This is a genomic window from Geminocystis herdmanii PCC 6308, assembly GCF_000332235.1.
In the GTDB taxonomy this organism is placed as follows: Bacteria; Cyanobacteriota; Cyanobacteriia; order Cyanobacteriales; family Cyanobacteriaceae; genus Geminocystis; species Geminocystis herdmanii.
In genome coordinates this window covers 707,330-765,000 of sequence record NZ_CM001775.1, presented here as the reverse complement: position 1 = coordinate 765,000, position 57,671 = coordinate 707,330, and the positions used below count along the sequence as shown (strand labels likewise).

Here is a 57,671-nt window from a genome sequence, read left to right as displayed (position 1 = left end):
TACTAATATTAGTAATTAAATAAATATTTATCGCTTTCAAACCTTGTAATTTTGTTTGAAAAATCTTTAAAATCCAAGTCCATACCCAAGCAGAAAAAGTATGAGCGATAATGTTTAAAACTAGACTAATAGTAAACATTAACAAGGTAAAAAAAGTAAATTTAATACCTTTTATTTCTTGCCAATTTTGTTTAAATGTAGTGATAATAAAAAAGAAAGTTAATCCTAAGATTAAATACCGCAAAAATTTTTTAGTAAACTTACCTGAGTCAGCCATAAAATTGTTGATGAAGGTAGGAGATAGGAGATAGAAGACAGGAGATGATATTAATAATTGATTTAAACATTATTCCAATATATTTTTAACAATGATTTACTAATTTTATATTTATTTTTTCTTAAACCGTATAAGTGAGCGTGATAGATTTTCTTCATAAATTAAACTTCTTTTTTTCAATCTAATAGTTGAATATCATAAAATTTAAACATTTCATCATAACTAATAATTGGTATTTTTTCAATAATTGATTGAGCAATAATTATCCTATCAAAAGGATTACGATGATGAAAAGGTAATTTTGTTATTTGCTCAAAATTGGATAAATTAAATGTTAAAATATTAAAATCATTAACTCTAATTTGTTCTTCAATAAATTCTCGAAATGAAGAATTAAAAGTTAATTTTCCTACACTATTTTTAATGGCTATCTCCCAAATACTAGCTTGACTGATATAAATAATATTTCCCCTATCATTAATAATCAGTTTTGTGCTTTCATTTAGCTTTTGATTATTAGTAACATACCAAAGAAAAATATGAGTATCAATTAATATTTTCATCAGTTTAACTGTTTTATATATATTCTTTAAAATCCGTTAAGGGTGCATCAAAATCATCAGCTATCCATATTTTTCCCTCTGCACTACCGGGTTGACGAGGAGGTTTTTTTTCAATTTTTAAAGGACTTAATTTAATCACTGGCTCATTATTTTCTGTGATAATAATTTCTTCTCCTTTCATAACTATTTCTAATAACTCATTAAGCTGATTTTTTGCTTGTTTTAATTCTAAATTAGTCATTTTTTTCTTATATTTAACAACTGTGTATAAGTCTTTAAATTGTCTATAATTGCAAGTAAAATATATTAAAATAAATTAAATATTTATGCTAGTCATAAATTTTAGGGCAAGGTTTCGGAAAATTACTAGCAGTAGGGCAGTGACTTTGTAAACAAGGTTGAGTACTAGCTTCTTCGGTTTCCAGAGGAGGGGGATATTGCCCAAATACCATTTCACAACTAAAATCTTCAAAATTAGGAGTCATAGTGAGAGGGATACCAAAGGATTCGGTAAAAAATTTCTGGGTAGGTAATTTACACATATTGATACACATTCCCACGCAACCACTATCTTCTAAATAGCGACATTTTTCAATAGTTACTCCGCTTTTTTGTTTACGAATTTCGTTATTTTCTGTGACTATTTCTACTTCTTTGATTATGGATTTTCCCACTAACCATTCAAACAAAACTGTGGCAAACCAAGCATTAGATTCACACACCCATTTATTGGGAGGTACAAAAGTACGAACTAAGTATAAAACTGGAGAAGGTATCAAAGATTTTAGCACGATCGAGACTAATTCTTGTTGTTGTTGGGCATTGCGCCCCTTCATGATTTCTTGAGACAAATCGACAAAACCTTGATAACCTTTAGAGGTGATTTTTTTGCCTACGGCTTGCGCCATTTTCTGAGAGAATATAGCGATAAAAACTCGATCGAATAAGTTATCTTTATATACAGTTTTTTCTATGGTTTTCATAAAATTAAATGGAGAATTAACACCCTAATTCCTAATTCTTAATTCTTAATTCTTAATTCTTAATTCTTAATTCTTAATTCTTAATTCTTAATTCTTAATTCTTAATTCTTAATTCTTAATTCTTAATTCTTAATTCTTAATTCTTAATTCTTAATTCTTAATTCTTAATTCCTAATTCTTAATTCTTAATTCCTAATTCTTAATTCTTTTAGTCACGACTATTGATAGCAATTAAGAGTCGAAGAATAAAGACAAAAAGATTGATATAAGTAAGATACATGGAAAGGGCAGCCGATAAATATTGCTCATCACGGTAAGCGCGGGGTAAGATATAAAAATCCACTACCGATGCACCAACAAAGAGAAATACCCCTAAACCAGAAATACCAATTTCTAACCAACTGGGGGTAAAAACACCGAAAAAGCTCAATACTAATTGTAAGAGAATAACGATAAAAAGACCTATAATCCCCAATTGTACTGTTTTTGCTAAGGCAAGTCCATCTTCTTCTCCAAGATTTGAGCCGACATTTCTAGCCAAGACAAAGGTGATACCGCAACCTAAAGCGGCTATGGCTACACCATTAATACCAACTCCATTTGTGCCTAAAGCGACATACACGATGCCACTGAGGGTATAACCTGTGAGGAGACTATAAACTGTTAACAGGGGTAACGCAATACCGTTATCGGCTCTTTCCGCAATACCTCTAACTACAAAAAAGAGGACTAATTGCAGAATTATCGCACCGATAAAAGTAGGCATAAATAAGGTAGGGTTAGATTGAATCATCCCCAAACCGCCATAAGTGCCGACGGCGGTTAATACTAATCCACCACCTAAATAGGGTAGCGCTTTGTTGATGACGTTAGGACCTACTAAAGCCTGATTTTTGGCTTTTTTAATGGAATCTCTAAAGTTACTTGTTGTTGCCATAGGATTTTTTTTACATTTAATTTTGCTCTTGTTTCTAATGTACCAAAAATCTTCAATTTTTAATTGCTGATGTTGTATGATCGATCGAAACGAGATAGGAGATATTTCTGATTCTCCAGCGTCAAGTCTAATTATCGTTGACAATAAAAAATAGGCTTTCACGATTTTATTATTAGTGCAAAATTCAAGTATCAGCGCTATATTATTATTCAAGTTATCTAGTTATTGACATTGTACAAAAATGGCTATGGGGAAAATATCAACGGTTGTATCGACATCCACAGTTAAGTCACCAAATTTAGAGTTACCAACTTCCGTAGCGGAAACTAAAACTATTCCCCAGAAAAAAAAAGTGCTTAATAACACTCAACATCGCAAAGCCATCACTATTTTTAAGCAATTAATAATTATTACTACTGTGGTTTTTAGTTTTGGTGGCTTAGGTTTTGGTTTTGGTTTGCGCTATAGCAATCTTATGGAAATTCATCAATCAAAGAATCTACCTCTTAATCATCTTAGTGATTAGGCATTAGGGTTTGCTGAAAAATTCTATGATGAAACCCTCTAAAACTTTGTTTTCGTTCAATGATCGATTATGATCAAGTTTTATGTTAAGATATATTTCGCCAATAACTTCATTTATTCCTTGACGGTTGTTGATTAAGATTCAACTTTCATCAATATCAACTTATTTCCGTGGCAAGTCTATAATAGCAGGGCAGGGCAATTGCTCTTTTAATTGAGCTTCATTGCCGTTATCTTCAAAGAAATTCCAGTTAGTTGGTGCTTTTTTTGCGGATGACATCCATAATAATTTTTTTGCCCTTGTCATGGCTACATATAATAAACGATATTCTTCCCCTTTTTTCTGATAACTATTTTCTATAGATGCCTCTTGAATAGATATTTGTCTATCATTTATTTTTTTATAATAGTGAATCATGAATCTTAAGCTCGATCGAGTTACTTCAGGTAAACTAAAATCACCGATAAATTTAGTATTGGCATTAACATAAGATTCATTGCCGGGGATAATATTTTTATGTAAAAAAGGTAAAAACACATAATCCCACTCTAAACCTTTCGCTTTGTGCATGGTAATAATAGTCAGTTGCCCTTCTTTTTGATAACTTTTTTCGTCTTCAATTTCTACCCTTTTAAACTTTTCTCCATTGACTATTTCTTGTAAAATATTTAACATCAATTTTAAAGACATATTGCCCTGAATATCCTGTTTAATTCTCTCACTTAATTTTTGTACTGTAGCTAATTCTACTTGATCATATTTTAAGAATAAAGAAATAAAAGGAATTAATTGATAAGGGGATAACTCTAAACGACTTTTTAATAATCTTATACACTCATTTTTTAGTTTAATAAGATTAAATTCTTTTTTATTAACATCAAGAATAGTCGGGTATAAAAATTTTTCAGGATAAATACTTAAAGAGTTGATATTTTCCACAGGAATCTTTAATCTTTCCGTGAGAATTGCTAAGGTTTTTCTTAAATATTGAGAAGAATGAGGGCAATCTAAAAATTGTAAAATAGAAAAAATTTCTTGCAAAATCTTCTTAGAAATATCAGCATCATTAATTAATTTTACCTTCAGGTTATAATTTTTTTCTAAATCTTTTAAATGCTCATACAAAAATTGTCCTTGTTTATTTTGTCTCACTAAAATAGCAAAATTTGGAGTTATTTCTTCATCTTTTTTACTCCATAAATAGATAACTTTTTCTCTAATTAAATCTACAGTATGATAAATATCTTCAGGAATTTCAATTTCTACTCCTTTGCCTTCTTGGAAGGGATTAATATTCCTTTGATTTACTGTGTTTTCTACTGGTTGAATATTTTGAAACTCAAAGGGAATTAAAGACTCTATCTCTGCAATATTTTTCTTACTTAATTCTTCTCGAATATTCTGATTTACCCATGCTAAAGTTTGATTTGCCGTATCCATAATAATTTGACAACTTCTCCCCGCTTGATTCATGGTATAAAATCCTTTATCTTCTTGACATTGATGACAAAAATCACGAAAATATTTAGGGTCAGCAGATGTAAAGGTAGAGTTTATGGCTTGATTAGAGTCTCCTACCCTGACAAAATTTACTTGATTATTCTTGGTATCCGTTGCTAATATTTCTAGTAATTCTTCCTGTAATGGGCTAGAATCTTGGGCTTCATCTTCAAAGACGGCAAATACTTCTCCTTGTAAAACTTCTCTCGATCGATCGAACTTTAATACCCTCAAAGCTGATAAGATAAGATCATCATAATCGATGCGTTGTGTTTTGCTCATTAACCCTTGATATTCTTCATATAAACCTTTAGCAATCTTCATCAAGGGATAAGAATTATCAGGATTATCAGGCAATGAAAAAGAATCATTTAAGGTTAAATCTGAGCTTTTGATTAAGGAAACGGCATTATAAGCCACTTTTGGCAGTATATCATTTAATAATAATGACTCCCGTTGTAAAAGTTCTGCCTCGTCTATTTCTTTCTCTTTTGTCTTTCCTTGCCATAACAATTCATACAATTCGGGATTATGTTTCACCCACTGATTAACTGTTTCTAACATGAGGGGATGACTGGATGTTATCTCTGAAAGAGTGCGATTTTCCATATCTAGTTGCGACAGTTGAGGATAACGGTTAGCAATATTTACCGCTAAACTGTGGATAGTTTGCACGGTAAAACCAACAGCTACTCGTTGTAAATCGTTTCTCAAAATTTCGTTAATTTTTTTTTCAATACTGGCGGCGGCCGATCGAGTATAGGTTACAATAACTAACTGTCGGTTACTATTAAGGTTATTTCTGGCGATAGTAATAGCGGCGGCAGTGGCTAAACTGTGAGATTTTCCTGCCCCCGGCACGGCTGAAACAGCCATTTTACCAGATTTCCACTGGGCTAACTCTTTTTGTCCTTGTCTTAAATTAACAACTAAAGACTCTATTTTTTCTTCTAAGGTTCGATCGATCATTATACCCCGTTGAGGAATAATTTAATATTGATGAAGGTAGGCAATGGAGAATGGAGAATGGAGAATGGAGAATTATTAACTATTAATTATTAATTATTAACTATTCACAGTAAAGAGTATCACGGGTATTTCTACCAGTAACAGGATTTGTGCCAGTGGCATTTTCGCACAAAATTGCTTCCACATCAGGGCGCAAAATCACATCGGTAAAATCAGCGCCATCGATATTGGCTTTTTCAAATTTTGTGTTAGTAGCAAAAGCACCTTCAAGAATAGCATTATGAAGATTGGCTTTAGTTAATCTAGCGGAGTCTAAAACCGCATTGCGTAAGTCTGCACCTTCGAGATTTGCTGAATCCAGATTAGCACCAAAAAAACTTGCTTTTTGGAGATTTGCATTGCTTAAATTACTACTGCGTAGGTTTGTTTTATTAAAGGTTGAACCGCTTAAATTTTGTCCTGAAAAATCTGATTCAAATAAGTCTCTTTTTGTGTAATCAAGGGCTTGAGCTGAATTTATTAAAGTAATAAAGCTAACAATTAACACCAAAGTTAAAGTAAAAATTTTTGATAATTTCATATTTTTATAAAAATTAATTAGTCTAATTTATAAGATAATATTTAATGACTAAGATACAAGGTTTTTATTTATTATATAGCAATTTTAAATGGCTCTTCTACTTCTCGTCGTGATAAAGTATGTTTAAAAAAAGGTGTCAGGTATCAGGTAGTAGGTGTTAGGTTAAATTAAAACTGTAAATTTATAACATCTGCATTTTTAAAATTCTAAACCTATTATATATCAACACTTTTAACGATTATTTACTAGATTTGCCTAGATTTAGTTTACCCCTTTTAAATTAAACCAGTCTAAACAAAGATTCCAAGCCCACCATCGATCGAGCTGTGTCACTTTTTCATCGACATCTTGATATTCTTGCTGATAAGATAAATTGCTAATATATCCCACATGACCACCATTTTTTGTTAAAATTAAATCTACCATGGGGTTTTTATTGCCAATTTTGACCAAATCATCCACAAGAGTAGGGTCAAACATGGGATCATCTATGGCATATAAGATTAAAGTAGGCTTATTAATATCACCCATTATGTTTAAAGGACTACTGGCGTGATAATATTCGGCAACGGTGTTAAACCCTAATGCTGGAATGACCAAATATTGATCAAATTCCTTGATACTATTAATCTTAGTCAAAATTTCTCTGTCAATATGTTGAGGATGCGCCTTTGCAATTTCTGTTACTAACTTTTTCAAGTTTTGGGTGATGGCTTTTTCTAAATAACGCCCCCAAGGATGATTTTCCAAATAGGTTAAAGAGCGCATAGCATCTAAACTAGGACATATCACCGCACCACCTCCGATATCTCCAGCTCGCAACTTATAAATTTCTTCTATGTTCGATCGAGATGCCTCATACAATGCCCACAATGCCAATTTTCCCCCTAAAGAGTAACCCGTAAACCAAAATTGGGCAGGGCAACCCATAGTTTTAGCTTGAGAAGCAATGTACATAAAATCTTTCCCCTCCAATAAACCATCGGAAGTTAACGCAGGAGAGAGTAAAGCGGTTTTACCATGCGCCCTCCAATCAAATAAAACTACAGCGTAACCTTGAGCATAAGCCTTGCGCCCTAATAATCGCAAATACCATTGATTGTCTAAATCTCCTGTAATGCCATAAGTTCCCACGATCGTACCACGAGGATTATCGGGAATCGCTACTAAGCCAAAAATCGGCACATCGTTTGCACCTTTAAATATATGTTCTTGATAATTCGGTTCAACTAAATTGGTAGTTTTTTGCCAATGACGACTCATCCAAAAAGCAACATAGAGAGTTTGAATTAAACCATTTCGTAAGAAAAAAGGGGGTTGATAGGATGACATTTTATGGTATATTTACGACATAAACAATTATAATTAAAGTATTTGACTTTTATCTGAAACTTATTACATGACAAAAGAAAATAGCGATAAATTAGGGGTTAAAGTTGGTTTTTGGGCATCTTTTAAGGAAAATTTCAGTATTGTAGCTATAGGCTTAATTTTAGCAGTTCTGATACGAATTTTTATCGCTGAACCTCGTTTTATTCCATCGGAATCGATGTTTCCTACCCTCTCCATTGGCGATCGATTGGTGGTAGAAAAGGTATCATATTATTTTACTCCCCCTCAAGATCATGATATAGTGGTGTTTACTCCTCCTCCTCAATTGCAAGTTTTAGGGTACGATCGAGATCAAGCATTTATTAAAAGAATTATTGCCCATGAAGGGGAAGTAGTGGCAGTAAAAGAAGGTATTGTTTATGTTAATGATCAACCTCAACAAGAAAATTATATCCTTGAACCGCCCAACTATAACTTAAATTCGATCGTTGTACCCCAAGGCTATGTTTTTGTTATGGGGGATAATCGCAATAATAGTAATGACTCCCATATTTGGGGATTTTTACCCCAAGAAAACATTATTGGTAAAGCAATATTTACATTTTGGCCTCCCCAACATTTAGGTAAAATTAGTTAACCTAGAAATAAATCAGTATGTTGGCAAAACATTTTGTTAGATAAAAATTGACAAATTTGACAACTTGTGCGCTAACAACCTCTTCTGAGAAGGGCAAGTCGAGAAATCCGAGTTGATTTTTTCTACACCTTAAATCATGATGTTGCACGAGTTAATGGCACAGACTATAGGTATATTCTGAAGATGAGTTGATTATTCCTCATTTATTACCTTTAATTCTTCATTGATAATTTCTAATTCTTCATTATTTAGTGTCTTTATTTCTTCAGTTAATTTCCAAGAATCAAATATATCTTTAATTAAAATTTCCTTGATTAAAATTTGAGTGATAATAATTAAAGGAAAAGCTAAAAATAAACCTAATACGCCTAAAAAGTTAGCAAAAATAATTTGTCCTATAATCACATTTGCAGGAATTAATATAACTCGATTTCTGCGTAATTTAGGAATAATTATTTTATCGATCGAATGATAAATTCCCAGATAAACTATTAAGATAGCCCATGATTTCCAATCGGAATAAAGGAAAGAAATTGCCATAGGAGAAACGACACTGGTAATAGAGCCAATATAGGGAATAAAGGCTAAACAAGCGGCTAAAAATGCTTGAGCAGAAACTAAAGGTACATTGAAAATTAATAAGGTTAAAAAAGTGAGAATAAAAACAGAAATGACTTTAATAAAGGTATCCGCTAACCATTCTTCTAATTCAATTTTAATTCTCAGTAAAATATCATTTATTCTCGATCGATAAAAATAGGGAAATAAGCGAATAAAACCATCTTTATAGGGGATCGGATCAACTAAAATCATTAAAGTTAAAGCCAATAATAATAAGCCACTTAATAAAGCTCCAAAAACACCTGTGATAACGATAAAACCTCTTTTCAATAAATCATTTAATAATGGTTGTAAATCCAGTAAAATTTGTTCTAAATCAGGTAAAGAATTAGCCCATTCAGAAGAAAGATTATACTTAAATTGATCCACTTCTAAAATTAATTTTTGAATCCCTAACGGCACAAGATTATATAATTCTTGAAACTGTTCTAAAAAAGAAGGAATTATGATTAAAATAAAAAAGGTAATTACACAGAACAAAAGTAGGATCGAACTGAGGACAGCATAACCTCTTTTAAGTCCAAAATCTACTAATTTTTTAACGATAATATTGAGAATTAAAGCAGCAACTACGGCAGTAAAAACTAACAAAAGTATTTGTTTTATTTGCCAAAGAATATAAATAAAAATAATTACGAGACTGAAACTAACCCATTTACCAAAATCCATGATTAAATTACCTTAAAAATTAATAGCTTTTGTTTGTCTAATTAACAGAATTAAAAATAATATAATCACAGGTGCAAATATAATAATAGGTGCAAGATAAGTTTCCGATTGAATTAAAAAATTATCTAATCCATGTTTAATTAATACCGAAATCATAGCGGATAATAACAATACTTTACTTAAAAAAATAACTTGATTAATCATATTTATTAGAGCTAGATAAAATTAAGGATGAACTAAAGGTTTTTCCTCTGGTATTTTGATTTGTTAATTCCATCTCAAAGGATATTTCCCATAAATTCTGGCTTTGACTGCTTTATTAATGTGGGTAGTGTTAATAATTTCTAATTCCTTATTCCTTATTCCTAATTCAAGATTACTTGGCTTGGGGAACTAATTCACTGTTAAACTGGTTAAAGGTTTTACGTTTTAATTCCACAGATTCCGATCGAGGTACTAAATCGAAAATTTTGCGTAGCACATCGTCCACATCTTCAAACCGAGATTGCCCAACTTCATCGAAAACCACTTTACCTTGTTGATCTAAAACCACCGTTTGAGGAATACCTTGTTTATAATAGTAACCTACCTCATCAGGTTGAAAAGTCTCTTTTTGGGGAATGGTATCAATATTAATGGGAATAATACTAGCCGCCCGTCCATAAAATTCTTGATAGCGAGAAACGATAAAAGCATATTGTTTAGAATCGCTGTTGTCATCTAGGTAATAAACCAACACTACAGGCAATTCCCTAGCTAAAGATTGTTTTAAGGTTAATTTTGAGGGTACTAATGAACCATTACCAGCATAAACCACAAAAATATTACCATCATATCGATCGTTGTCAATGTCGGCTTGAGAGATACCGCTATAACTAAACCAAAAAGTTAGGGTACATAAAGCAATAATTAAGATACGTTTAAAATAAGACAGAGTTGTTAACATAAGTTGATGTTTGATAAATGGGATACAAAAAAATAAAACCTTGTATTAGAATATTGAAACAGATATTGATGTCAAAAAAACGGTGAACTCTACTAAGAAAAATTTTTCTTTTCCCCCTAAAGGATATTTTGCCAATACCTATTACGGATTATTTAATTTACATCCCTCAGCGTCAGTCATGGATATTAGAAGGACTTATCGAGAGTTAAGTAAACTTTATCACCCTGACACTACAGATTTACCTTTGGAGGAGGCAAAACAAAAGTTTCAAAAATTAAATGAGGCTTACGGTATTTTAGCTAATCCCGATCGTCGATCGATCTATGATTTACAAATCGGCTATTCTCGTTGGAATGTGATTCAAAGCCCCTATGATTTTTCTCTGTCAGAAGAAGAAGAAGACGGCATGAGATCAGGATACTTAGATGCTACCGATCGACCTTTATCCAGTGGTGAACTATTTGCCTTATTATTAATGGGAAGTACGATCGTGGGCTGTATGTTGTTGGCGATAACTATTGCGTGGTTGAGGACTTCTGCTATATAGTTATATTTATTAACCCTAAAATAAAATAAATTTTTTCTCCATTTTCTCGAAGCTAATGCCAAAATTAACTGCCCAAAGTCCTTTATATAACTTTCCCTTACCTGAAATTGAACAATGGTTAAAAACCATGGGATGTGAACAAAACCTCCGTGCACTTAATTGTTGGTATGTGAAAAAAAGAGGATGGGAGGCACAAATAAGCCTAGAGACAGAAGATTTAATCGTCAATTATCTTAATGCTGGTGCGGATGGTAGCGACATAAAAAGGGCATTTCGTTATTCCCTTTCCCTTCAAGACATTGAAGACGCTGTTTTCTCAGGTCCATAATAATCGGTTTTAGGTTATAAGTAATTCTTAATTCTTAATTCTTCCATGAGTTCACCAAAAGAAAAAGTCGAGTCGATGTTGCAAAAATTACCTGATGATTGCACCATTGAAGATATACAATATCATTTATACGTTTTAGGAAAAGTTCGTCAAGGTTTACAAGTGGCAGACAGAGAAGGGGTTTTACCACAAGCGCAAGTAGAAGGATTGTTAAGTAAATGGCTTATCGAGTAGTTTGGTCTCCAAAAGCAGTGGAAGATGTGGAAGCGATCGCCGCTTATATCGCTAGGGATTCGCCGTCTTATGCGGCAGCGGTGGTTTCTAGGGCGATCGAGATTACCAATAATTTACAAACCGATGCGAAACAGGGAAGATTAATTCCTGAGATTGAGGAATCCACAATTATCGAACAATTTGCCTATAGTTATCGTGTCATTTACCGTGTAGAAGGGGAAATAGTGACAGTTATTGCGGTTATTCATGGCAAAAGATTATTATATTTAACAGAGTAAAAAGTTTGTAGTGATGGCTTTAGCCATTAATTAATAAGCCTTAAAAGGCTCACTACAAACTAATGTAGAAAAAATAATTATTAACTATGATAAATACCATAGAAAATAAAGATAAAATACTCAATAAAGATAAGATTTTAAAAATACTAAAAAAACAAGAAAATCTCTTTGATATATATGATATAAAAACTCTGGCTTTATTTGGCTCAACGGCAAGAAATGAAGCAACAGAAAAAAGTGATTTAGACTTTTTAGTCGAATTTAAAACAAGTCCTACATTTGATAATTATATGGACTTAAAATTTTACTTAGAGGAATTATTCAATAAACCAGTCGATTTAGTCATAAAGCAAGATTTAAAACCGATAATTAAAGAAAAAGTGATGAAGGAGGCTCTTTATGTCTCGTAGCCTTGCCCTTTATTTAACTGATATTATTACCAGTATTGATAAGATTAAAAAATATACATTAAACCTAAGCTATGATCAACTATTAGAAGATGAAAAAACTCTTGAGTCTATCATCTATAATTTAATGATTATCGGTGAAGCAACAAAGAAAATTCCTCCAGAAATAAGAATAAAATATAAGCAAATAGAATGGCAAAAAATAGCAGGATTAAGAGATTTTATCGCTCATGTTTATTTTTCAATTAATATCAATATTGTCTGGAATATAGTTCAAACAAAACTAGATGATTTAAGAATTTGTATCCAAGAAATTCTTGAGAATGAAAAACTAGATATTTAACAGGGAAGAATAAAACCATTATTAGAAACATATTCTAATAATTCTGTTGCTTTATCTACGGATAAAGGATGACTGAAAAAATAACCTTGCATAATTTCACACTGTAATTCTTTTAATAATTGTAATTGTTCTTTGGTTTCAATACCTTCTGCTACTACCTGTAAATCAAATCCTCTGCCTAAAGTAATCACGGCGGAAATAATGGCTAAATCTTGAGGTTCATTTTTCAATTCTCTGACAAAACTTTGGTCTATTTTTATCTTCTGAAATGGGAATTTTTTTAAGTATCCCAAAGAAGAATATCCCGAACCAAAATCATCCATAGAAATGGAAATTCCCAACTCTATCAGTCGATCGAGAATATCTTTAGTTAATTCTGGATGATCAATTATACTGCTTTCGGTGATCTCTAATTCTAAATATTGGGGGTCTAATTCTGTTTTAGATATAATATCTTTAAAAGTTGAGACTAAATTTTTTTGTTGAAATTGACGGGGAGATAAATTAACCGCTATTTTAATAGGATTAAAACCCATTTTTTGCCATGTTTTAGCCTGTTTACACGCTGTAAATAAAACCCATTCTCCTAAAGCATTAATTAGCCCTGTTTCCTCGGCAATGGGAATAAATTGTATGGGAGATACCCTTCCTAAAACGGGATGTTGCCAACGAATTAAGGCTTCCATGCCGATGATTTGGGATGTCATTACGTTGATTTGGGGTTGATAATATAATTCAAACTGATTTTGTTTGATTGCTTCATATAAGTAACCTTCCATGCGTAATAATTCTTTTTGCTGATGATTCATGGAAGGGTTGTAATATTTATAGTTATTTCCTCCTTCATTTTTGATTTGATATAACGCTGTGTCAGCATTTTTTAATAACGTCTCTAGGTTATCTCCGTCTTGGGGATAAAGGGCAATACCAATACTTAAATACGCTCTAAGTTGATATTCCATCACGCCAAAGGGTTGTTTTAAACTGTGTAATATTCTTTCAGCTACGATCGCAACATCATGGGGGAGTTTAATTTCGGACAGAAGAATCGTAAATTCATCCCCTCCCCAACGGGCAATTAAGTCGGAATTTCTCAAACAATCTCGGATTCTATGGGCTACTGCTTGTAAAAATTTATCTCCTATATCATGACCTAAAGTATCGTTAATGTTTTTAAATCTGTCTAAGTCAATAAACATAATGGCAAATTTATATTTATATCTTTGCGCGCGGGCGATGGTTTTATGGAGTTGCTCATTAAATAGGTTACGATTTCCTAATTCTGTTAAGACATCATGACAAGCCTGATAACGTAACATTTCCTCAGCCAATTTTCTTTCGGTTATATCTCTTACTGCGCAACAAATAAATTCTTTGGCACTATAATAAATGGTGCTAATATTAACTTCGACGTTGATTAAAGTACCGTCTTTGTGACGATGTATTGATTCTTGAGTTAAGTTTAATCGATCGCGCAATACCCTTCTAATAATACTATCACTAATTTCGGGGTCTGTTGCCACTAACTCTGACAGTTTCACCGACAAAATTTCTTGATTAGTATAGCCGATTAAGGTACAATAGGCGTTATTCGCTTCAATAATCTGTTTCGTGATGGGATCAATTAAAATAATTCCTTCCGATATTTGCCTTACTACTGCTCGATATTTTTCTTCACTTTCTCTTAAAGCATTTTCAATACTATCTCTTTCACTAAAGGAAAAAATATAGCTTTTAATTTGAGTTTTATTTTCAATATAATAAGCATATTGAGTATAGTTATGTTCTTGATAATTAATCTCTCTCAAACAAAAATCTTTTTCACTATCTTCTAAATCTAAAATTAGGTTTTTAATAAAAGGATTTACTTTATAGTTTTGTCTAAAATTAGGAAATTTATCTTTAAAAATACTATTAGTATAAGTTATTTTATTGTTAAGATCGATCGTTAAAATCGGACAATATAAGTCAGTATTTTGATTATGTAAAATAAATAATATTTCTTCAATAAAAAAATTCTTTTTATCTTCTTTCCCTGTTAAAGTTGTTGGTACTCTTGAAAAAAAATCTTTGATAATAGTATCTTGAGAGTCATCTTTAGGGGATAAATTACTGTTAATATTTAGCTCAGAAAGAGATATTTCTTTTATATTATGTTCATTATAAATTAAATAGGTTACTTCAACTTGATCTCCACCAATAGTAATTTTATCTCCTGATTTTAATTCATGGGATAAAGACTTAACTCCGTTAACAAATAAGCCATTAGCACTACGATTTCCTTTTAAATCTCCGTCTATTATCCAGAATAATTCTTGTTGATTTTTGTCTTTATATTTAACAGGTAAAATTGAGCAATGATAACGGGAAATAGTTGGGTGATGAATAACAATACTATTGCTAGAATGACGACCTATGGAATAAACTTCATTTTTTAAGATAATATTTTGTTTAATGTTATCATATTCTATTTTTAATAAATGTTTATGTTCTGCGGTATCATTCATGTTTATAGCTTGAAATTAACAAGGGATAATTGAGAATAGAAATTAAATTAAATTTTATTTTATTTAAAGTTTATATACCTTGAGGATAACATATGGTTTTTCGATCGAACTCATTATTTTATTGACAAGATTTAAGTACTATGATACTTCTGATAATATAACTAAAAAATGATCATAATGATCAGAAATATACAATAGCAATTTTATTATAAATCAACTTCAAAATTGAAGATTTAACCCTGAATTATTATATTTTTTATTTTGTTTAATTTACTAATTATTGGAAACCTTTTAATAAATATTTATTTTGAGTTAAAGAGATATTTTTTGTTTGTAATAAAACTCCAAAATTTCCTAACCCTTCAGGATTGATTAAATTATGTAATTCTTGTCGTCTGTGCAAAATTGTGGTTAAGGACATTTTACCATTAGATAATTCATTAAGTCGATCGCCCAATCCTAATCCCATCAAAAATAAGGCTTGTTTTGTATAAGCTAAAGTATTTAAACCAAACAATTCTCCATATTTTTCTAAGGCAGTAAAATTGACGTGACAAGTAATATCTTGATGTCCAATATTCACATAGGGGTTATTGTGATGACGATGTTGATAATAACATTTTAAAGTTCCTTCACTGCGTTGGGGATGATAATATTTATCGGCAGTATAACCATAATCGATCGATAATAAATAACCTTTTTTTAGTTTATCTGAAATTTGTTTTAACCATTCAATCGCCTCTAAATTTACTTCTGTTTGATAATTTTTAGGATAAAAGTTTGAGTTAAATTCTATACCTATTATATCAAAATATTCTAATATTTTTTCTTGGGATATAGAATCATATTTTATGACTAAAGTATTGTCTTTTTCTGTAAGATAAATTTCCTCTAATTTGTTGTCTGAAAATCTGATTAAATGAACAGGCATTGCATCGATTAATTCATTACTAAAGCAACAACCAGTTATAGAATTATCAGGAATAGAGTTTAAATCTGTCCAAGTTATGGGGATAATATGAGCAAATTTTGCTGTTAATAATTTTTGTTGTTTTTCTTTTAAAATTGCTGATTTTTCGATAATTATATACTCAATATGGGTAGTAAAGTCAGGATAATTATTAATAATAAAATTCAAAATATTATAGGATAAGTTTCCATTTCCTGCTCCCATTTCGACTAATTTAAAATTATCAGGTTTGTCTAATATTTCCCAAAATTGATATAGTTGAACGGCTAATAATTCCCCTAAATCAGAGGATAATGAAGCGGATGTATAAAAGTCTCCTTCTTCACCAATAATATTTTTTTCTGAGTTATAATAACCATAAGTTCGATCGAACAAACACAAATCCATGTATTGAGAGAAGGTTATTTTTTGCTCAGGAGAATTATTAATTATCTGGAAAATTTTGTTTAATAAAGGATTCTCTAAAGTTATTTTTTTATCGTTCATTACTAATTTAATTTATAGATTTTTTGTAAAATTAACAATTATTAAAAACTTTAATATTCTTCTAATTAACTCACTTTATAAGTTATTTTGTCCGCCCCTAAATCCCCAATACTGGGGAATTTCACTAAGTTTGACTCCCCCAAAGTTGGGGGTAGGGGGGCTTAACTGAGCAGTATTGGCGTTAGTGGAGTTACGCTATAAGCCATGGAATTTATTTCTTGGCGTGTCATGATACAACCAACAAAACTCACTTTGCTATAAATTGACAAAGCTAACAGCAAAAGTCTGCTAAGGTGATTTCTAATAATAAATATACCTGCATGATCCCCCCTAACCCCCCTTAACAAAGGGGGAATTATAGAGAAGATTGGTAAATTCTTTTTCGTAAATCGCCTAAAATGACTTAAAATATATAAAAATACAAATATTATTTAATAATATAAAAACTCTAAAACTGTTCTTTTTTCCCTATGCTTATTAAAAGATTATTAGACATTATTTAAACTTCATGGGCGAAACTTTGTACACGGGTAAAATTAAAAGGTCCAGCCACCGAACCCCAAAGTAATTCATCCGTAATTAAGTCTCTACCTCGATCGAAACTAATCATTTTTTCTTCACTAATTTCAAAACTATTATCAAGATAAGATTCTTTGCCTTTTCTAACAACAATACAGGCTTTTCCCGGTTTTACATAACCTTTAAAATGAGTACCAGTCCATTCGGCAATCATATCACAACCGTTCATTTTTTCTAAATGTTCGATCGAAAGTTGTTTTAATTTTTCGGTATTTCTCGAAGCACCATAAAAAGGAGTTTCTTCTTTTAATTTATAATGTTCTAATTCTAAATGATCATCTACCGCATAAATTTTAAATACCCTTAAACGGTAAGGTTGACTAGGTAAAAAATCGTAGGCTTGTTCTAAAAATAGACTTACTCCTCCTAATAAAGACTCAGGCAAAGGGCGCATACAAACTCGAATATGGGCGAAAAAAGGGGGGTTATCAAAGGCTTGTTGTTGATTACTAAAATCTGCCGCCATTAACCTAGCTAAAGCCTTAATATCTGTAGAATTACTCATGTTAAATAGTTATTTATTATAAATTTTTTTCAATGCTAGTTTACCACGATTTTGGATAGCTATTTCTGCATCTTTTTCTATAATTTCCGTCAATTTATCCGTTATTTTATTAAGTAAATTTTCATGGGAAGAATCAATGGCAAAATATAAATTTTCGAGGGAAACAATGGAAGCGTAACGCACTACCCATTCACCATCCTTAACCGTAGTAAAAAGAATATCTAAAATTTGAGTTTGAGTAGGGATAACATTTTCTGAGGGTAATTGATGCCATTGTAAACTACCCAATCCTTTAGCGGCTGCCCGTCTGACACTCAAAGAGAAGTCATTAACAGAGGCTTTTATCAGTAAATCTAAGGCGCGAATATCTCCCACTCCTGCAAAAACTCTTATCGCCCAAGCCCTTGCTCCATAATTATATTCATCAAGACTACTGAGCAAAGGTTCGATAACCACTTCTCCAAGAGAAATTAAGCCTTCTGTAGCGGCAACGGCAGCACCGGGGTTATTATAACCTAAGACTTTGATGAGAGTTGGTATGGCTTCGATCGATCGAGCGTGTGCTAATTGAGTGACCGCTTGAAATAATTTGGGAGCAGAATCGGCGGTTTCAACGGCTTCGATGAGTGGAGTAACGGGATTAATAGTTGTTTCTATCATAGTAGTATTAATAAAGTTTTTTGGTGAAGTTAGGAGAGAGGAGAGAGGAGTTAGGAGAGAGGAGAAATACTAACCAGTTAGGGAAGAATTGTTTGATTTTATGGAGTGTTTTCGAGAAATTCAGCTGGAGTTAAGCCCTTTTGAATGTATTGAGGGTTACTAGGATTATAAGGACTATAAGCTCGATCGAGCTTAATAATTTGTGCATTAGGGGATAAAATAGGCAAATCTGGATCAAATGCAGTACTTCCGCTTAAATTACTGGAAAAACCCTTAAAAATCATAATTTCCACCTCCTCATCATTATCCTTAGCGGTGACAATTAAAACCTCTTGAGGGTGTTGTTGACTATAAGTCTCTAATACTTGAATGTTAATATTCACTGGACTGATAAATTAGGTTTTCTTAATTCTTAATTCTTAATTCTTAATTCTTAATTCTTAATTCTTAATTCTTAATTCTTAATTCTCCATTATTGCTCAAGAGCTATTCTACCTTGTTTAATAAGTCTAAAGGTTAAGAAATAAAAGAGATAAATGAAATACATAACTAAACCTGCCATACCTAAAAACCCTAAAAATCCGGGGGTGGAGTTAGCATGAAAAATACTTTTATATTCCCAAGGAGCTTCAAGCCACACTCGACAAAGTTTTTCTACTTTAGCATCAGGGGAAAAGGTACACCGTAAAAAAGGTATAAAAGCGATCGAGCTGATAGTACCATAAAAAGTCATCGCCCAGCGCCAACTTCTTAGGGTTAGCCGTAAAGGGGATTTTGGTAAATCTCGAATTTCGTCATTAATATCCACCCAAAACCAAAGACTAATTACCACAAAAATATGTCCTAAAAACCAAGCAATATAACCAATTTGCCACACAGGAATTAATAAATAAATACCGATTGCCATTAAACTAGCAACTCGCCAGAAAATCAGTAATAAACGCTGAATAGATTGAATTTGAGCCTTTAAAGCCCATATAGAGATAATTAACGGCACAATTAGGCATAAAAAGACGAATAACTTATAATTAGTCCAAACTAGAGCTTTTAATAACGTTTCTTCCATAAATCAAAATAAAGATAAAAATAAAAATAGGTGGGAAAAACCCACCCTATAACCTAAAAATTGCCCGAAAATTAGTCTTCGTAAAGGCGACATTCTGCCGCATCGGGGTTATCATCACAATATTGCTCTAAAGAAGTTTTAGGATGCTCATTTTCTTTTTGGTGAGATGCTTCCGCTTGTAATTCTTCCACTGCATCCCAAGCCGCCGCACATTCAGGTGAGCCTTTGCCGTTGATGTCACAAACCTCCCTAGCTTCTTTGATTTCTTCTTGAATTTTCTCTTGTATGTTACTCATAGTTGTAGAATCCTTTACTTTTTTGTTATCTGTCTATAGCTTATAACAGAATTTTATTATTCGTTATCGGGATATACCCCATTGCTATCTACAAAATTATATCTTAACCTGAGTTCAAAGAAAAAATATCCTCGATCGAGAATTTAGATATACCCTAGAGAGGCATTGAAAAAAAATAGACTTTGTTTAACTATGAAATAAGGACTAAAAGTTATGCAAAAATTTTTTATCCTCATCACAGTATAAATTAGATGTTCGATCGAGTCGATCGAATATTGAATGAGATAAAGAATCTCTAGGAGAAAATGAGAAATGGTATCTAAAACATTGTCAAAGATAAGTTTCGGCTTAATGATTTTTTTCGCAGTGGCTACCGATAAAGTATTAGCTCATGGTAGTGTAATTAATTATCAGACAAAAGAATCGATCGAAATTGAGGCTAAATTTGATAATGGCACACCCATGAAAAATGCCCAAGTAGTTATCTACTCCCCCAGTAACCCAACGGAGGCTTGGTTAACTTCTAACACTGATGAAAACGGAAAATTAATATTTTCTCCCGATTTTTCTCAACAAGGTAATTGGAGTGTCAAAGTGAGAAGTGCCGGACATGGTACTGTAATCAATATTCCTATAGAATCTCCAGCTACGGAAGCGGATAATTCTAAGACTCCAGAAATCATAACATCTCGATCGACCCCACCACAACCTTTAAATGCTACCTTGACAATGACGCAAAAATTGATGATGGCAACTACAGGAGTATGGGGTTTTGTAGGTACAGCTTTATTCTTTTCTCGCAAAAAAGATTGAGGATGAATGGAGAATGGAGAATGAATTAAAAAAGTTCAATAGACATCTTTAAATAATAATAATTTTCCCACCGTAAAACAAGCATCTTGCCTGTTGCTTTTTGCCTACCTTCATCAAAATACTTTCTCTGCAACCCCTAATTAACTGACTGACTAACAATATTAATTTCTTCCTCCGTTAACCCATAGATTTTATACACTAATACATCAATTTCTCTCTCTAAATTACTGGTATCTGCTAGAGGATTTTTTCTTTTTTCCCCTAATATTTCCGTTACTAATTTGATCAATGGTTGTTGTTTTTTCTCATTAATATCTTTAGGAATAGGAATTTTTGCTGTTACTTGATTATCAAAGTGCATGGTGCGAATAGCCTTAGCAAAGACAAATAAATAAACATACCAGTTAAGCAATTTTGAATGTAATAAAGCCCAGATAAATTCAGGTTTAATCTCTGGTTTTAATTCAATTTGATTAATAGTATCCACTAAAATTAAATCTTGATTTTCAGGAATAGAAGCAGTAATCTGGATATGATCGATCGGATTCATTATATGTGCAATAATATTTTGAACTAAAATAGAATTAGCCTTAATAAATGCCTTATTATCATTAACAAGATGACGATTAATTTTGCCTTTTATGCCTTGAATGCCATATTTTTGCACTTCTGCACCACCAATTACATCACTATCTCCTGTCTCACTAACTAATTTTTGCAACATCGCACCCCGTTGATTTGTGCTAATATCATTTAAAAATTGACAGTTATTTAATATTTTTAATCCCACTTGAATTTCTTGATCATTAATACCATTAATAATAAAACCAAACTTTTTAAAAATTCTTTTATCTAAAGTAGTTAAATATTCGATATTTTCTCCAAAACGTTTTAAAGAGTCATAGCTATTATTAGCCTTATTTTTATTAAGTTGAAAAATACAAACTTCTAACTTTACATCTTGCCAAACTTTACCACAATCCACAATTTTTGTTAAATCTTTAATGGTATCTTCTCTAATGTTTTGATAGTTAGAGGCAAAAGTAAAAGACTTAGGAATAATATAAGATTGAATCCCCCATTGATTCAAAATATCATAACCTTTTTTGATAAATAAAATCGCTGTTTCTGTTGTGCCATAACTATAAATTTCGTTGAGTATAGCTTGTTGATTTTGATTTAATTTAACTCCATAAGGCGGATTCCCGATAATCATATCAAAACCGATAAAATCACCATTTTTATTTAACACTTCGGGAAACTCAAAACGCCACTCAAAACCATGACGATAGATAACATTATTTTGCTTATCTCCTATTTCTTGAGTTAATAAATTAACTTGTTTTTCTAAGTCTTTTTCCTGCTTTTCACGGGCTTTTTTCTCCTTAGCAGATTCTGGTAATAAAGACAGTTGATTTTGTAGATTATATAACTCATTTTCCTTTTTCCTTAACTCCTGTTGTAACGGATCATTTCCCGTCATTACCGTAGTAAAATTATCTTTTATTTGCTTAATTAACCTGATAACTTCCTGCTTTTCTTCCCTGTTTTTAGGATTATGATAAGTTTTGATTGCCTGTTGATAATCTTTAATAGTTAAATGATGTTTTTTCAGTGCTAATTTTAAATCAGATTTCAAATCAAAACGACTAATTAAAGAATTTCCACACTTAATATTTATATCAATATTTGGTAAAGTTTCAAGAGTTTTATTCTCCCCTCGCCCTGTGGGAGAGGGGTTGGGGGTGAGGGTAATCGAGGAATTTTGATCCCCCCCAGCCCCCCTTGATAAGGGGGGAGTAGTGTCATTTAAAGTTTCCTTTTTTAAGGGGGGAGTAGTGTTATTGAAAGTTCCTTTTTCTAAGGGGGGAATATTGTCATTGAAAGTCCCCTTTTTTAAGGGGGATTTAGGGGGATCATTTTGACGATAATAGGCATTTTTTAGCAACTCAATCCATAACCTTAACCGACAAATTTTGACAGAATTAATATTAATATCCACCCCAAATAAGCAATTTTCAATGATAGTTTTCTTCTCATGAAATAAACTTTCTTGGATGCGTTGACTATTAGCAAATTCGGGCTTATAATTATACAATTCTCCATCTTCATCCTTAATAATTAACTCATCATTTTCTAGCTCGATCGAATATTCCTTAATACGTTTTCCTTCCCTATCCTGCCAAATATTTAAGCTACTTTTTAAAGCAATAATTTCATTTAAAGCCGACACTAAAAAATGACCAGAACCCACCGCAGGATCGCAAATAGTGATACTATTAATGATAGAATTAGCTTCATTTCTTGCCTCTGGCTTTTGATATTCTATTAACTCTTTTAACTCCTCAATATTTTCACAACGCCACCCTTTAACCTGATTAAATTTAGTAATAATTGCCTTAGTTATAGTTTCCCGACACATATACATAGTAATAAAACCGGGCGTAAAAAATGAGCCATCTTGATAACCGTTAATCTTCTCAAAAATTAACCCCAAAACCGAAGCATTAATTAAACTTTTTCTTTCCTCTTGAATTTCCTCTTTACCCTCACTACTGAAATTATAAGCCGATAAAAACTCGAATAAATAAGTTAAAGTATTTAACTCTCCTGTTTTTCTTCTTCCTTGATTATCTTTTAACACCGTATGCTTAAATAAAGATAGTTGATAATCATTGTTTAAGTTAGCAATAAAAAGAGTTTTATCTTCTAATTCTGTTGTTTCAAATAAACCACTATTGAGATAAGGTACATAATGATATTTAGCTTGAATATTGCTGTTTCTCTCCTCAAGTTTTTTTGCTAACACTTGAAAGAATAAAGTATCCAAATCATTAAAATTAGTAATCTTTTCCTTGTTAAGAAAACTATAGTTTTTATCGCCATTGTTATAGTTAATTAGTTGAGCTTCCAATAGTTTTAAAAACAAAATACGGTTAACCCAAGTAATCACTAATTCTAAAGCAACCTTAAATAATTGTTCCTGATAATTCTCCCCCAATTCCTCAAGGTTAGATAAATTATTGAGTTTACTATAAGTATCTAAATGATAGATAACATTTTCTAATAATGAGCCTTGATGACGATTTTCGGAGGAAGGGCGTTGAATTAATTTTTTACTTTTTTCCTTGACTTCTGTTAAACCAATTATATGTAATAATTCGCTATAAAAATCTTGATTTAAGCTGTTGCTATCGTTAGCAAAAGGTAATTTTAATAAATGCTGAGGAGATAAAATTTTATAAAGAGGAATTAACAGCTTATCCTCCGATACATTCTCATAGTCATGGAGATTAAAATAAGTACAATTTTCTCTTAATTCCTGCTCTTTTTCTGTGATATATTTACTTGCAATTTCTTGATAAAAAAGCTCTTGTTTTTTACTGGTTAATCTGCCTTCTTGAAAGTTGTTAAATTCTTTAATTAAAGGTTTATGGTGATAAAATAATCTTTCAAATAAATTAGCATCAAAGATAAACCAGTTATAAATATCAGTAACGATTAAATGTTTTAAGTTGATGTTATTATCATTAATTCGGGCTTGTAAATAATAAAAAAGTACCTGCTGTAAAGATTTAACATTAAGTTTATCAAGACTAACCATTTCGCTTTTATTTTCTGGCTTTTTCGTCTCGATAATTACCCCAATTTGACTGTCTTTATTACCGTTATGAATAACTAAATCATTTCGATTTTGAGTGTTAAGATAATGATGGTTTTGATAATAAGTTCGATTAAAAAAATCTCGTAAATTATTTTTATGATATTCTTCTGATTCGTGAATTTTGCTCTTAGTAATAGTGAGCAAATTCTCCAAATTGTACTTAAATTGATCAATATCTTCCCTCGCAATAGGGATTTTTCTAAAGGCGGAGTTTAAGGCTTGTTTAATATTATTAGACATTGTTAAAAATTAAGGCTTTTCTACAGTAGTTATGACAAAATAAACTTATATCAAGTTTGTTTAATTATCTAAAATTATTTTTGGGTTACGCTGACGCTAACCCAACCTACAATACTGAAGGCAAAGTTTAAGGCTTGTTTAATATACATTTTCGATCGATCATATATTATTATATATCAACCTAGTTTTGTATCTATTGGTTGAGGAGATTAGTGATATGACAGCTAAAGATATTTTTCATGATGCCGTTAGTCAAGGGCTAAAAAAAGAAGGTTGGACAATTACAAATGATCCACTTAGTTTAAAATTTGGGGATACTCGTATCTATATTGACTTAGGTGCTGAAAAAATATTAACTGCGGATAAAGGAGAAGAAAAAATTGCCGTAGAAATTAAAACTTTTATCGGTGATTCTGTCTTATTTAACTTTCATGTTGCTATTGGACAATTTATCAATTATCAGATAGCCTTAGAAAATAAAGAGCCTAATCGTATTCTTTATTTAGCTATTCCCCAAGAGATTTATAATACATTTTTTCAATCTCTATTAGCACAATCTGTGATTCAAAAATATCAAATTCCACTCATTATTTATGAGCCTGAAAGTGAGGTAATTTTACAATGGTTGATTTAAAAAAATATAAGCAAATTGTTCAAGATTTATTAAAAGAAATTTATACTCGTGATAGCTTTGGAAATAATAATCAAATTGAGTCTCAACTTATTTTTGACATTGAAAATAATCATTATCTTTTAGTTGATGTGGGTTGGCAGGAAAAACAATATATTTATGGAACTATTATTCACATAGATATTAAAGGTGATAAAATTTGGATACAGCAAAATAATACCGAAATTAATCTAGCTGAATATTTGCAAAAAAAAGGTGTTAATAAAGAGAATATTGTGATTGGTTTACATTCTCCTTTTATGCGTCAATTTTCGGGATATGCAGTCAATTAAATCGGCTTCTTAATTCTCCATTTCCTTTAGATGTTTGATTAAGGTTTCCTGAGTTAATGCCGTTTTGAGATGTTGCCATGGTAAAATTCGATCGAACTCCCATTGATCATGTACATAGTATTCTAAAGGGGGGATTTCTCCTTTCAATTCTTTAAAAGCACGTTTATAACTTCCTAAACTATCACCATAATTACGAGTTAATTCTAAGAGCTTACTTAACCTTCGATCGCCCCTAGAAATTAAAGCCTGAATTACAGACCAACTATAGCTTTCAGGGCGAAAATCAACCCCAATTTTCCGCAGATTTTTCTCTAAATATTGCAATCTTTTTTTACTATCGGCATTCACCCCAAACCATTGAAAAGGAGTATGAGATTTGGGTACAAAAGTACTGCATCCGAGGGTAACTTTGAGCTTCGGCGCAACTTTTTTGACTTGTGCCATCATGTCGATAGTAGCATCAATATCCGATAAATCTTCTTGGGGTAAGCCCACCATACCATAAAATTTGATCGCCTTTAGCCCTCCTGCTTGGGCGTTGACTCCGGCTTGGATTATTTCCTCATTTTCCAGCTTTTTATTGATTAATTGCCTAATTTTAGCAGAACCACTCTCGATCGCAATGGTTATCGATCGAGTATCTCGTTTTTTGAGAAATTCCGCTAGTTTTTCTGTTACAGTATTAGTTCTTACAGATGCTATACTTACTCTTATATCATCAAATTGTGATTGAGATAGGTAGTCAATGAGAGTATCAAATTGGGGATGTTGGGTGACGGATGCGCCTAATAATCCTAAACGATTCGTGACTTTTAAGCCTCTTTCAATGGCAGGAATCAAAGAATCTTCTAAACTGGCGGTACGAAAAGGTAAAGTAAGGTAACTAGCCAAGCAAAAACGACACATTTCAGGGCAACTTCTCACCACTTCCACCATATAAATATTTTCCCATGCGGATTTTTCCGTTACTACCGTTGAAGCAGATAAAATATTACCTCGATAGGTTTGTTTTTCTACACTATGGGGAATATCATTATTTATCGGTTTTATACTCTCTATATTGCCATCTTTTTCTTGATAATTAATATGATATAAACTTGGTATATAAATCCCTTCTGTTTTAGCTAAATGAGTTAATTTTTCTTGTCTATTGTATTGTCTAACTTCTTGATAACTATTAATAAAATTGTCTAATAAATTCTCTCCATCTCCTAACAAAATAATATCAAAAAAATCCGCAAAAGGTTCGGGATTAGCGGTAAAAACTGAACCTCCCCCAAAAATTAAAGGATGATTTTCGTTTCTATCTTTACTATAAATAGGAATGTTTAAAAATTCTAATAAGTTGAGGATATTAACATAGTCTAATTCCCAAGAAAAAGAGAAACCCACTAACTCAGGATTTCTCGGTAAACTCTCATGAATATCCGTAAATAAACGACTCACTTCCACATCATTTCTTAAAGAAAAATTCGCCCAAACTAATTGATAACCTAAACTGGTTATTCCCACTGTATATTCATTAGGAAAAGCAAAAATTAAAGGAATCGGATTTAAGTTTTTTTGTACAGGGGTAAATAATAATTTTTCGTGGGCAAAAACATTCATATTAATAATAAAAATTACACTGATTCAATGAGTTTTTTATTTATAATAACAAAATTGTGTATGTTAAGTTCGTTCTCCCCTTACTTCGGTGCTGTTTCAAAGTAAGTTATACTTGGCGAGGGCATAATTTGAGTTTGGTGAAGGTAGGCAAAAGGCAAGTAGGCAAGAGGCAACTATACATTTTGCAACATCAGATTATAACCTTGATGAGTATAGTAAAATGTTGGGGTGTTAGGATATTAGGGTTTTTTCAAAGTCGGGACAAAATTTAATTTTTGTTAGTCGCTTTAGCAGACTTAAGCTATTAGCTTTGAGATTGCTTCGTGCCTCGCAACGCTGCGCGATTTATTGCAAAGCGATTTATTGGTGAAAACCCTTATCCCAACGTGTAATGAATTATACGTCTAATAGATACTGTTCAATAAATTGAACTCAATTTTAATGTAAATATACAATTAATTTTACTCACTTATTTACCGTTAACAAGATTTAATTTCACACACGGCATAATATTCGGGAGAGAGATATTGAGAGGCATAAGCCTGTAATTTTTCGGCGGTGAATTGTTTTACTATATGGGGATATTTGAGGGCTAATTTTGCTTGTTTTAAAACTTGATAATAACCATATAATCCTGCTAATTGTTCAGGGGTTTCGGTGGAAAATATATAGTCGTGACATAACGATCGTTGACAGTTTTTCAGTTCATTTGCTGTAACAGGTTCTTTCTGTAATCGATGAATTTGATTGCGAATAATATTCTCTATTTGTGGACTATTTTGACTAGATAAATAAGCTGTAATAGTAAATAAGCTAGAATGTTTTTGCAGGGAAAAATCGCAACTAATATCTAATAATAAATGTTCTTCTTCTCTTAATTTTCTGACTAATCTTGAGGTTCTACCACCACTCAAAATTAAGGATAACATATCAAGAGCGATCGCTCCTTCTAAATTTTCGATACCCGGTCCAATCCAACCCATAACGAGGCGAGGTTGTTCTAATCTAGGTAAAAATAGCTCTTGACGGTGAATGTCAATCATCGGTGGTTCGCTATCAAAATATACGTCTGGACATTCCGATCGAATGGTAAAATCTTGAAAACAGTTTTCAACCAAAGAAATGGAACTATCTCGATCGATATTCCCCACTAACACCACCGTCATATTTTCTGGTTGATAATAGGTTTTATGATAACATCGCATCTGATTAGGAGTATGTTGTAGGAGTAAAGGTTCTTCTCCTAATACCGATCGACTGTAAGGATGATTTCCATAGATAGTGTTAGCGAGACTTTGCATAATAATCCAATCATGATCATCATAGCTCGATCGAATTTCCTCTAAAACCACATCTCGCTCAATATAAAATTCTTCATCGGGAATTTCCGCTTGTAAAATAATTTCCGCTAAATAAGGCAAAGTATCGGGTAAATATTGAGAAGCGGTAGTCAGGAAAAAGTGAGTATAATCATAACTTGTAGCGGCATTGGCACATCCTCCCGTACTTTCCACGATGTAATCAAACTCTCCCGGAAAAATATTTTTTGTGCCTTTAAAGATCATATGTTCTAAAAAATGAGAAATTCCAGACCAAGATTTTGGCTCAGTGGTGACACCTGCATTTACCCATATATCAGCAACAACCACAGAACTAGTGGGTATTTCCTGATGAACTAAAGTTAATCCATTCGCAAAAGAAATGATGTCAAGATCATAACGACAAGACGGTGGACTTTTTAATTTAGAGTCTAGTGATAATATCATGTAATAACATTTATTTACCTTTTCTTAATCTTAACTCTAATACTGACATTTACATAAAATAGTCAGGAATTATTAACAATTAACAAATATTCTCATTCTGTTATATAAAACACTAATCTCCACTCCTTATAAAGAAAGATATTTTTGAATAAGGGCAAGTAAAATTTTTGCATCGGGGGGTTTAGCTAAAAAATCTGTCGCACCGACTAATTTTGCTCTAGCTCGATCGATATTGGTATCCTGCCCCGTTAAAATAATAATTGGAGTTTTTTCAAACACTGGAGAATTACGCAAAAACTGACAGACACTATAGCCATTAGCGTTAGGCATATTAATATCTAAAAGTATCAACGATGGTTGATGTTGAATTAACTGAGAAAAACCGTGCATGGGTTCGGGAATAGCTAATATTTCATAACCAGCAGGTGTAAGAATTTTCTTAATATTATGAGCGACAACAGGGCTATCATCAATACAGGCAATGAGAACCGCTTTTGTTTTAGACGTACTCTCTTTTGACGTTGAAGGGGGAGGAGAAGATTCTATAACAGGAGAAGATTCCCTCGTCACTTTTGCCGATGGAGTTGCGTTAGGAGAATTGATGTCTGGTATTTCCCTAAATTTAACCACGCCTTTACGAATGTAAAGAATTAGTAATTGAATCAAATCAATAATGGTTTTTTTGTTTTTTATAGCCAAATCCCAAATACTTAATTTTCCTTCCAAACCAGCTAATAAAGGTAATGATTGTTTGGGTTCATCCAACTTTGATAATGGTGCTAAACTGGGGCTAACCGCTTTTAAACCAAGACTCTCCCAATTAGTCCTTAATTTAACCACACTATCTAATATGAGGCTAACTTCTTGACCTGATAAAGCTAACACCAAGACTAAACCTGATTGAGTTTTTTGCTTATCTTGCCATTGTAGTTGTAAATCAGTGTATCCCAATAACTCAAAAAAAGCCTCATCTGTTACATAACGAATCGCCTCTTTTATCTGAGTCATACCAATTTTTTTTTGTCCTAATTGATGATGCAATAATTCATATTCCCAAGGTTGTTCGTTACTAAAAGAAATTGTGTCAAATTTATCCTCTATTTTGGCTTTAATTAATCCTCTTTTCCACCTTCTAACTCGATGCTTTTTGATGACGGCATAAGCTAATTTTCCTGAAAAAAAATGAATTTCTCCCACAACTTCTTTCGATTTGCAGAATAAGACTCCATTTTTATTTTCTTTGGCGATCGTACTTAGAGTTTCTTTTAACTCTGTCATCACATCAGTTTTTATTACCATAGTTCCCTCTTTTCCGAACGTAAATAAAGACTTATCTTTTATTATTTTATTGTAACTTTAATATCAAAGAAAATAACTTAACATTATCCATTTAACTCAAATCATATTTATCATGAAATGTTGACAAATATTAGATTCTTCAGGGGATTTTTAGCAAATTTCCACAAAAAAAAAGGGGTATTCCCCTTCTTCATCTTTTTTCATAAAAAAACAATAAATTTTTGATGAGTATGTTTTTATTTTAAATGTAAATAAGCCGCTTCTTGTTCTAATTGCTCGATTAATTTTTGATCCCCTTGACTTCTAGCTACTTCTAAACGATGTTCTATATTTTTGCGTAAACTATCTTTGTAGGCTTGACCAGCATTGGCACTCATTTGACTTTTACGAGTAATATTCATCATTTTTTATACCTCTTTTTTTTATTAATTATTTATTTTCTTATTTCCATAATAACAAAAAAAAATAAATCTGTATCATTTGTTACAAAAACTTAATAAGGTGAATTAAGTACTCGTGCAAAATAGATTGTTAATTGTTAATTGTTAATTGTTAATCGTCTAATCGTCCATTTGCCAAGGTTCAGTTAAATTACCTTCGTCAAGGATTTTTTTTGGTCTCAAAATCAGTAATAGTTGACCTAGAATGGGGGAAGATGGAGTACGATCGAACCAGTTAAATTTAATTCGATCGTCTTCAGATACCATAAAATAATGATTAATATTCCATTCTTTAACCGCTAAATCCACTACAACTAAAAACTCCTCAGATTTAGTACTGGTAGCCTTGGGTAAATCTTCGCTACGACAGAAAATCACCGCTGGATGTTGAGCTTTTAAAATTACCTGCCAACTAGGAATAGAAACAACTTGGGTATTTTGAGCAATTTTAGTGACACCAAAAGGATCAATTAACTCGAAAAGGGGTATATGATCTAAATCCTCAAGAGTAAGGGGAAAAGTACCCGCCACAGGCAAAATACAGGGTAATTCTTCATCACTTTCTAAACGATAAATCGGTAATAAAGGAGCATTTTGTGTGGCGGTAGAATCAACGGCTTCCGTTAATAACTGCTCAATTAATTGTCTTGCACTAGGAGAATGAGCAAATTTCAAGCCTTCAGAAATCAAACGAGCTTTATCAGCTAATGTCTTTTTTTGACGAGCGCTTTTCCAATGTTGATAAGCAACAGCATCTCCGGGGTGAATAGTAAAACCCGTTGGCGGTTGGGATAAATGAGAAAAGTGTTTCATCGCTTTGGCTAAAAATGATGCACCATCCACATCTAGTTGTTTTTCCTTGGCTAAAAGTGCTGCGGCTAGTCTTTCTTCGTGATTTAAAACTCTAAACTCGTATAATACATCACTGCGAGGACCTTGATAATAGGTTAATAACTCTTGGGGTGCTTCGCATTTTACTAAACTATCATATACTTGACTGGCAACGACAACTAAGTTTTGTTGACTGGTTTGTAATCCTGTTTTTTCAAAAATTTCTTGTTTTTCAACACCTGACAGTTGCAGTTTATGGCAACCTTTGCCCCAATCAACCCAACATCCTTTTTTATGCAATAGAGAGATGATGATGGTTTCTTTTTCTTCTGGTGTCAAAGTATGGTTATTGGTGATCATAATTTAGGTATTCGGTAATAGGTAATAGGTATGGGAAAAGTTGTTAATCAATAACCCATCGTGTAATGAATTACACGGTTAATCGGATCACGTTCAATAAATTGAACTTAGAATTGTTTTGTATAGTTTCATTCTTTATCCTTCATTCTTCATTTTTCATTCTTCATTAATTATTAATTGGTTGTATTTCATAATTTAAGGAGGGTGTTAATTCCTTGCGCCAGTTGCGGATTTCTTCTCTAGCTTGGTTGTAGGCGGAAGTACCAGAAGGGATCATTTCGGCGATTTTGATGGCTTGTTCGATCGAGTTTAAAGAATAATCTCCCGCCGTTCTTCGGGCAGTCATTAAAAGCTGTTCTGACCATCGATTGACGGCTTGACGACTTTGGCTTTCAATGGAGGCACTAGAGGGGATTCTACGGGCAATATTGATGGCGGAGGAAAGAGATTGAGGATCACTGTTTTGGGCAGTTTGATAGGCTCTTTGTAAGTCTTCTTGGGCGTTCATTTCACGGCGCCAACGGCGAATCTCATTTTGAGATTCTGTATATAATGCCCTTCCTCTGCCGATACGACTAGCAACGTTAATGGCTTGTTGAAAGTCACTACCATTACTCAATGCCATGGCTTGATCTAAAATAGGTCGATCTTCCACTCGTTCAATGTTACGGCGCCATTCCCGAATCGAATCACTGGCTTCGGTATATAATGCTCGATCGGACTTAATTTGACTGGCTTGATTAATGGCATTTTGCCACGATTGTATATTATTACCTAATGCTAACTGTTGAGCTTGAGCGAGAATTGGTTTATCTTCTTGGATTTGTATTTCTCTTTGCCATTGACGAATTTCTTGACGAGCTTCTCGATATAAAGGATTATCATTACCCACTAATTGGGCTTTGGTGATAGCGGCGTTTAAGTCTCCGATATTACCCGATCGAGCTAAATCTCTGGCATTAGCTAAATGAGTCAAATCTTCTTTTTGAGCAATCCATGATTGTAAAAGTTCTCTAGTTTTATTATAAAGTTTGCTATCACTGGGAATCTGCTCCCCTTCTGCAATAGCCAATTCCATCCCTGACACCGTACCAAGATTAGCATTTCTTCCAGCACTAGCGATGATTGTCCAATCTCTAGCCTGAGTTTTGAGTTTACTTTGATCAGGAATTTTAGAAGCTAAATCACCTAATCCATTCCAATCATTATTATCAACAAACGTAACTACCATATCAGTAATTTTATTTTCCGCTTCTTCAATTAATTTATTCGCTTCGTTATAGGAATAACTAGAGGGAGGAATCACAGAAGCGACTTCAATGGTTTTCAGATAATTATCTAATCCTCCAGCTCTCAATGTAATATAAGCACCATCAAGCTGTTTACTTTCTTCCCTTGCCAAATTAATGGTTTTAACAATTTCTTGATATTTTGTCGTTTGCCAATAATCATTATTTATATTTAATAAGTTAACGGCGACTAAAAAAGCCTTATTCCATTGAGAATTTCTTAATTCAGTCTCAATTTCTTCTTGAATTGTTTCCGCTTTGTCCCAAATTTCATTCCATTGAGCGATGGTTTCTTCTACCATGGCGTAATTTTGTACGGTGGAGGGAATTTTACGAGCAATGGCAATGGCTTCTTCTAATTTTCCCTGATTTAATTCTTTTTCCGCTAGTTTTAAAATATCTTCTGACCATTCTTTTGTATAGCGATTTATTTCATTGCGTAGGGGATGTTCTGGGGATAATTCTTCTAAGAGGGCGATAGCTTTTAAGAGACTATCGACTTCATTTTTTTCGGCTTCGAGTTGAGCACAATAAATTCGATTAGTGGCGGAGCTAAAAAATAGAGAAATACTGTTGCAACTGGGGTTACTGGGTAAACGTAATAAGACTGTGGTGGCTAAAAATCCGATTCCGCCGAAGCTAACGGCTAAAATCAAACTCAATAATTGCCATGAAATTTTCCAATTATTGCTTTCTGTGTTTGTGGTCATAGGTTAAATCGTTTATCTTAAAAGATGGTGAAATGACTTGATTCGAGCGCTAGGAATGGCGCTACGGGATCGACTAAAAATATAAAAAAGTTAAAATTATAAATATGTAAACTGACTATTGATAATGATAGATAAAATTTTTCTTAGCATATCTTAACATGACATTTCCGATTTATACCTATTCCTAATTCCTCATTCCTAATTACTTCCGAAAGTTAAGGCTTTTCCCCTCACTTCGGTATTGAGTTTTCCTTTCTCTAAGGCAATATTCCCTAGTACGATCGTATAGACTGGCCACCCCGTCAAGCTCCAACCTTCAAAGGGACTCCAACCGCATTTTGTGGCTAAATTTTCCTTTAAAACAGGTTTATAATTTTTCAAATCGACTAAAATTACATCAGCATCATAACCGACTTTAATCTCTCCCTTGTTAGGAATATTGTAGAGTTTGGCAGGGTTGGTACACATCCATTTAACTACTTGAGCAAGGGTGCAACGTCCTTTTTTATGCTCCGTCAACATCAAGAGTAAAGAAGTTTCTACCCCCGGCATTCCCGAAGGGCTATGGGGATAGGATTTCGCTTTTTCTTCTAAAGTATGGGGAGCGTGATCGGTAGCGATACAGTCAATAACTCCATCTAGTAAGGCTTTCCAGAGAATTTCATTATTTTCTTTCGATCGAAGGGGAGGGTTCATTTGTGCTAAAGTACCGATTCTTTCATAATCATCAGTATTCAGTAACAGATGTTGGGGAGTGACTTCCGTAGAAATCCAAGGGCTTTTATGTTCTCGTAAATATTCCGCTTCGATACCCGTGCTAAGGTGTAAAATGTGTAAACGGCGTTGGTACTTATTAGATAATTTTACCGCCAATTTCGTGGCATTGAGCGCGGCGGTTTCGTCTTGAATCTCAGAATGAATCGCAGGTTCTGTAATATCCTGAAACTGTTTTTTTCTCTCTACAATTCTAGCTTGATCTTCCGCATGGACTGCAATTAAACGACTACCTTTAGCGAAAATCGGTTCAATTTCTTCCTCTGTGCTTACCAACAAAGCGCCATGATTTGATCCCATAAAAATTTTGATACCACAAGCAGGATTGGCATTTCTCAAGTCATCGAGATTTTCTGCCGTTGCCCCCATGAAAAAGCCATAATTGACTAAACATTTTTGACTAGCTAAGTGCAACTTCTCGTCTAATCTTTCCTGAGTGGTGGTTAAAGGTCTCGTATTGGGCATTTCCAGAAAGGATGTGACTCCCCCCTTAGCACAGGCACAAGAAGCAGTAAACAGGTCTTCTTTATATTCTAAACCCGGTTCACGAAAATGGACTTGTGGATCGATTACCCCCGGTAGTAAAGTTAAACCAGTAGCATCGATAATTTGTGCCGAATCATCTTGTAATTGAGTACCAATTTCGGCAATTTTTCCGTCTTTGATGCTTAAATCTCCTAAGAAAAGATTACCATCAGGTAATAAAATTTCAGCATTACGAATTAATAAATTAGAAGTCATAGTTATAATAAATTATTTAATAATTTAAAAAATTTTAAGTTGTTAACTGACAATTATTTTCAATATCTTAACCCATGAAAAGTTCTCAATCTAATGAATCGCAACAAAAATTATTCTTTTTTTTCAAATTGTTAAATTGGTATTACGATCGATTATTTATTAGTCGAATCATGGCATTGGTATCAGTGTTAAATTTTGGGTTAGTCTTGTTTGATTTAAGCTATATTCCATTACGAGATATATGGTTAAATGGAGTGATAACTGTAGGACAATTTAAACTAGGTCCTTATGAATCTAATGGTATTCAATTAGAAATTGTACCGAAAAGATTGAGAGAAAAAATTATTCAATATGATGTGATAAAAGGTATTGAACCTTATAGAGATACACAGTTTTATTTAGAGGAAGTTGATTTGTTAGAAAACAGGATTAATCAATATGGTTTAGATAATGAAAAAACCCAAGAAATCTTAAAAAGATTAAGAGAAATGAGTGTTGATATGATTAGAGAAGATCCTTTTAGATTAGCTAATAAAAGTGGCACTTTAGAAATTATTAAAAATAGAATGAGGGAACACATGGATAACTATATAGACAATCCAGAATCTTCCTCTACATTTGCTTTTACTTCCTTTTGGACTGTGGATAATTTAGAGAATAATTTAGATGGACAACTGAGGTTTTTTAACCAAAAAATTAGACCATTAATTAATACAAATTATTGGAGACCCATCGGAGAAAATGGTAGATTTGTCGATTATTTTGGCTTATTAGATTTTCCTTTTATAGTGATTATTTTTACTGATTTTATGATTCGTTGTCTCGTCATTAGTATGCGTTATCACGGAGTTAAATTTCAGGATGCAATTTTTTGGCGTTGGTATGATTTAATTTTCTTTTCACCTTATTTAAGATGGTTAAGAATTATCCCTATTAGTATTCGTTTAAATGATAGTAAACTCTTAACTTATAAACGCATACAAAAACAAATTAGTCAAGGTTTTGTAGCAGGAATTGCAGGAGATATTACTCAAATTGTGGTGTTGAGAATCGTTAATCAAGTCCAAAAAACTATTGAAAAAGGTTCGATCGAAAAAACATTATTTCAACAAGAAATTAAAGAATATATTAACTTAAGTGGTAAGAATGAATCGGCGGAAATAGTTAAATTATTAATCAATTTAGTCGTCTATGAAATGTTACCAGAAATTCGTCCAGAAGTAGAAGTTTTATTAAGCTATATAATGCTAAAAACTATTACCGAATCCCCCGTTTATGAAAATATAAAAAACTTACCCGGATTTCAAAGTTTTCCTGAGAATATTAGCAATAAATTAGCGACTCAATCTTATCAAATATTTTTGAATAGTATGAATGGTATTTTAAAAGAAGACCCTATCTTTGAGAAACATTTAGAAAAGATTATTAATAAAGCCACTAAAACTTTAAATTTACGACCCAATGCTCGATATGATGTGAATAAAATAGAGGAATTATTAGTAATTTTATTAGAAGAAGTAAAAGTTAATTATATTCAACAATTATCCGATGAAGATATAGAGGCTTTAATGGATGAAACAAGAGCAATTAATAATTAATAATACAGGTTAATTTTATGAATAAATTTATAAATTTTGATAAACCTCATCATCATTACGCTTCCCAATTTTAAAGACTCTAATTTTATCATCTTCAACAGTATATAAAATTCGATATTCTCCTTGATCTACTCGATAACTTTCTTTAAAACCTTTTAACTTTTTAGAATCTTGAGGAAACGGATTATCTGGTAAAGTAAATATCTTAAAAACAATCTGTTTAATAAATTTAGGTTGAAGACTTTTTAAACTTTTTCTAGCAGAATGTTCAATAATCAAAGAATATTCTTTACTCATCTTCATCTCCAGAGGTTAAATCTTCAATTGTCAACCCTAATTCATCTAATAATTCATTAAATGTAATACTAGGTTTCCCTTTACTTTCTTCGATCGCCTGACGTAATTCTGTGCAATCTCTAGCATCTTCCAATTCTTCTAATAACCGCAAATCGGCATAGTTAATAATAGCAACTTTACCTTTGCCTTCTCTCTCAATAACAATTCTTTCCCCTTTTGTTTCAGCTTTTTTAACTAATTCTAAAATATTATTAGAATCAACATTGTGATTTACTGTAATCATTAGTTAATTTCTCCATTTAGTGATTATTTTTATTCTATTATAAAGTCCATGGAATTGATTACACTGAGGAGGATCGATCGAACCTATTTTACTAAGAAAAATTCGATCAGTCCTAATTAATTATTGACGTTACCCAGAATAAACTGATTTAGGATGACGAGTTACATCTAACCGTATTCTCTGTTTTTGGTGTAGAAGTGTCATAAAAGGTTAAATAAACTTATTAAATTTGAAAGATGTTGCTTATAATCATTACCATAAGATAAATTTTGAGAATTTTTGTTTTACAACTGCAATTTTTATTAATCTTTTTTTTCAAAAAACTATAGGTCAAATTGGATAATGTCTCGAATATTAGTAATTGATGATGATGCGGCGATCGCAGAATTAGTGTCCATTAATTTAGAAATGGCAGGATATGATATATGTCAAGCGGAAGACGGAATCAAAGGACAAGCCCTAGCATTACAAATCCAACCAGATTTAATCATGTTAGATTTGATGTTGCCCAAAGTTGATGGTTTTACTGTCTGTCAAAGACTCAGAAGGGACGATCGAACTGTCAATATACCTGTACTAATGTTAACAGCATTAGGACAAACTCAAGATAAAGTTGACGGTTTCAACGCTGGGGCAGATGATTACTTAACAAAACCCTTTGAAGTAGAAGAAATGTTAGCGAGAGTCAAAGCCTTATTGAGAAGAAGTGAACGAAGTTTAGCGACAGCTAAACACACTGAAATTCTTAATTTTGGAGCTTTAACCCTCGTACCAGAAAGGTTTGAGGCGATATGGTTCGACAAAACTATTAAATTAACCCATTTAGAATTTGAATTATTACATTGTTTATTACAACGTCATGGACAAACAGTAGCACCTAGTGATATACTCAAAGAAGTATGGGGATATGATCCTAATGATGATATTGAGACTATTCGGGTTCATATTAGGCATTTACGCACCAAACTAGAACCAGACCCACGCAAACCTCGTTATATTAAAACTATTTATGGTGCTGGATATTGTTTAGAATTAAATCAAACCAATACAAATTAGGCTTTGAGAAAAATCACATCCTCAAGACTAAATAACAGTCAGTTATATTTGTTATAAATTAATAACAATGAATAATAATATATAGAATAATTAATTATCAATAACAGAAATTTTTATGGGAATAAATCATATTGTCGATCAAGCCTTAGAAACAGGTTATCTTACTCCTACCATGGAAGCGGAAGTCGGAAAATTATGTGAAACATCTTCAGAACTTTCTGTCGATGAATATATGGCTTTAGATAAACTAATGGGCGCATTGTTAACAGGGGAAGTGGTGGCAATGCCTAGAAAACAATTTATTAATGTCATGGAGGAATTAGTTGTAAGTGAGGTAATTTCTCGGGTTGCGGAAATAGAAACTACCAGTAATAAATTATTGGATGTAGGGGATATTTCAGCCTATGCCCTTAATCGTTTACCGCCTTTGTATGCAACCACTGAAGAAGGTGCAGAGTTTCAAAGAGGTAGAGCCAAGGATGAGTTAAAAACCTTGATTTTAGAACAAGTAGAACAGGCTATTTTATTATATCTCGATCGACCGGAATTTCATCCAGAAAGACACATGATTAGCAAAGGCTCACAAGCTAATAATGTATTCAAACAAGTCAGTCAGTTATTACAATCTCAAGCCTCGAATTACGAGGGGAATTAAGGTGTAAAGAGTAAAAAGTAAAAAGTAAAAAGTAAGAAGTAAGAAGTAAGAAGTAAGAAGTAAGGAGTAATTGAACCTTTGTGAAAAATTTTGACTTCAATTTATTGAACGGTAACTATTAGCCGTGTAATGAATTACACTGTGAGTAATTGATTAGGGTTAAAACCCCTACAAACTTATCAAAAATCTTTTGTCGAAAAGTCTAATAAAAAATTATGTTGCCTTTTAGTTTGGGAATTAATACAACTATTATTGCGGGGAGTTGTCTTTGGTGTTTAGCTTTATATATTAGTCTTGCTACTTTGAGAGAGTCTGTAATTGACGGGTTATGCCGTTGGTTTAATTTTGCGGAACGTTTTCTTTATACCAACGATGGGGAATTTGAACGTACTCGTAAAGGGAGAGAATCTCAAAATGCCTTTTTTGCTTCTTTGATGAGTATAATTCCTTTTTTGCTCATGGGAATTTTATTTAATTGGTTAACTGATGTTACTTTAGGTAGAAATTGGTTAATTAGTGTGGGAATTTTAGCTTGTATTTCCTGTGGAGTTTATGATTTGGGAAGACGGGATTCTCAACGATAATTAATGTTATGATCAAAAATATTGATGAAAGTTTAGCGGTAAGTCAACGAATATTAATAGAACTTTTTAGAAGAAAAAGAAGCCTTATTTTTTGGGCTATGTTTCCTATTTTTATTCTTTTAATTAATAGTTATATCATTGCCGAAAGAGCTAAAATTACCACGGCTTTAGCCATGAAAATATCTGCTCCTTCTAGTTTAGTGGGGGCGGCTTTGTTTTTTAGTTGTTTAGGGGGGACGATCGCAACTATTGTGGCAGAAAGGGAACAAAAAACTCTCAAAAGATTGTTTATTTCTCCTCTTAATGGGGCTTCTTATTTTCTAGGAATTTTCTTTGCCCATAGTTTTATTGGTTTATTACAAACTTTATTAGTTTATGGATTGTTGTTAATCGTTTTACTCATTAAAGAAATGTCTATTTCTGGGTCAATAATTTTAGGTTTAATTATCATTATTTTGAGTATAATAAGTTATGTGGGAGTAGGGTTTATTTTAGGTACTCAATTAGCAAAAAGAACGGAAGATGTGAATGCGATCGTAGCTACTTTTGGCGTTCCTTTATTAATCATGGGGGGAACTTTTTTTCCTAGTTCTTTATTTCCGAAAAAACTCTTAGAAATTGCACAATTTAATCCGATTTTTCACATGAATGAAGCCTTAATAAATTTGTGGGGAAAAGGTAAATCTTTTGAGGATATTCAAGGTCATTTTTTTTTCTTACTAATCTTTTCGATCGTCATGATCTTTCTGGGATGGTGGTGTTATGAGAGAATGATTACAAAGGAAAAAACTCTTTGAATTTACAGTAAAAAATACGTCATTGAAAATCAAAATAATTCGCAGTTCGGAACATAATTAAGTAGAATATATGAAAATTTTAATTAGTAATGATGATGGTATTTTTGCTTTAGGAATACGCACTTTAGCTAATACGATCGTATCTCAAGGACATCAAGTTATAGTAGTAGCACCTGATAGAGAACGATCGGCTACAGGCCATGGTTTAACCCTTCATCAACCCATTAGAGCACAGAAAATTGAAGGCGTTTTTCATCCTGAAGTCACGGTGTGGTCATGTTCGGGAACGCCCTCAGACTGCGTTAAACTAGGCTTGAACGCCATTTCAAAAGAGCAACCTGATTTTGTCCTCTCTGGGATTAATCACGGCTCAAATTTAGGCACTGATATATTATACTCAGGCACAGTGAGCGCAGCTATGGAAGGCTCGATCGACGGGATTACGAGTATAGCGTTTAGTTTAGCCAGTTTCACCAGCGTAGAATTTCAACCCGCCGCCAATTTTGCCGTCAAACTGATTAACCAACTCACTCAAAACCCTTTACCCGAAGCGACTTTACTCAATGTCAATATTCCTCCAGTAGCAGAAACAGACATTAAAGGAGTAAAAATCACTCGTCAAGGTATTAGACGTTACACCGAAAATTTCCAAAAACGAACCGATCCCAGAGGAAAAAGTTACTATTGGTTAGCAGGAGAATTAGTGGAAGAACTGGAGCAACCCGAACATATTTACTTACCCCCTGATTTGCCCACGGATGTTCAAGCCATCAAAGAAAATTATATAACTATGACTCCATTACAATACAATTTAACTGATGTGGTAACGGTGCAAAAACTCAAAGATTCAGGAATCGAAAATTAAAATGTTAAGCCATATTAGATTAAGAAATGTAACAAACTTTGACCACTTGTCTTTTGACAATGGAAAACAAATTGCAGAAGATCGAAGGTGATAAAAAATATCTCGATCGAAATTCCCAATGAAAAAAATTCTTAGTGTAGTAGTTTTATTAATTACCCTTGTTACTTTTACCTTTGCAAGTCCAGCCTTAGCCGGAGATGCCTCTAAAGGTGCGACTTTATTCAGTGCTAATTGTGCTTCTTGTCACATGGGAGGAAGAAATGTGGTGAATCCTACCAAAACTTTACAAAAAGCCGACTTAGAAAAATATGATATGTATGAGTTGGACAAAATTAAAACTCAAATACTTAATGGTAAAGCCGCAATGCCTTCTTTTGGTAAGAATTTAACAGGAGAACAAATTGAAGACGTAGCTACTTATGTTCTTTCTCAAGCCGAAAAAGGTTGGTAAAAACTAATATGCAGGGTGGGCATTGCCCACCAATCCCTACTTAGGAGTTGCTTAAAAAGTCTTTTGATCATGGTAGAAAAGAGGAAATCAGAGTTTTGAGACTTTGTATAGACAAAATTAAAGAAAATTTTTTGACTTAAAAATTGCTAAAACTATACACGATGAAAGTCTGTGTAGTGTTGAGTATATCTTTGATAAGAATAAAACCTAATAATCTTTTAAGTATCGTGGAATATTAAGTTAGTTAAATGTAAAAATGGGTCGCCTGAGATTCGAACTCAGGACCAATCAGTTAAAAGCCGAGTGCTCTACCGCTGAGCTAGCGACCCATTCGTTGCTTTTAATTTTCGCAACGATAACCAGTATAACGAACTTTAAAAAAAAATGCAAGAGTAAAATCGAAAAAGTTTTTATTTCTTTATTTTTACCCCCTCGATCGAGAACTGGTATAGTTTAGAAGCAATCAACTTAAGTCAACTCACGGGAACTTATTTTTTCTATTTGTACCTGAGTTTGATAGAGTAGATGATCACGACTATCTTTCACTTGACTCAGATGTGGTAATAAATTGCGAGATTGAAGACTCATATGTAATTGTAAATGAGCAACATAATCACGAACATCCTCTTTCATGGGTTGAATTGAGTTATGGGCATTAACAGTCATGGTGTTTTCAGTTTAGTATTGCTGATTCTTACAGAGGAATCTTATCATTTTTTCTTATTCTAGTCAAGGATAGTTTTATATAAATTAACAATTATTGTTCTGATAGTTATTAGATGAAAAAACTTTTCACAAAATGCTAAATTGTAAAGAGTTTATATATTTTTCTAATAATTAGTTGATTAAAAATCTTTTAAAACTTTGATATAAGTATGGGAAAAATTTTAGTTTGGCTTGAAGATTTCTTTCGAGATAGAAATTTTCTAAAATTAATTCATGTCACTGAAAATTTAGTGTCAAAGGTTCTTTCTTTAGCATTAATCGTGGTTATTTTTGTTGCTTTATATGACTTAGTATTAGTTTTAGTTACGGATTTATTTAAAGAAGAGCCTTTAGGATTTTTTAACCGTACTTTAATCGAACTTTTTGGCTTTTTTCTTAATATATTAATTGCCTTAGAACTCTTAGAAAATATAACAGTTTATCTTAGAAAACATATTGTACAATTAGAGTTAGTTGTCACTACTGCTTTAATTGCTGTGGCTCGAAAAATTATAATTTTTGATCCGGGTAAATACCAAAAAATTGATCTGATTGCTTTAGGAGTTGCGATCGTCTGTTTAGCTATTAGTTATGGAATTATTCGCTATTCTAACCAGAAAAAATTTTAAATAGAAATGAAGATTAACTTAAAAAAAAGTTTAATGTTCTAGATTGCTTCCTCAGAAAATAGGAACAATTTATGATAATTTATTAAGGGATTTTGAAAAAAAATAAAGTGATGGAAGACAATAAAGAATTTCAAATTAATTGTCCTTTACCTATTAATAAATATCCTCATATTTTATTAGGCCATGGTAGTGGAGGAAAGTTAATGAGGCAATTAATCAATGAGATGTTTTTAACTACTTTTCCCCCTGAAAATAATATTGATCATGATTGTGCAGTAGTTAATCTTAGTAAAAATAAAATCGCTTTTACTACGGATTCTTATGTGATAAATCCTCTATTTTTCCCCGGAGGAAATATTGGTTCAATGGCAGTTTATGGTACAGTAAATGACTTAGCTATGGGGGGTGCAATTCCTCTTTATTTAAGTTTAAGTTTTATTTTGGAAGAAGGATTAGAAATTACTAAATTATGGCAAATTATACAATCTATAAAAAAAGCCTCAGAAATAAGTAAAGTAAAAATTATTACAGGGGATACTAAAGTTGTAGAAAAAGGCAAAGGTGATGGTATATTTATTAATACTTCTGGGATCGGAATTATTGATCATAATTTAGAAATAAATCCTTTTTCAATTAAGCCTAATGATGTGATTATTATTAGTGGTGATATTGGGCAACATGGCATAGCAATTATGGCAATTAGAGAAGGTTTAGAGTTTGAAACAACTATTAAAAGTGATTGTGCGCCCCTAGCGGAAACTATTTTAGAATTATTAAAAGCAGGAATTAAAATTCATTGTTTACGGGATTTAACTAGAGGTGGTTTAGCAAGTGCTTTAAATGAAATTGCTTTTTCAACTAATTTAGAAATGAATATTAATGAGGATTCAATTCATGTCATAGAACAAGTAAAAGGAGCTTGTGAAATACTTGGTTTTGATCCTCTTTATGTTGCCAATGAAGGACGATTTATTATGTTTATTGAGGAGGAATATGTGAGTAAAAGTTTAACTATTTTACAAGCAAAAAATCATTTTGCTAATGTCATTGGTACAGTAAAAAAAACAGATAATTCTCTAGTGATTATGAATAATAAAATAGGAGGTAAAAGAATTGTCGATATGTTGAGTGGTGAGCAATTACCCCGCATTTGTTAAAAAGTATCATTTGGGTGAGCGAAAAAATAGTTGGGAAATATAGCTTTGAACATTGGGCAAAGGGCAAAGGGCAAAGGGCAAAGGATAGTATGATATAAATTAAAGAGTTATTTTACTTTTCCTTCTTACTTTTTCCTTCATTATGGCAAATTATAAAGACCAATTCATTTGGCAAAAAGCTAAAAATTTAGCCGTTATTATTTATAGATTAACCAATAATTACCCTAAGAAAGAATTATATGGATTAGTTTCTCAAATAAATCACTGTTAAAGAAGGGCAAAGTCAAAAGTTCAAAGGGCAAAGGCAAGAATATAAACAGAATATATCAAAAATAACAAAAAAAATACTTAATAATAAAATCAACCCTTATAGCTAAAATTATTATAACCTTTGACCCTTGCCCATACAACTTTTCCCTTCTTTAGAAACTCAATTAATTATTAGTAAAGAAGTAAAAATAATTGAAAATCTTGAATGGATAGATTTAGCAATAAATAAGGTAAATGAGGTACAAGCGTTACTTGTTTCCACGATTAATAAATTAGATAAATAACCTTTGCCCTTTGCCCATTTAACTTTGCCCTCATAAACTCCTCCCAACCAAAATTTCGTTCACCCGTATCATTTAGCAAATCAAGTTTATCGTGATTGCTAAAGTTATTTTGTCCGCCCCTAAATCCCCAATAATACCTGAGTGAACCATAAAAATAAATGTGCGGTTGGTGAGGGTAGTCGAACCACCGTTTTAAGGATTATTGAAGAAAATTATTAATAGTATTTAAGTAAGTTTTTTTATCTTCTAACATAGGAAAATGACCAGTTTTTGGTATTTCTACATAAACAATATTTTCAGTATTTAAAGCGGCGGCTTCCCTTCCCATAATTGCAGGAATTATTTGATCTTTTTCTCCCGAAATTAATAAAGTGGGTACTTTTATTTTGGCAAATTCTTGAGGCATAATATCCACTGCTTTTTTACTTACCGATGAATAAATTGTATTCAAAGCGGCGTTATAATCTGCTAATAAAAAGTCTTCTAAAAAAGCAATACTCATATCTTTTGGTATGGGTTGATATAAAAATCTAGCCATAAACATTTTATCGGCAAAAGGCACTTTTAAAAACCAGTTATAACGAAATTTAACCACATATCCTCCTACTTGATGAAAAGCCGAAAAAGCTAGGGCATTATAGGTAAAAATTCCATTACAAGTTAAAATTGCTTTATGAACTCTCTCAGGCGCTATGTTAAGAAATACTGTTCCGATCGAAGCCCCCATAGAATGCGCATTAAAATAAATTTTATCGAGGTGAAATGTATCTAATAATATCAATAAATCTTCGGCATAATCTTCTAATTCATAGCCAATATTTCCCTGTTTTTCCTCCGTTGACTGTCCAAAACCTCGCATATCATACAGCAAACAATCATAGTCAGAGACGATCGAACTCGCAGTAGTACGCCAGTATCGACAAGAGCCTCCCCAACCGTGAATAAATACCATCACCGGCTTAGGTTGATTATTTGCTGAAGGTTGACGAATCCACTCGTAATAGTGGTTTACTCCCCGAATATTGATTTTTCCTTGTGATTCGATCGTCATTGAGAATGTAGAATTTAGAATGATTAAAAATCTTATTCTATCAGTATTTTACCTGAATTGAAAATTAAAAACCTTACTTTAAATTTCGATCGTTTACCTCAATCCCCCCGCAAAGAAATAAATTTCATTGCTCATAGCGTAACTCAACTAAAGTGATTTAATTGACGAATAACCATGTTTGCCCCCCATTGTGTGCCTTCTGTACGTCTAATTTCTAAAACTTGTTGATAAAAACGAGTTTAAAGAGATTGCTTCGTGCCTCGCAATGACAAGAGAGGGGAGGTTCGATCGAGGTTGTGGGATTATGGGGAAGTTCGATCGAGCATATTGAGACAAAAAAAAGTAGCTATATTTCAAGCTACTGATTTTTTTAGAGATAAAAATTAGAACTTACTTAACCATTGTTGTAAATCTTCGATCGAATCCATATCAAATAAATCCTCAGCTAAGGTTTCTAGATCATCAATATTTAGAGCTTTTACTTGAGTTTGTAAATCTTCATTAATTACTCCCAATTTTCTTTGAATTAAACGAATAATTAATTCCTTATCTCGATCGATCCTTTCTTTTACTCCTTCTTCTTTTGCCATTTTTTCAAAAGGGCTAACTAAGGGCATAATTTTTTCCTCCTCGTATTTTATTATTTTTTTATTCAAACTTTGTTGCAATAATGGTGGTAAAGTCATCATGGCATCGATAAATTTAAACAGTTTTACTATTTCTAATTTACTGTATTTTTTATCGTATAAACTTCTGATTAAATACCATTTCCATTGCTCTCTTTGGGTTAAATTACTTGTGGTTGCTTTGGTTTTTAAATGTGCCATTACCATCATGGCAAAGGGGTTTAAATCTTTTTCTAATTCTTCCCATTTTTGTTGATAATCTAATAATTTGATCGAGGGAAAATTAAGATTCAGTTGACATCCTCCTAAATCATAACCATAATTGGATGGTCGCCATTTTTCCTTTTCATCTCCTAGTATAGCAAGGCTAATTACTGGTTTTCGATACAAGTCAAAAGCACGATAATGGTAGATGAACATTCGTTGATTAAAGTCGCTATCGTACTGACTTTGTACTTCGATGTGAACTAAAATCCACACTTCAAGTTCATTTTTTAAACAAACTTGAAATAGTTTATCCACCAATCTTTTACTATCATCAGAATCGGCTGTTATTTTTTGTAATTCTTTATCTAAAGAAGTTATTGGTTTTAACCAGTCAATGAGATTATAAACCTCTGGAAAAAAGAAGTCGAGGAATCTATCAAAGTAATCTCCAATAGCTTCCTTCCAAGGTTCATCGTAATTAGCGTTGATTTCCGTCATTAATTAATTGTCACATTTATTGAACTATTATATCTCAACTTTCCCTCACGAATTACCGCTAAGTTCGATCGATTTTAGGGGGAGTTCGATCGCGCTTAAAGATTGCTTCGTATCCTCGCAATGACAGGATAGGGGAGGTTCGGGCGCGCAGCGTGCCTTTGGCATCGATATTGGAGGAAGCTCGATCGCAGTATAAAGACATTTAGTCTTAGTTTTGGGGATTAACAGCTTTTTTTACTATCTCTAGGGGTAAATTAAGGCGATTAGCAATTTCATCGACACTCATACCTAATTGGATTAAAAGTGGCACTGTTTCCAGTTTCCCTTCAGATTTACCTTGTTGAATACCTTGTTGAATACCTTGTTTCTTTTCTTTAGCTAATTCTTCATCAAATATTGCTCTTAAACTCATAATTAACACCTGCCTTTTTTGATTGATAGAGAATGATTTATTCCGATTTGCTTCCATAGCATTTAATAAACCATATACCGATTTTAATATATTTTTTCGGGAAGGATGGTTATTTGCTAATAATTCCAATTCCTCGATGGCACTAAACTGTATTTTATCCCGCCCAAATAGTCTTAACCATAATGTTTCGGGAGTTTTTGATAATTTATGTACGGCAATAATACCTGTGTTAAATCCTTGAGGTAAAAAATACACTCCTTTCTCCCAATTTTCTTGAGGTTGTCCTGAAAATTGACTCAAAATCTGTTTAGAAATAGTCGGGGTTATAATCCATAAAGCGATGTCTTTTTTTTTGTCTTTTAAAAGATTGTTTTTTACACTAATTAGTTTGCCAATACAATCCAGAATCTCTTCGGCTTGAACATGATTACGGTAAACTTCTATTAAACAAGTTGTTTGTGCAATTTTTCCTAATAATCCTAATGTGTCGGGTGTTGTCGGTACTGATTTATCAGGAATAAAAAGAATATCGACTTCTCTTCTTTCGCTACTAACATCCGCTGAAGGAATTACTTGACCATAATTTTGATACAATTCTGGTAACACTTCTTTGACAAATTCGTCATGGGGAAATTGAGACATTTAATATCAACATTTCAGGTTTTTCCAGTGATATTTTACCATTAATTGATCAGAAGAAGCGATCGATTTTGAGGAGATTGCTTCGTATCCTCGCAATGACAGGATAGGGGAGGTTCGATCGCACAGCGCCGCTAAAAAGCGATCGATTGTTGGTAGTGCTTTTAGTCTTCTATACCTCCATCGAGGTGAGGTCAAACTCAGGTTAAAATGAAAGATCGACTAAATTAAATAATTATAGATACTTCAAAAATATTTATGCAAACTCCCTATAATCCTAGTGATATAGAATCAAAATGGCAAAAACAATGGTCAGATTCTCACCTTTATCTTACCGAAGAAAATACCGAAAAACCTAAATTTTATGCTCTTTCGATGTTTCCCTATCCTTCGGGAAAATTACATATGGGTCATGTGCGTAACTATGTTATTACTGATGTTATCGCCCGTTGTAAAAGAATGCAAGGGCATCGAGTTTTACATCCTATGGGTTGGGATGCCTTTGGTTTACCTGCGGAAAATGCCGCTATTGATAGGGGTATCCCTCCTGCTAAGTGGACTTTTGAAAATATCGCCCAAATGCGATCGCAACTCCAAGAATTAGGCTTATCCATTGATTGGAGTCGAGAGGTTGCCACTTGCTCCCCAGAATATTATAAATGGACACAGTGGCTATTTTTACAATTTTTAGAAGCTGGACTTGCTTATCAACGGGAAGCTGGGGTAAACTGGGATCCGATCGATCAAACGGTGTTAGCTAACGAACAAGTGGACTCTGAGGGTTACTCTTGGCGTAGCGGTGCAAAAGTTGAGCGTAAATTATTAAAACAGTGGTTTTTCAAGATTACCGATTACGCCGAACAACTGTTGAACGACTTACAACAATTACAAGGGTGGCCCGATCGAGTTAAAACCATGCAGGAAAACTGGATAGGTAAGTCTGTAGGGGCTTATTTAGAGTTTCCGATTGTGGGAAGGGATGAAAAAATTGCCGTGTTTACAACGCGCCCTGATACCGTCTATGGAGTTACCTATGTAGTACTCGCTCCCGAACACCCCCTAACTCAAATTGTCACTACCCCAGACAGAAAAGAAGCGGTGGAAGCCTTTATCAAAGAAGTATCCGAGGAAAGTGAGATCGATCGAACTGCCGATGACAAGCCCAAAAAAGGTACAATGACAGGAGGTAAAGCCGTTAACCCCTTTACAGGAGAAGAAATCCCCATTTTAATCGCCAATTATGTCTTATACGAATATGGCACAGGGGCAGTTATGGGAGTACCAGCCCACGACGTAAGAGACTTCAAATTTGCCAAAGAAAATGACTTACCCATCAAAGTAGTTATCTTACCCGATGATGCCGATAACGGTGATATATGTCTTTTGGAAGCCTACACCGAAGCAGGTATCATGATTAACTCTGGGGGTTTTAACGGCATGAATTCTGTTAAAGGAAAAGAAGCCGTGATTCGCCTTGCGGAAAATAACGACTATGGCAAAAAACGCATTCAATATCGCCTCCGAGATTGGTTGATTTCCCGTCAACGTTACTGGGGTTGTCCCATTCCTGTTATTCACTGCGAAGATTGTGGTATAGTACCCGTACCTAGTCAAGATTTACCAGTAAAACTACCTGAAAATGTAGAATTTTCGGGGCGTGGTGCGTCTCCTTTAGCTAAAATTGAAGACTGGATTAATGTACCCTGTCCAAAATGTGGCAAACCGGCAAAACGGGAAACCGACACTATGGATACCTTTATCGACTCCTCATGGTATTTTTTCCGTTATACCGATGCAACCAACCAAGATGAGGCATTTAACTTTGCTAGAGTGAATGATTGGATGGCAGTAGATCAGTATGTAGGGGGTATTGAACACGCAATTCTACATTTACTTTATTCACGGTTTTTTACTAAGGTAGTGCGCGATCGAGGTTTAGTCAAGGTTGATGAGCCTTTCAAAAGATTGTTAACTCAAGGTATGGTACAAGGGTTGACTTATAAAAATCCTGAAACGGGCAAATATGTCATTGCCGAAAACGTCTATTCCCTAGAAGAAACCAACGACAAAGGCAAAACTGAAACAGTTTATTATGAAAGAGAAACTAATCAGAAACTCTCAGTATTTTATGAGAAAATGTCCAAGTCTAAATATAACGGAGTTGATCCACAGGTAGTATTATCTAAATATGGAGCAGATACTGCCAGAATGTTCATCTTATTTAAAGCCCCTCCGGAGAAAGATTTAGAATGGCAAGATGCCGATGTAGAAGGACAATTTCGCTTTTTAAATCGAGTTTGGTTATTAGTTAATGAGTTTGTAGAAAACCCTAATTCTGCTAAGAATAAAACCTTTGATAAAGCTAAATTAACCAAAGAAGAAAAAGATTTAAGAAGGGCAATTCATACAGCAATTAAAGAAATTTCTGAAGACTTAAACGGCGATTATCAATTTAATACTGCAGTTTCTGAGTTAATGAAATTAAGCAACGCTTTAAGAGATACTAACATTAAAAATTCGTCTGTTTTTCGAGAAGGAATTGAAACCTTAATCTTACTTTTAGCACCATTTGCACCTCATATTAGCGAAGAATTATGGCAATTATTAGGTAATAATGAATCAGTGCATTTGCAGACATGGTTAACCTTAGAGAATGAGGCATTAATCGTGGATGAAATTACCTTAGTTATTCAGATAATGGGTAAAACCAGAGGTACAATTTCTGTACCAGCTTCTGCCACTAAAGAGGAGTTAGAAATCTTTGCGAAAGAGTCGGATATTGCTAAAAAACATATTGGCGAAAAACCCATTAAAAAAGTAATTGTTGTACCCAATAAATTAGTTAATTTCGTAATTTAATCTGTAGGGTGGGCATTGCCCACCAATTACGATGAAGAAGTTAATTAAGCTAAGGCTTCTATTTTTTCTTCAACCTGTGCGATATTTTTGACAATTTTAACCAGTTGATTTTTCTGATTTAATGTTTCGTTTAAATAACTTTGTACTTGTTGAGTAAAGTCTTTATATGCTTTAGCTGAAGTAATGGGATTTTCTAAGCTATCGGTTTTTATATCATAGTATAAGTAAGAAGCATAACGAATCATTTGAAATAAAGCAATATTAGACACTGCATTAAAAGTAATTTTAACCGTTGACTCAACAGTTTTATTATTCATGACTAATGGATTATGCAATTTTAATGATTGTATTAGTGAATCTAATCCCAATTGTTTGAGAGAATCAACAGTTAAACATAATGCTAAAATTCCAATAATTTCTCCCATATCAATTTTATCTAATTCATCAAAACCATGAAGAATAGCAACTCCATAAATTAATTTAGTTAAAAGACTAGAAATTTTTAATAAGTCTAATTCTATTAATAAACTTTTTATCATTTCCCAAGTTTTAATATCTTTTCCGAGTAATTTAGATTTGAAAGATATAATTGTTAAATGATGTGTTAATCTTCCAGCTAATTGACTATTACTTTCTTGAGGATAAGTTTTTTTCAAATAATTGATTTTTCTTTTGGCACTATTAAAATACAAAGAAGAATCTTTCATAATTAATGCAATGGATTCTCGCAGACTCTCAGCCCAAATATTTTGAATAGTTTGTACAATTTGATCCACTAAATTTTTAATGCTTGAAAGTACGGTATTTAAGTATTCGTTCAAGATTTTTAAATGATTTTTTCCTAATTCTTGAAAGTCTTTTGTTAGCCTATTCAGTAGTTGTTGAGCATCATCAATATTTTGATTAATAATTTTAATATTGGTACTGAATTGATCATTTATATTATTTAATAACTCTTCATAAAAAGTAGTTTGTAAAACCATTTCTTCTTCTTTTTTCTTTGTATTTGTCGATACACTTTCTAAAGCTAAAGCGGGAATCCAAATACCATTTTGTCCTTCTGTCACTTGAAAACAGACTTGCTGTTTATCACTGTAATTTGCGATCGCAAGTATTTTTCCTGTAGTTTTTTTTTGCGTCAACAGTAGCGTTATAAGTTTGCCCTAAAATATCCCGTGTCAGTTTTTCCATAGTGATTAATTATGTAACTATCACTATAGAATAACAGAAAAAAGGTTAAGCTCGATCGAATCAAATTATGAATATTGATATAACTTATCTTTTTAGGAGATTGTTTCGTGCCGAACTAGAGACACAAAAAAAACTCTCATGACTTAACTTTCTAGTATAATTTCCCCATCGGTGACTTTTTGCTGTAATTCTCGCCAAAGTTGGGCTTCTTCAGGAGTCACGATATTATCTTCATAAATAGTTTTTTTGATCATTTCACTCTCAGCACGAGATAATCTACCGTCGGCTAAAGCATTTTCAATGATTTTTTTAAGTTTGTTAATATCTTCCGTCATAATTTACATATTCTTTGAATTTATTGCATGAACATTCTAGCTAAATTTTAGAATAGCTTAAATAATTTTTGAAAAATCTTGATAATTAACAGTTGGATTTTTTTACAACCCAACCTACGATAGTAATTATTAATTCATCATTAAAAATATTGATTATGGAAACGAGACAACTTGGCAACTCAAATATTTATATTACCCCAATTATTTTAGGTACATGGCAAACGGGGAAAAGAATGTGGGTAGGTATTGAAGACAGCGAAAGTATTAAGGCGATTCGTCAAACTTTTGACTCTGGTATTACTACGATCGATACTGCTGAGGTATATGGCGAAGGGCATTCAGAAAAAATAGTCGGGGAAGCCTTAAAGGAGGTGCGAGACAAAGTTGTTTATGCAACAAAAGTATTTGCTAATCATCTTAAATATGATGATGTCATCACCGCTTGTCATAATTCCTTGACAAATTTACAGACAGATTATATAGATTTATACCAGATTCACTGGCCTTCTGGTACTTGGAATAGTGAGATTGTACCCATAGAAGAAACCATGCGCGCCTTGACTGATTTAAAACAACAAGGCAAAATTAGGGCTATAGGAGTGTCAAACTTTTCCCGTGAACAATTAACCGAAGCCTTACAATATGGAGAGATTGATAGTATTCAACCCCCTTATTCTCTGTTTTGGCGAATTGCGGAAAAAGAAATTCAACCCTATTGTGCAGAAAAAAATATTTCTATATTGGCTTATTCTTCCCTTGCCCAAGGTATTTTAACAGGAAAATTTGACACTAATCCCACTTTTGACCAAGGTGATCATCGCAAAAATAATCGTTTATTTCAATCTCCCCATTGGGAAAGAGTGCAAACAGCATTAACTCAACTCAAACCCATCGCCGAACAATATAACTGCACCTTAGCACAATTGTCGATCGCATGGTTAATCCGCCAACCAAAAACTAATGCCATCGTTGGTGCGAGAAATGCTATCCAAGCTGAAGCCAACGCCAAAGCAATAGAAGTTAATCTTACCCCTGAAGATGTGTTCAAAATAAGTGAGATTGGCTATGGAGTAACACAATATTTAGACGATAACCCCGTTATGTGGAATTTTGACTAAGAGATTGCCTCAGGCTTCTCTCACAAACATTAATATCACTAACTTAGATAGTTTTTCCTCCCGTTTTACTAATCAATTTGATGTCGCTGATGGTTAAGGATTTGTCGATCGATTTTGCCATATCGTATAAAGTTAAGGCGGTGACGGATACTGCCGTTAAAGCCTCCATTTCTACTCCTGTTTCGGCTTTTGTTCTGACGATCGCCTCAATATGATAACCTTGTAAAGTTTCATCAGGAGTAATATTGACAATAATTTTATGCAACGGGAGAGGATGACACAGGGGAATTAATTGAGATGTCTGTTTTGCTGCCATAATTCCTGCTACTTTTGCGGTGGCAAATATATCTCCTTTGGGGGAGTTTCCCTGTTGAATTTTTTGGAAAGTTTCTTTTTTCATCATTATCTTACCAGATGCGATCGCCTCTCGCACAGTGATAGCTTTAGCCGAAACATCCACCATGTTTATTTCCCCTTGACTATTAATATGAGATAAATTTTCAGACATAACTATTGCATTTTTATTGTTCATCTGTTATTATAGATAAGTGTTGAAAAAAAACTAGGGTGTGTAGCTTAGTGGATTAGAGCGGCTGACTACGGATCAGCAGGTCGGGGGTTCGAGTCCCTCCACGCCCGTTTATTGAAACCTTTATTATACAGCCTCTCTAGCTCCATAAGCTACACTGGGAATCAAATATTTTTTAATTATGCTAAACTAAACCATTCTAATTTTTTGCATAAGGTTTGCATAAAAAAATGACGCAGCATAAACTTTTTCGCCCTTCTGGTAGTAAAGTTACTATTTATGATAATAATGGCTCTTTACTCTTACGTTTTACATACAAAAGTAAATTGTATAACATTTCATTAGGCTTGGAAAATACTAAAAAAAACTTAAATATAGCCGAAAAGAAAGCGATACAGATTACTCAAGATATTATTTTTAACACTTTCCAAGAAGATAAGTATTCCCCCGTTAGAAAAAAAATAGGTATAGATACTAAGTTTTTCACAAGTATCTCAGAAGTTTTAAATTTCTATGAGCAACTTCAGCCAAATTTAGACTCAAGCACTGAAGAAAGTTTACAAATTTTAAATAATTGGTTAAGTTTAAGTCCTTCAGAGTTTCAGGATTTAAAAAATTTAAACAGATTTTTTATCTATCTTAAATCAGAAGTAAAACATAAAAATTCAGAAAAAGTAGGGTATAGCGATCGATTTATAGCTTCTCATCTTAGGATACTTAGAAGTGCTATCAACTTAGCTTTTAAGTATAAAAAACTAGAAACTAAAACAGATATAACAGACTTAATTAGCACTCTAAATACCCAAAACACTAAAGAGATTAAAGTATATTCAAAAGAAGAAATACAAATAATAATAGATGAAGCCTACGGGAGCAGGTCAAACTTGCAGAACAAAAAAACTACTTGACTAAGAAATATAGGTAGGTTACATTAAATTAATCATAATCCTTTTTTTTTGACAATGACACCAGAACAACAAGCAGAAATAAATTTATATCTTCAAGGTATTGCTCGTATTCTTTATCAAGAATGTGATCCCTCTCAACTAGATAATTTAGCAGTTATCGAAGAAACTGTTAGACAACAAACTCTTGAATATATTACCCCACAAATAGGATTTTTTTTATCCAAAAAATCACCGAAACTCAATCAGGACGACTCAGATACATCAGAAGTATTCTAGGTAAATTACCCATAACAGAAAAACAAGCTATCAGATTAAATTTAAACACAAATCAACGAATTAGTCCTTATTTAGAAAAATGTTGTGTCAGAGCTAGTGCCAATGTTTCTTATGAAAATGCGGCTCGGGATGTGGAATATTATACGGGGATGAAAATATCTGGGAGAACCCAACAACGAATTATACATCGTTATCAATTTCCAGAAATAGCTACGGAAAAACAAATCGAAGAAATTAATCTCGATGGGGGCAAGGTAAGATTAAGAACAAAAGAAAAAAGAAAAAGTTGTGTTTGGCGCGACTATAAAGCGATTTGTGTTAATCAACAAGAAAGAAAAGCGTGGTTTGCACAAAATGAAGAATTAATCCATTGGGTGAATCAACAAAAACTATCAGAACCGTTAACCTGTTTGGGGGATGGACATTCTGGAATTTGGAACATCATTAAACAATTAAATCCAGATGGTGAAAAAAGGGAAATATACTCATCAAGGTTATAATCTGATGTTGCAAAATGTACAGTTGCCTTTTGCCTATTTGCCTTTTGCCTACCTTCACCAAACTCAAGTTATACCCTCGCCAAGTATACTTGATTGGTATCATTTGATGGAAATTTAACAAAGTTGGGGGGAGTAAAAAGATTAAAAGAAGCGGAAAATTTACTTTGGAGAGGAAAAGTAGATGAAACAATCACACTAATATCTGGGATGAAGAAAAAACAGGCAGAAAATTTCTGTAATTATCTCAAGACTCACCGACATCGTATCATCAATTACGGCTATTATCAGGAAGAACAAATTTGTTCCATTGGTTCTGGGGCAGTGGAGTCAACGGTAAAACAAATAGATCGGCGACTCAAAATATCTGGTGCACAATGGAATAAAGAAAATGTCTCTCAAGTACTCAAACATAGATGTGCATATCTCAATAATTGTCTTTAAGCACTCAATAGTACTTTTGTTTCGCAGAACTGACCTGCTCCCTAAACTTCTGTAGAATTTAGCCCTTTAAATTACCTAACTTATACTGGCTTAGACAAACTTGCGTAGAAATTAAGCCCTTAAACACTCTTAAAAAACTTATTTAGGAAATAACACTTTAAAATAACTCGCTTAGACACTCTTACAGAAACGCCCTTAGATTTAACGCTTAATTCCTAACTCATTTACACACTCCTTTAAAACCTATTTAGTTTTACTCTATTTTTCTAACGCATTAGACGCTCTTCATAAACTTAAGTAGCTTTAAGCCCTTAGATTTTACGCTGTAGAATACCCCTCACAAAACAGATTAGATTTAACACTCTTTTCTCTAACTCATTTAGCAAAATCACCACTATATAATAGATACCTAATTTTGCATATACCCACTCATTACACTTAAAATTGTAGTATCTTAGTTAGTTTTAGAAATACCTTGACATTAATAAAAGTATCTGGCATAATATAAATATCGACACAGACAACTAAACAAACTTCCTCCATTAACATTTATTATTTTTATATAAATAAAATAAAATAATAAAAAAATGGAGAGATACCCCCTACCTTATAAAAATACAAGGATAAACATTTAAAATACATAATACATAATAAATAAATAAAGTCTTATATAACTATATATAATAAATAAAAAATTATATATAATAAATAGTAATGAATAAGGTAAGAAATATAAGAAAGAGAATAATACAGTCTTCTAACTATACAAAAAAAATATATTTCAAAGAAAGAAGATCATCCCCAAAATTTCATATATACATATAAAGGTCATGCAGTACACACGGTATAATCAAAAAAATGGCTTCACTATTCTAACTCGCAATCCACTTTCAGCAAGGGGATCTCAAAAATTTTGCATTCATACACAGTAAGCCCATTCAAGCAAATTTTTTGATTCACCCCATTGCTTTTAGGGTCTTTAGTAAGAAGCCCCACACTGTATTTTCGATAAAAACGTTAACAAATCAGTGTGGGATGAATTGCCGTCCAAGTTTAAGATACCAACCTATAGCTATTCAAAAATCTTCTCATAGCCTCCCCCATTGGTATCTGTTCTTTCTCTGCATATTCTTTCAACCATTTGTACTCAATTTCATTTAACCTCACCTCTACTTTTTTATTTCTCATAGTACTTGACAAATCAAC

The 57,671-nt window shown here is 32.8% G+C and carries 61 protein-coding genes, 2 tRNA genes and 2 pseudogenes (1 of these 65 cut by a window edge); 27 read left to right on the top strand and 38 right to left on the bottom strand.

Annotation, left to right across the window (positions count from 1 at the left end; all coding sequences use genetic code 11):
- The 5 genes from SYN6308_RS03800 to SYN6308_RS03780 all read right to left on the bottom strand — a co-directional run.
- Positions 1–277, bottom strand: the start of a protein-coding gene (locus tag SYN6308_RS03800) for a lysylphosphatidylglycerol synthase domain-containing protein (protein WP_017293105.1). It extends 641 nt beyond the left edge of the window; only the first 277 of its 918 coding nucleotides appear in the window; the start codon lies at positions 275–277; its stop codon lies beyond the left edge, outside the window.
- A 176-nt stretch (positions 278–453) separates the two neighbouring features.
- Positions 454–840 (bottom strand): type II toxin-antitoxin system VapC family toxin, encoded by a 387-nt coding sequence (locus tag SYN6308_RS03795; RefSeq protein ID WP_017293104.1) that lies wholly within the window; start codon positions 838–840, stop codon positions 454–456.
- Between the two features lie 13 nt (positions 841–853).
- A complete protein-coding gene (locus SYN6308_RS03790; protein WP_017293103.1) occupies positions 854–1,081 on the bottom strand; it encodes a type II toxin-antitoxin system Phd/YefM family antitoxin in 228 nt (75 codons plus the stop codon).
- Between the two features lie 88 nt (positions 1,082–1,169).
- Positions 1,170–1,823, bottom strand: a complete 654-nt coding sequence (locus SYN6308_RS03785; protein WP_017293102.1) for a DUF4033 domain-containing protein — start codon at positions 1,821–1,823, stop codon at positions 1,170–1,172.
- A 208-nt stretch (positions 1,824–2,031) separates the two neighbouring features.
- Positions 2,032–2,760 (bottom strand): Bax inhibitor-1/YccA family protein, encoded by a 729-nt coding sequence (locus SYN6308_RS03780; RefSeq protein ID WP_026101905.1) that lies wholly within the window; start codon positions 2,758–2,760, stop codon positions 2,032–2,034.
- 247 nt (positions 2,761–3,007) lie between these two features.
- Between SYN6308_RS03780 and SYN6308_RS03775 the strand changes: the two genes are divergently transcribed.
- Positions 3,008–3,286 (top strand): hypothetical protein, encoded by a 279-nt coding sequence (locus tag SYN6308_RS03775; protein ID WP_144051390.1) that lies wholly within the window; start codon positions 3,008–3,010, stop codon positions 3,284–3,286.
- Between the two features lie 162 nt (positions 3,287–3,448).
- Here the strand turns inward: SYN6308_RS03775 and SYN6308_RS03770 are convergent, their stop codons facing one another.
- The 3 genes from SYN6308_RS03770 to SYN6308_RS03760 all read right to left on the bottom strand — a co-directional run bounded on the left by SYN6308_RS03770 (position 3,449) and on the right by SYN6308_RS03760 (position 7,667).
- Positions 3,449–5,755, bottom strand: coding sequence for an ATP-dependent helicase (locus SYN6308_RS03770; RefSeq protein WP_017293099.1), 2,307 nt, complete (start codon positions 5,753–5,755; stop codon positions 3,449–3,451).
- A 100-nt stretch (positions 5,756–5,855) separates the two neighbouring features.
- Complete coding sequence (locus SYN6308_RS03765; RefSeq protein WP_017293098.1) at positions 5,856–6,335, bottom strand: pentapeptide repeat-containing protein; 480 nt, start codon at positions 6,333–6,335, stop codon at positions 5,856–5,858.
- A 261-nt stretch (positions 6,336–6,596) separates the two neighbouring features.
- Entirely contained in the window at positions 6,597–7,667 is a 1,071-nt protein-coding gene (locus SYN6308_RS03760; protein ID WP_017293097.1) for a YheT family hydrolase, read from the bottom strand.
- Between the two features lie 67 nt (positions 7,668–7,734).
- On the opposite strand from SYN6308_RS03760, the gene lepB reads away from it, so the two are divergent.
- The gene (gene lepB / locus SYN6308_RS03755; RefSeq protein ID WP_017293096.1) at positions 7,735–8,304 is read left to right on the top strand and encodes a signal peptidase I; all 570 of its coding nucleotides are present in this window, start codon (positions 7,735–7,737) and stop codon (positions 8,302–8,304) included.
- Between the two features lie 192 nt (positions 8,305–8,496).
- On the opposite strand, the gene SYN6308_RS03750 is transcribed toward lepB, so the two are convergent.
- The 3 genes from SYN6308_RS03750 to SYN6308_RS03740 form a co-directional block, all read right to left on the bottom strand.
- Positions 8,497–9,594 (bottom strand): AI-2E family transporter, encoded by a 1,098-nt coding sequence (locus SYN6308_RS03750; protein WP_017293095.1) that lies wholly within the window; start codon positions 9,592–9,594, stop codon positions 8,497–8,499.
- A gap of 12 nt (positions 9,595–9,606) precedes the next feature.
- Positions 9,607–9,798, bottom strand: coding sequence for a hypothetical protein (locus SYN6308_RS03745; RefSeq protein ID WP_017293094.1), 192 nt, complete (start codon positions 9,796–9,798; stop codon positions 9,607–9,609).
- 172 nt (positions 9,799–9,970) lie between these two features.
- Positions 9,971–10,540: a thylakoid membrane photosystem I accumulation factor gene (locus SYN6308_RS03740; protein ID WP_017293093.1), complete on the bottom strand. Its 570-nt coding sequence runs from the start codon at positions 10,538–10,540 to the stop codon at positions 9,971–9,973.
- Positions 10,541–10,622: 82 nt separating this feature from the next.
- On the opposite strand from SYN6308_RS03740, the gene SYN6308_RS03735 reads away from it, so the two are divergent.
- The 6 genes from SYN6308_RS03735 to SYN6308_RS03710 all read left to right on the top strand — a co-directional run bounded on the left by SYN6308_RS03735 (position 10,623) and on the right by SYN6308_RS03710 (position 12,677).
- Positions 10,623–11,087 carry a J domain-containing protein gene (locus SYN6308_RS03735; protein WP_017293092.1) on the top strand — a complete coding sequence of 155 codons (465 nt, stop codon included), beginning with the start codon at positions 10,623–10,625 and terminating at the stop codon, positions 11,085–11,087.
- Positions 11,088–11,142: 55 nt separating this feature from the next.
- The gene (locus SYN6308_RS03730) at positions 11,143–11,415 is read left to right on the top strand and encodes a DUF3143 domain-containing protein (RefSeq protein WP_017293091.1); all 273 of its coding nucleotides are present in this window, start codon (positions 11,143–11,145) and stop codon (positions 11,413–11,415) included.
- Positions 11,416–11,460: 45 nt separating this feature from the next.
- A complete protein-coding gene (locus tag SYN6308_RS03725) occupies positions 11,461–11,649 on the top strand; it encodes a hypothetical protein (protein WP_017293090.1) in 189 nt (62 codons plus the stop codon).
- A complete protein-coding gene (locus tag SYN6308_RS03720; protein WP_017293089.1) occupies positions 11,634–11,927 on the top strand; it encodes a type II toxin-antitoxin system RelE/ParE family toxin in 294 nt (97 codons plus the stop codon). Before SYN6308_RS03725 ends, SYN6308_RS03720 begins: the two co-directional genes overlap by 16 nt.
- Before the next feature lie 86 nt (positions 11,928–12,013).
- Positions 12,014–12,337, top strand: a complete 324-nt coding sequence (locus SYN6308_RS03715) for a nucleotidyltransferase family protein (RefSeq protein ID WP_017293088.1) — start codon at positions 12,014–12,016, stop codon at positions 12,335–12,337.
- Positions 12,327–12,677, top strand: coding sequence for a HepT-like ribonuclease domain-containing protein (locus SYN6308_RS03710; protein WP_017293087.1), 351 nt, complete (start codon positions 12,327–12,329; stop codon positions 12,675–12,677). The genes SYN6308_RS03715 and SYN6308_RS03710 overlap by 11 nt, the downstream gene beginning before the upstream one ends.
- Here the strand turns inward: SYN6308_RS03710 and SYN6308_RS03705 are convergent.
- The 7 genes from SYN6308_RS03705 to SYN6308_RS03675 form a co-directional block, all read right to left on the bottom strand.
- Entirely contained in the window at positions 12,674–15,184 is a 2,511-nt protein-coding gene (locus SYN6308_RS03705; RefSeq protein ID WP_017293086.1) for an EAL domain-containing protein, read from the bottom strand. The two genes, SYN6308_RS03710 and SYN6308_RS03705, sit on opposite strands and share 4 nt — an antisense overlap.
- A gap of 277 nt (positions 15,185–15,461) precedes the next feature.
- On the bottom strand, positions 15,462–16,640 hold the full coding sequence (locus SYN6308_RS03700) for a class I SAM-dependent methyltransferase (RefSeq protein ID WP_017293085.1): 1,179 nt from the start codon (positions 16,638–16,640) through the stop codon (positions 15,462–15,464).
- A 499-nt stretch (positions 16,641–17,139) separates the two neighbouring features.
- A complete protein-coding gene (locus tag SYN6308_RS03695) occupies positions 17,140–17,724 on the bottom strand; it encodes a chromophore lyase CpcT/CpeT (RefSeq protein WP_017293084.1) in 585 nt (194 codons plus the stop codon).
- Between the two features lie 9 nt (positions 17,725–17,733).
- Positions 17,734–18,384, bottom strand: coding sequence for a HEAT repeat domain-containing protein (locus SYN6308_RS03690; protein ID WP_017293083.1), 651 nt, complete (start codon positions 18,382–18,384; stop codon positions 17,734–17,736).
- 98 nt (positions 18,385–18,482) lie between these two features.
- Positions 18,483–18,767: a DUF7734 family protein gene (locus tag SYN6308_RS03685; protein WP_017293082.1), complete on the bottom strand. Its 285-nt coding sequence runs from the start codon at positions 18,765–18,767 to the stop codon at positions 18,483–18,485.
- An 89-nt stretch (positions 18,768–18,856) separates the two neighbouring features.
- Positions 18,857–19,450 carry a DUF3177 family protein gene (locus tag SYN6308_RS03680; protein WP_026101902.1) on the bottom strand — a complete coding sequence of 198 codons (594 nt, stop codon included), beginning with the start codon at positions 19,448–19,450 and terminating at the stop codon, positions 18,857–18,859.
- Positions 19,451–19,521: 71 nt separating this feature from the next.
- Entirely contained in the window at positions 19,522–19,746 is a 225-nt protein-coding gene (locus tag SYN6308_RS03675; protein WP_017293080.1) for a Calvin cycle protein CP12, read from the bottom strand.
- A 312-nt stretch (positions 19,747–20,058) separates the two neighbouring features.
- Between SYN6308_RS03675 and SYN6308_RS03670 the strand changes: the two genes are divergently transcribed.
- Entirely contained in the window at positions 20,059–20,559 is a 501-nt protein-coding gene (locus SYN6308_RS03670; RefSeq protein WP_071590976.1) for a hypothetical protein, read from the top strand.
- Positions 20,560–20,695: 136 nt separating this feature from the next.
- Here the strand turns inward: SYN6308_RS03670 and SYN6308_RS03665 are convergent, their stop codons facing one another.
- The gene (locus SYN6308_RS03665) at positions 20,696–24,463 is read right to left on the bottom strand and encodes a type IIG restriction enzyme/methyltransferase (protein WP_017293078.1); all 3,768 of its coding nucleotides are present in this window, start codon (positions 24,461–24,463) and stop codon (positions 20,696–20,698) included.
- Between the two features lie 217 nt (positions 24,464–24,680).
- On the opposite strand from SYN6308_RS03665, the gene SYN6308_RS03660 reads away from it, so the two are divergent.
- Positions 24,681–25,097: an element excision factor XisH family protein gene (locus SYN6308_RS03660; RefSeq protein ID WP_017293077.1), complete on the top strand. Its 417-nt coding sequence runs from the start codon at positions 24,681–24,683 to the stop codon at positions 25,095–25,097.
- Entirely contained in the window at positions 25,085–25,426 is a 342-nt protein-coding gene (locus SYN6308_RS03655; protein WP_017293076.1) for a XisI protein, read from the top strand. The genes SYN6308_RS03660 and SYN6308_RS03655 overlap by 13 nt, the downstream gene beginning before the upstream one ends.
- 9 nt (positions 25,427–25,435) lie before the next feature.
- Here the strand turns inward: SYN6308_RS03655 and SYN6308_RS03650 are convergent, their stop codons facing one another.
- The 7 genes from SYN6308_RS03650 to SYN6308_RS03620 all read right to left on the bottom strand — a co-directional run bounded on the left by SYN6308_RS03650 (position 25,436) and on the right by SYN6308_RS03620 (position 35,244).
- On the bottom strand, positions 25,436–27,034 hold the full coding sequence (locus tag SYN6308_RS03650) for a B12-binding domain-containing radical SAM protein (RefSeq protein WP_017293075.1): 1,599 nt from the start codon (positions 27,032–27,034) through the stop codon (positions 25,436–25,438).
- A gap of 479 nt (positions 27,035–27,513) precedes the next feature.
- Positions 27,514–28,800: a M16 family metallopeptidase gene (locus SYN6308_RS03645; protein ID WP_017293074.1), complete on the bottom strand. Its 1,287-nt coding sequence runs from the start codon at positions 28,798–28,800 to the stop codon at positions 27,514–27,516.
- 126 nt (positions 28,801–28,926) lie between these two features.
- Entirely contained in the window at positions 28,927–30,099 is a 1,173-nt protein-coding gene (locus tag SYN6308_RS03640; RefSeq protein ID WP_017293073.1) for a response regulator, read from the bottom strand.
- A 236-nt stretch (positions 30,100–30,335) separates the two neighbouring features.
- Positions 30,336–30,500 carry an arginine synthesis PII-interacting regulator PirA gene (gene pirA / locus SYN6308_RS24810; RefSeq protein WP_017293072.1) on the bottom strand — a complete coding sequence of 55 codons (165 nt, stop codon included), beginning with the start codon at positions 30,498–30,500 and terminating at the stop codon, positions 30,336–30,338.
- A gap of 159 nt (positions 30,501–30,659) precedes the next feature.
- Positions 30,660–31,730: a RuBisCO accumulation factor 1 gene (locus SYN6308_RS03630; RefSeq protein WP_017293071.1), complete on the bottom strand. Its 1,071-nt coding sequence runs from the start codon at positions 31,728–31,730 to the stop codon at positions 30,660–30,662.
- A 166-nt stretch (positions 31,731–31,896) separates the two neighbouring features.
- A complete protein-coding gene (locus SYN6308_RS03625) occupies positions 31,897–33,729 on the bottom strand; it encodes a hypothetical protein (RefSeq protein WP_017293070.1) in 1,833 nt (610 codons plus the stop codon).
- Positions 33,730–33,927: 198 nt separating this feature from the next.
- Entirely contained in the window at positions 33,928–35,244 is a 1,317-nt protein-coding gene (locus SYN6308_RS03620) for a dihydroorotase (protein ID WP_017293069.1), read from the bottom strand.
- 74 nt (positions 35,245–35,318) lie between these two features.
- On the opposite strand from SYN6308_RS03620, the gene SYN6308_RS03615 reads away from it, so the two are divergent.
- Entirely contained in the window at positions 35,319–36,842 is a 1,524-nt protein-coding gene (locus SYN6308_RS03615) for a hypothetical protein (RefSeq protein ID WP_017293068.1), read from the top strand.
- A gap of 27 nt (positions 36,843–36,869) precedes the next feature.
- On the opposite strand, the gene SYN6308_RS03610 is transcribed toward SYN6308_RS03615, so the two are convergent.
- The gene (locus tag SYN6308_RS03610) at positions 36,870–37,139 is read right to left on the bottom strand and encodes a type II toxin-antitoxin system RelE family toxin (RefSeq protein ID WP_017293067.1); all 270 of its coding nucleotides are present in this window, start codon (positions 37,137–37,139) and stop codon (positions 36,870–36,872) included.
- Positions 37,132–37,422, bottom strand: a complete 291-nt coding sequence (locus SYN6308_RS21690; protein WP_017293066.1) for a type II toxin-antitoxin system prevent-host-death family antitoxin — start codon at positions 37,420–37,422, stop codon at positions 37,132–37,134. The genes SYN6308_RS03610 and SYN6308_RS21690 overlap by 8 nt, the downstream gene beginning before the upstream one ends.
- 342 nt (positions 37,423–37,764) lie before the next feature.
- Between SYN6308_RS21690 and SYN6308_RS03600 the strand changes: the two genes are divergently transcribed.
- The 6 genes from SYN6308_RS03600 (at position 37,765) to petJ (ending at position 41,830) form a co-directional block, all read left to right on the top strand.
- On the top strand, positions 37,765–38,478 hold the full coding sequence (locus SYN6308_RS03600; RefSeq protein WP_017293065.1) for a response regulator transcription factor: 714 nt from the start codon (positions 37,765–37,767) through the stop codon (positions 38,476–38,478).
- Positions 38,479–38,593: 115 nt separating this feature from the next.
- Positions 38,594–39,133: a late competence development ComFB family protein gene (locus SYN6308_RS03595; protein WP_017293064.1), complete on the top strand. Its 540-nt coding sequence runs from the start codon at positions 38,594–38,596 to the stop codon at positions 39,131–39,133.
- Positions 39,134–39,348: 215 nt separating this feature from the next.
- Positions 39,349–39,717 carry a hypothetical protein gene (locus SYN6308_RS03590; protein ID WP_017293063.1) on the top strand — a complete coding sequence of 123 codons (369 nt, stop codon included), beginning with the start codon at positions 39,349–39,351 and terminating at the stop codon, positions 39,715–39,717.
- An 11-nt stretch (positions 39,718–39,728) separates the two neighbouring features.
- The gene (locus SYN6308_RS03585; protein WP_026101900.1) at positions 39,729–40,514 is read left to right on the top strand and encodes an ABC transporter permease; all 786 of its coding nucleotides are present in this window, start codon (positions 39,729–39,731) and stop codon (positions 40,512–40,514) included.
- Positions 40,515–40,584: 70 nt separating this feature from the next.
- A complete protein-coding gene (gene surE, locus SYN6308_RS03580) occupies positions 40,585–41,379 on the top strand; it encodes a 5'/3'-nucleotidase SurE (RefSeq protein ID WP_017293061.1) in 795 nt (264 codons plus the stop codon).
- A 118-nt stretch (positions 41,380–41,497) separates the two neighbouring features.
- Positions 41,498–41,830, top strand: a complete 333-nt coding sequence (gene petJ, locus SYN6308_RS03575; RefSeq protein WP_017293060.1) for a cytochrome c6 PetJ — start codon at positions 41,498–41,500, stop codon at positions 41,828–41,830.
- 257 nt (positions 41,831–42,087) lie between these two features.
- Here the strand turns inward: petJ and SYN6308_RS03570 are convergent.
- Positions 42,088–42,159, bottom strand: a tRNA-Lys gene (locus SYN6308_RS03570).
- Positions 42,160–42,298: 139 nt separating this feature from the next.
- Positions 42,299–42,496 carry a hypothetical protein gene (locus tag SYN6308_RS03565; RefSeq protein ID WP_017293059.1) on the bottom strand — a complete coding sequence of 66 codons (198 nt, stop codon included), beginning with the start codon at positions 42,494–42,496 and terminating at the stop codon, positions 42,299–42,301.
- Positions 42,497–42,705: 209 nt separating this feature from the next.
- Between SYN6308_RS03565 and SYN6308_RS03560 the strand changes: the two genes are divergently transcribed.
- From SYN6308_RS03560 to SYN6308_RS25965, 3 genes are all read left to right on the top strand, one after another.
- Positions 42,706–43,164, top strand: a complete 459-nt coding sequence (locus tag SYN6308_RS03560) for a phosphate-starvation-inducible PsiE family protein (RefSeq protein ID WP_017293058.1) — start codon at positions 42,706–42,708, stop codon at positions 43,162–43,164.
- Positions 43,165–43,274: 110 nt separating this feature from the next.
- Positions 43,275–44,321: a hydrogenase expression/formation protein HypE gene (hypE, locus tag SYN6308_RS03555; RefSeq protein ID WP_017293057.1), complete on the top strand. Its 1,047-nt coding sequence runs from the start codon at positions 43,275–43,277 to the stop codon at positions 44,319–44,321.
- A gap of 142 nt (positions 44,322–44,463) precedes the next feature.
- The gene (locus tag SYN6308_RS25965) at positions 44,464–44,592 is read left to right on the top strand and encodes a four helix bundle protein (RefSeq protein WP_083879517.1); all 129 of its coding nucleotides are present in this window, start codon (positions 44,464–44,466) and stop codon (positions 44,590–44,592) included.
- A 482-nt stretch (positions 44,593–45,074) separates the two neighbouring features.
- Here SYN6308_RS25965 and SYN6308_RS03540 read toward each other — a convergent pair whose 3' ends face one another.
- From SYN6308_RS03540 to SYN6308_RS24425, 5 genes are all read right to left on the bottom strand, one after another.
- Positions 45,075–45,926: an alpha/beta fold hydrolase gene (locus tag SYN6308_RS03540; protein ID WP_017293054.1), complete on the bottom strand. Its 852-nt coding sequence runs from the start codon at positions 45,924–45,926 to the stop codon at positions 45,075–45,077.
- Between the two features lie 383 nt (positions 45,927–46,309).
- Positions 46,310–47,257, bottom strand: a complete 948-nt coding sequence (locus SYN6308_RS03535) for a DUF4351 domain-containing protein (RefSeq protein ID WP_017293053.1) — start codon at positions 47,255–47,257, stop codon at positions 46,310–46,312.
- A gap of 58 nt (positions 47,258–47,315) precedes the next feature.
- Positions 47,316–47,459, bottom strand: coding sequence for a hypothetical protein (locus tag SYN6308_RS24805; RefSeq protein ID WP_158412746.1), 144 nt, complete (start codon positions 47,457–47,459; stop codon positions 47,316–47,318).
- Between the two features lie 6 nt (positions 47,460–47,465).
- The gene (locus SYN6308_RS03530) at positions 47,466–48,311 is read right to left on the bottom strand and encodes a hypothetical protein (RefSeq protein WP_017293052.1); all 846 of its coding nucleotides are present in this window, start codon (positions 48,309–48,311) and stop codon (positions 47,466–47,468) included.
- Between the two features lie 6 nt (positions 48,312–48,317).
- Positions 48,318–48,506 carry a hypothetical protein gene (locus SYN6308_RS24425; RefSeq protein WP_144051389.1) on the bottom strand — a complete coding sequence of 63 codons (189 nt, stop codon included), beginning with the start codon at positions 48,504–48,506 and terminating at the stop codon, positions 48,318–48,320.
- Between the two features lie 60 nt (positions 48,507–48,566).
- On the opposite strand from SYN6308_RS24425, the gene leuS reads away from it, so the two are divergent.
- Entirely contained in the window at positions 48,567–51,167 is a 2,601-nt protein-coding gene (gene leuS / locus SYN6308_RS03525) for a leucine--tRNA ligase (RefSeq protein ID WP_017293051.1), read from the top strand.
- Between the two features lie 44 nt (positions 51,168–51,211).
- Here leuS and SYN6308_RS03520 read toward each other — a convergent pair whose 3' ends face one another.
- Positions 51,212–52,309, bottom strand: coding sequence for a hypothetical protein (locus SYN6308_RS03520; protein WP_017293050.1), 1,098 nt, complete (start codon positions 52,307–52,309; stop codon positions 51,212–51,214).
- Positions 52,310–52,501: 192 nt separating this feature from the next.
- Complete coding sequence (locus tag SYN6308_RS03515) at positions 52,502–52,693, bottom strand: hypothetical protein (protein ID WP_017293049.1); 192 nt, start codon at positions 52,691–52,693, stop codon at positions 52,502–52,504.
- A gap of 155 nt (positions 52,694–52,848) precedes the next feature.
- Here SYN6308_RS03515 and SYN6308_RS03510 point away from each other — a divergent pair, with 155 nt between their 5' ends.
- Positions 52,849–53,811, top strand: a complete 963-nt coding sequence (locus SYN6308_RS03510) for an aldo/keto reductase (RefSeq protein ID WP_017293048.1) — start codon at positions 52,849–52,851, stop codon at positions 53,809–53,811.
- 43 nt (positions 53,812–53,854) lie between these two features.
- Here SYN6308_RS03510 and moaC read toward each other — a convergent pair whose 3' ends face one another.
- Entirely contained in the window at positions 53,855–54,319 is a 465-nt protein-coding gene (gene moaC / locus SYN6308_RS03505; RefSeq protein ID WP_017293047.1) for a cyclic pyranopterin monophosphate synthase MoaC, read from the bottom strand.
- A 57-nt stretch (positions 54,320–54,376) separates the two neighbouring features.
- On the opposite strand from moaC, the gene SYN6308_RS03500 reads away from it, so the two are divergent.
- From SYN6308_RS03500 to SYN6308_RS23740, 4 genes and pseudogenes are all read left to right on the top strand, one after another.
- Positions 54,377–54,450, top strand: a tRNA-Arg gene (locus SYN6308_RS03500).
- A 120-nt stretch (positions 54,451–54,570) separates the two neighbouring features.
- Positions 54,571–55,248: an Arm DNA-binding domain-containing protein gene (locus SYN6308_RS03495; protein WP_017293046.1), complete on the top strand. Its 678-nt coding sequence runs from the start codon at positions 54,571–54,573 to the stop codon at positions 55,246–55,248.
- A 54-nt stretch (positions 55,249–55,302) separates the two neighbouring features.
- Positions 55,303–56,003: pseudogene (locus tag SYN6308_RS25430) on the top strand (ISKra4 family transposase); the annotation flags it as partial.
- A 106-nt stretch (positions 56,004–56,109) separates the two neighbouring features.
- Positions 56,110–56,465 (top strand): annotated as a pseudogene (locus SYN6308_RS23740) (ISKra4 family transposase); the annotation flags it as partial.
- Positions 56,466–57,671 lie beyond the last annotated feature (1,206 nt).

Coding starts and splice junctions, on each gene's coding strand:
- SYN6308_RS03795 (WP_017293104.1), bottom strand. CDS start 840: ATGAAAATATTAATTGATACTCATATTTTTCTTTGGTATGTTACTAAT.
- SYN6308_RS03790 (WP_017293103.1), bottom strand. CDS start 1,081: ATGACTAATTTAGAATTAAAACAAGCAAAAAATCAGCTTAATGAGTTA.
- SYN6308_RS03785 (WP_017293102.1), bottom strand. CDS start 1,823: ATGAAAACCATAGAAAAAACTGTATATAAAGATAACTTATTCGATCGA.
- SYN6308_RS03780 (WP_026101905.1), bottom strand. CDS start 2,760: ATGGCAACAACAAGTAACTTTAGAGATTCCATTAAAAAAGCCAAAAAT.
- SYN6308_RS03775 (WP_144051390.1), top strand. CDS start 3,008: ATGGGGAAAATATCAACGGTTGTATCGACATCCACAGTTAAGTCACCA.
- SYN6308_RS03770 (WP_017293099.1), bottom strand. CDS start 5,755: ATGATCGATCGAACCTTAGAAGAAAAAATAGAGTCTTTAGTTGTTAAT.
- SYN6308_RS03765 (WP_017293098.1), bottom strand. CDS start 6,335: ATGAAATTATCAAAAATTTTTACTTTAACTTTGGTGTTAATTGTTAGC.
- SYN6308_RS03760 (WP_017293097.1), bottom strand. CDS start 7,667: ATGTCATCCTATCAACCCCCTTTTTTCTTACGAAATGGTTTAATTCAA.
- lepB (WP_017293096.1), top strand. CDS start 7,735: ATGACAAAAGAAAATAGCGATAAATTAGGGGTTAAAGTTGGTTTTTGG.
- SYN6308_RS03750 (WP_017293095.1), bottom strand. CDS start 9,594: ATGGATTTTGGTAAATGGGTTAGTTTCAGTCTCGTAATTATTTTTATT.
- SYN6308_RS03745 (WP_017293094.1), bottom strand. CDS start 9,798: ATGATTAATCAAGTTATTTTTTTAAGTAAAGTATTGTTATTATCCGCT.
- SYN6308_RS03740 (WP_017293093.1), bottom strand. CDS start 10,540: ATGTTAACAACTCTGTCTTATTTTAAACGTATCTTAATTATTGCTTTA.
- SYN6308_RS03730 (WP_017293091.1), top strand. CDS start 11,143: ATGCCAAAATTAACTGCCCAAAGTCCTTTATATAACTTTCCCTTACCT.
- SYN6308_RS03725 (WP_017293090.1), top strand. CDS start 11,461: ATGAGTTCACCAAAAGAAAAAGTCGAGTCGATGTTGCAAAAATTACCT.
- SYN6308_RS03720 (WP_017293089.1), top strand. CDS start 11,634: ATGGCTTATCGAGTAGTTTGGTCTCCAAAAGCAGTGGAAGATGTGGAA.
- SYN6308_RS03715 (WP_017293088.1), top strand. CDS start 12,014: ATGATAAATACCATAGAAAATAAAGATAAAATACTCAATAAAGATAAG.
- SYN6308_RS03710 (WP_017293087.1), top strand. CDS start 12,327: ATGTCTCGTAGCCTTGCCCTTTATTTAACTGATATTATTACCAGTATT.
- SYN6308_RS03705 (WP_017293086.1), bottom strand. CDS start 15,184: ATGAATGATACCGCAGAACATAAACATTTATTAAAAATAGAATATGAT.
- SYN6308_RS03700 (WP_017293085.1), bottom strand. CDS start 16,640: ATGAACGATAAAAAAATAACTTTAGAGAATCCTTTATTAAACAAAATT.
- SYN6308_RS03695 (WP_017293084.1), bottom strand. CDS start 17,724: ATGAGTAATTCTACAGATATTAAGGCTTTAGCTAGGTTAATGGCGGCA.
- SYN6308_RS03690 (WP_017293083.1), bottom strand. CDS start 18,384: ATGATAGAAACAACTATTAATCCCGTTACTCCACTCATCGAAGCCGTT.
- SYN6308_RS03680 (WP_026101902.1), bottom strand. CDS start 19,450: ATGGAAGAAACGTTATTAAAAGCTCTAGTTTGGACTAATTATAAGTTA.
- SYN6308_RS03675 (WP_017293080.1), bottom strand. CDS start 19,746: ATGAGTAACATACAAGAGAAAATTCAAGAAGAAATCAAAGAAGCTAGG.
- SYN6308_RS03670 (WP_071590976.1), top strand. CDS start 20,059: ATGGTATCTAAAACATTGTCAAAGATAAGTTTCGGCTTAATGATTTTT.
- SYN6308_RS03665 (WP_017293078.1), bottom strand. CDS start 24,463: ATGTCTAATAATATTAAACAAGCCTTAAACTCCGCCTTTAGAAAAATC.
- SYN6308_RS03660 (WP_017293077.1), top strand. CDS start 24,681: ATGACAGCTAAAGATATTTTTCATGATGCCGTTAGTCAAGGGCTAAAA.
- SYN6308_RS03655 (WP_017293076.1), top strand. CDS start 25,085: ATGGTTGATTTAAAAAAATATAAGCAAATTGTTCAAGATTTATTAAAA.
- SYN6308_RS03650 (WP_017293075.1), bottom strand. CDS start 27,034: ATGAATGTTTTTGCCCACGAAAAATTATTATTTACCCCTGTACAAAAA.
- SYN6308_RS03645 (WP_017293074.1), bottom strand. CDS start 28,800: ATGATATTATCACTAGACTCTAAATTAAAAAGTCCACCGTCTTGTCGT.
- SYN6308_RS03640 (WP_017293073.1), bottom strand. CDS start 30,099: ATGGTAATAAAAACTGATGTGATGACAGAGTTAAAAGAAACTCTAAGT.
- pirA (WP_017293072.1), bottom strand. CDS start 30,500: ATGAATATTACTCGTAAAAGTCAAATGAGTGCCAATGCTGGTCAAGCC.
- SYN6308_RS03630 (WP_017293071.1), bottom strand. CDS start 31,730: ATGATCACCAATAACCATACTTTGACACCAGAAGAAAAAGAAACCATC.
- SYN6308_RS03625 (WP_017293070.1), bottom strand. CDS start 33,729: ATGACCACAAACACAGAAAGCAATAATTGGAAAATTTCATGGCAATTA.
- SYN6308_RS03620 (WP_017293069.1), bottom strand. CDS start 35,244: ATGACTTCTAATTTATTAATTCGTAATGCTGAAATTTTATTACCTGAT.
- SYN6308_RS03615 (WP_017293068.1), top strand. CDS start 35,319: ATGAAAAGTTCTCAATCTAATGAATCGCAACAAAAATTATTCTTTTTT.
- SYN6308_RS03610 (WP_017293067.1), bottom strand. CDS start 37,139: ATGAGTAAAGAATATTCTTTGATTATTGAACATTCTGCTAGAAAAAGT.
- SYN6308_RS21690 (WP_017293066.1), bottom strand. CDS start 37,422: ATGATTACAGTAAATCACAATGTTGATTCTAATAATATTTTAGAATTA.
- SYN6308_RS03600 (WP_017293065.1), top strand. CDS start 37,765: ATGTCTCGAATATTAGTAATTGATGATGATGCGGCGATCGCAGAATTA.
- SYN6308_RS03595 (WP_017293064.1), top strand. CDS start 38,594: ATGGGAATAAATCATATTGTCGATCAAGCCTTAGAAACAGGTTATCTT.
- SYN6308_RS03590 (WP_017293063.1), top strand. CDS start 39,349: ATGTTGCCTTTTAGTTTGGGAATTAATACAACTATTATTGCGGGGAGT.
- surE (WP_017293061.1), top strand. CDS start 40,585: ATGAAAATTTTAATTAGTAATGATGATGGTATTTTTGCTTTAGGAATA.
- petJ (WP_017293060.1), top strand. CDS start 41,498: ATGAAAAAAATTCTTAGTGTAGTAGTTTTATTAATTACCCTTGTTACT.
- SYN6308_RS03565 (WP_017293059.1), bottom strand. CDS start 42,496: ATGACTGTTAATGCCCATAACTCAATTCAACCCATGAAAGAGGATGTT.
- SYN6308_RS03560 (WP_017293058.1), top strand. CDS start 42,706: ATGGGAAAAATTTTAGTTTGGCTTGAAGATTTCTTTCGAGATAGAAAT.
- hypE (WP_017293057.1), top strand. CDS start 43,275: ATGGAAGACAATAAAGAATTTCAAATTAATTGTCCTTTACCTATTAAT.
- SYN6308_RS25965 (WP_083879517.1), top strand. CDS start 44,464: ATGGCAAATTATAAAGACCAATTCATTTGGCAAAAAGCTAAAAATTTA.
- SYN6308_RS03540 (WP_017293054.1), bottom strand. CDS start 45,926: ATGACGATCGAATCACAAGGAAAAATCAATATTCGGGGAGTAAACCAC.
- SYN6308_RS03535 (WP_017293053.1), bottom strand. CDS start 47,257: ATGACGGAAATCAACGCTAATTACGATGAACCTTGGAAGGAAGCTATT.
- SYN6308_RS24805 (WP_158412746.1), bottom strand. CDS start 47,459: ATGTCTTTATACTGCGATCGAGCTTCCTCCAATATCGATGCCAAAGGC.
- SYN6308_RS03530 (WP_017293052.1), bottom strand. CDS start 48,311: ATGTCTCAATTTCCCCATGACGAATTTGTCAAAGAAGTGTTACCAGAA.
- leuS (WP_017293051.1), top strand. CDS start 48,567: ATGCAAACTCCCTATAATCCTAGTGATATAGAATCAAAATGGCAAAAA.
- SYN6308_RS03515 (WP_017293049.1), bottom strand. CDS start 52,693: ATGACGGAAGATATTAACAAACTTAAAAAAATCATTGAAAATGCTTTA.
- SYN6308_RS03510 (WP_017293048.1), top strand. CDS start 52,849: ATGGAAACGAGACAACTTGGCAACTCAAATATTTATATTACCCCAATT.
- moaC (WP_017293047.1), bottom strand. CDS start 54,319: ATGTCTGAAAATTTATCTCATATTAATAGTCAAGGGGAAATAAACATG.
- SYN6308_RS03495 (WP_017293046.1), top strand. CDS start 54,571: ATGACGCAGCATAAACTTTTTCGCCCTTCTGGTAGTAAAGTTACTATT.